This window comes from Kocuria flava, from assembly GCF_001482365.1.
Taxonomy (GTDB): domain Bacteria; phylum Actinomycetota; class Actinomycetes; order Actinomycetales; family Micrococcaceae; genus Kocuria; species Kocuria flava.
Window position 1 is genome coordinate 3,197,767 of record NZ_CP013254.1, and the last position, 56,487, is coordinate 3,254,253.

The following is a 56,487-nucleotide window of genomic DNA, read 5'->3' on the forward strand; positions in this document are numbered from 1 at the left end:
GTGAACCCGTCCATCCCGGGCAGGCCGACGTCGAGGACGAGCAGGTCGAAGTCCCCGGTGCTCGCCCAGTCCAGGGCGGTCGGGCCGTCCTCCACGACGGTCGTGGTGTAGCCGGCCGCGCGCAGGCCCTTCTGGATGAAGCGCGAGATCCGCTCCTCGTCCTCGGCGATGAGGATGGTGGCCATGGGGTTCCTCTACTTCCTGGACTCGTGCGTCCGGCTCGGGTGCGGTCCGGCCCCCGGCGTCCCGCCCGGCGGGGGTGCGGGCTCCCCGGCCGGGGGCGCCGGGGCGGCGGGGGCCGGGGGCGCGGTGGGGACGGCGCGGCCGGCGGGGTCCAGGGGCAGCCGCACGGTGAACGTGGCGCCCGCGCCGGGGCGGGAGCGGACCCGGACGTCGCCGCCGTGGGCGTGGGCGATCGCGGCGACGATGGCCAGGCCCAGCCCGGAGCCCTCCACGGTGCGCCCCGTCTCGGCGCGGGCGAAGCGCTCGAAGATCCGCTGCTGGTCGGCCTCGGCGATCCCGGGGCCGGTGTCGCGCACCCAGATCTCCAGCTCGCGCCCGGTCCCCGGGGCGGCGGAGCCCGTGGAGTCGGCGGTGCCGAGGGCGACGACGTCCCCGGGCGCAGAGAACTTCACGGCGTTGGCGGCCAGCTGCAGGACCGCCTGGGTGAGGCGCTGCTCGTCGGCGCGCACGAGCCCCTCGGCGCGGGCGTCGAGGCGCCAGTCCCGCTCCCCCAGGGCCCGGGCCCGCTCGAGGGTCGTGTCCAGCCACGGGCCCAGGTCCACCGTGCCGGGGCGGACGAAGTCGGCGCGCTGGGCCTTGGCCAGCAGCAGCAGGTCCTCCACGAGCCGGTTCATCCGCCCGATCTCGTCGAGCAGCACCGCCCGGGTCTCGGCGACGTCGGCGGGGTCGTGCTCGTCCATGAGCTCGAGGTTGCCGTGCAGGATCGTCAGGGGCGTGCGCAGCTCGTGGGCGGCGTCGTCGAGGAACTGGCGCTGCTGGCGGAACCCGGCCTCGATGCGCGCGAGCATGCCGTTGAAGTTCACCGCGAGCTGCCCGACGTCGGAGTCCTCGCGGGTGACGGGCACGCGGCGGCCGAGGTCGTCGGGGCTGATCTGCTCGGTGGCCCGGCGCAGCCGGGTGATGGGGGCGGTGACCCGCCCCACGAGCACGTAGGCGGCCGCCCCGGCGACGACGAGGGTCAGCCCGGCGATCGCGAGGTAGCGGCCCAGCGACTCCAGCACGAGCCCGCGCTGGGCGCTCATGTCGAAGCCCACCACGAGGTGGGCCGGCCGGTCGTCGGCGGCCAGGTCCACGGGGATGACCCCCAGGCGCAGCTGCCGCTCGCCCTGCCGGTGGTCGAAGACCACGGTCTGCCCGGGCCGGGAGCGCTCGGCGACCGCGGCGAGGGTGGCCGGGTCGTCGAGCTGGAACCCGGAGCGGTCGGCGTGCTCGAAGGCCGGCTCCCCGTCGACGACCGCGAGGATGGCCTCGTACTCCCCGGGCACGGTCGTGGTCAGGAAGGTGTAGAAGAGCTGGTCGAGGTCGGCGAACGGCTCCTCGGCCGCCGCGTCGAGGTCCTCCGTCGGGGAGGCGTCCGGACCCAGCGGCCCCCGCTGGGCGAGCCGCTGCAGCTCCCCCGCCTCCTGGACGATGTCCTGGCGGACCGACTCGTCCACGTCCACGAGCCGCAGGTAGTGCGTCAGCCCGCCGACCAGCAGCAGCGCGGCGGCCAGCACGGCCAGGACCGTGGCCAGCACGCGGGAGCGCACGGAGCGCAGCTCCGTGCGCAGCCGCTCCCAGCGCGTGCCCGTCATGGGCCTCACCCTAGCGACGGGACGTGAGAGCCCGATGAGGAACGGCCAGGGGCCCCGGCGTGCCGGGGCCCCTGGCCGTGGTGCTCCCGCGGGGGGCTCAGTACTTCTTGTGGCGGGGCTTGCGGAAGCCGCCCTCGCCGTCGCGCCCGCGCGGGCCGGCCTTCTTGCGGAAGCCGCCGCGCTCGCCGCCGTCGTGGCCGCCGCGGCGGGGCCGGTCCTGGTAGGAGGAGGTGCCGCGGGGGCGCCCGCCCCCACCGCCGGCGGGGCCGCGGTCGAGCTCGAGGCGGATCAGCTCGCCGTTGATCCGGGTGCCGGCCAGCCGGTCCGCGGCGGCGGCGGGCAGGTTCTCCGGCAGCCCGACCAGGGTGTGCGTGGAGCGGATGTCGATCGCGCCGATCTGCGCGCCGTCCAGGCCGCCCTCGTTGGTCAGCGCCCCGACGATCGAGCCCGGGGAGACCCGGTGGCGGTGGCCCACGGCCAGGCGGTAGGTGGCCATGCCCTTCTCGGAGCGCGGCTCGCGGCGGGGCCGGTCCTCGCCGCGGGCCCCGCGGTCGCGGTCGCGGGTGCGCTGCGGGGCCTCGGGCAGCTCCTCGACGAAGAACGGCCGGCCGTCCTGGGCCATCACAGCGATCGCGGCGGCGACCTCCACGGCGTCGACGTCGTGCTCGGACTGGTACTGCTCGACGAGCTCGCGGAACGCGGCGAGGTCCTCGGACTCGATGGTGTCCGTGATCTGCTGGGCGAAGCGCTCCTTGCGGGTGCGGTTGACGTCCTCGGTGGAGGGCATCCGCATCTGCTCGACCGGCTGGCGGGTGGCCTTCTCGATGGCCCGCAGCAGGTACTTCTCCCGGGGGGTCATGAACAGGATCGCCTCGCCGGAGCGCCCGGCGCGGCCGGTGCGCCCGATCCGGTGGACGTAGGACTCGGTGTCGTGGGGGATGTCGTAGTTGACGACGAGGGAGATCCGCTCGACGTCGAGGCCGCGGGCGGCGACGTCCGTGGCCACGAGGATGTCGACCTTGCCCTCGCGCAGGGCCTCGACGGTGCGCTCGCGCATGTTCTGCGGGATGTCGCCGTTGATCGCGGCGGCGGCGTAGCCGCGGGCCTTGAGCCGGTCGGCGACCTCCTCCGTGGCGGCCTTGGTGCGCACGAAGACGATGACGCCGTCGTAGTCCCCAACCTCGAGGATGCGGGTCATGGCCTCCATCTTGTGGGAGCCCATCACCTGCAGGTAGCGCTGGCGGGTGTTCGTGCCCGTGGTCGTCCTGCCCTTCACCGCGATCTCCTGCGGGTCACGCAGGTACTGCTTGGCGATCTTGCGGATGGCCGGGGGCATGGTCGCGGAGAACAGGGCGACCTGCTTGTCCGCCGGGGTGCGCGAGAGGATCTGCTCGACGTCCTCGGCGAAGCCCATCCGCAGCATCTCGTCGGCCTCGTCGAGGACCACGTACTGCAGGTTCGACAGGTCCAGGGAGCCCTTCGTGAGGTGGTCGATCACGCGCCCGGGGGTGCCGACGACGACCTGGGCGCCGCGGCGCAGCCCGGCCAGCTGGGGCCCGTAGGGCGAACCGCCGTAGACGGGCAGGACGTGGAAGTCCTCGAGGTGCGTGGCGTAGGAGGAGAAGGCCTCCCCCACCTGCAGGGCCAGCTCGCGGGTGGGGGCGAGCACGAGCACCTGGACGTCGCGGGAGACGCCGTTGACGTCGGCGAGCTCGGCGAGGCGGGACAGGGCCGGGACGGCGAACGCGGCGGTCTTCCCGGTGCCCGTCTGGGCCAGGCCCACGACGTCGCGCCCGGAGAGCAGCACGGGGATGGTCGCGGCCTGGATGGGCGAGGGCTTCTCGTAGCCGACCTCGTCGAGCGCGGCGAGCACGCGGGGGTCGACGCCGAGGTCGGCGAACGTCGTCGTCGGCTCCTCGGACGTGGTGGCGTCGGGGGCGGGGGTGTCGTTGCTCATGCGGGATCCTCGTTCGGTGCGTGGGTGTCGGCCACGGGTCCTTGCGGGGGACGGCGCGGGCCAGGGCGGTGTCCGGACGTCCCTGCCAACCACTGGGGCCCGCCGGGGCGGGAGCGTCGGACACGGCGGGAGCACGTCGCCGCCGAACACGGTGCGCTCGCAAGCGGCACCGCGTTGCACGAGAGAGTGAGGGAGTTACCGGAGTCGGTCGGACCAGTCTAGCGCACGGGCGGGCCCGCTCACCCCGTCCGGCGGACCACGACGAGGTGCTCCTGCTCACGCATTGGCTCGTAGGCGGCGCCGTAGCGCTGCTCCGCCCACGCGGCGACGTCCCCGGGCGGGACCCGCCCCACGCCGTGCCGGCGCGGTCGACGACGACGAGCTCCGGCGCCGGGTCGCCCGTGCTGCCGAGCCAGTGCACCTCGGCCCGGGACACCAGCCGGTGCAGCAGGGTCAGGTCGGTGGCCACGCTCGCGCCCTCGGGGACCGCGGCGAGGGTCGCCTCCTTGGCCGCCGCCCGCGGGTCGGGGCGGTAGGCGGCCGGGTCGGCAAGGTCCCCGAGCGGGTGGGCGGGCAGGAGCACGAGGGCGACGCCGAGGGCGGCCCACGGGCCGGCCCGGCCCAGGAGCACCGCGCGCGGGCGGCGGGAGGCCCGCAGCCGCACGACCGCGTCGAGCAGGGCGGCGAGGACCACGGGCATCAGCACGGCGCTGTAGTGCCAGCCCGCCCCCCAGTAGCCCGGCTCCGGGGAGAGCATCCGCCGCAGCAGGGTCGGCAGCGCCACGAGGGCCAGCGGCGAGCGCAGCGCGAGCACGGCGCCGGTGAGCGCCAGCGCCAGCCAGGTCAGGGCCTTCCGGCCGGGCACGACGAGGGCGGTGAGCGCCCCGAGGGGGTCCGCGAGCACCGCGGCGGGGTCGAGGCGGTCCGCGTAGGCGAACTCCCCCGCCGGGTTCAGGGCCGGCAGCACGACCGTCACGGCGAGCACGCTGCAGGCGGTGCCCCACCCGGCGAGCAGGAGGCCGGGCCGGGCCGGGGCCCCGGCCGCACGGGCCCGCCGCGCCAGGACCAGGCCCAGGACGGCCACGGTGAGCCCGAGGTCCTCCTTGACGAGGGCCACCGGGGCGGCCCACACCGCCGCCGCGCTCCAGCGCCGCTCGACGAGGGCCCCGAGGGACAGCGCCAGCAGGGGCACGGCCACGGCGATCTCGTGGAACTGCACGGCCACCGCCGCCTGGAGCCCGAAGCTCAGCCCGCAGGCCAGCCCGAGGGCGGCGCCGGGGCCCCGGCCCAGCAGCCGCACCCCGGAGCGGGCGATCGCCCACGCGCACACCCCCATCAGTCAGGTCCTGGAGCACGAGCAGGGTCAGCGCCGAGGGGAAGAGCGCGTAGAGGGGGCCCAGCAGCACCAGCACGGGGTGGAAGTGGTCGCCGAGCAGGTTGTAGCCGTGGCCCTTCACGTGCACCTCCGGGCCGCGGCCCTCGGCGTAGGAGCGGGCCAGCTGGGTGAAGATGGCCAGGTCCCAGGACGGGACCTCGCCGCGCCGCCACTGCAGCAGCGACCACCACAGGTACAGGACGGCCACGAGCCCGCCCACGGCCAGGGGCACGAGGCGGGCGCCGGGGGCGCGCGGCGGCGCACCGGCCGCGGGGCGCGGGGCGGAGGTGGCGGGCATGGTGCGGGCTGCTCCCGGGGACGGCGCGGACGTCGGGGCGGACTGCCATCATGGTCCCATGCCCTCCGCCGCCGTCCCCGCCGCCGCGCGCCCCGCCGCGGACGCGGAGCTCGTCTGGGACCCGGGCGGTGCCCTCCACCTGGGGCAGACCCTCGGGGTGCTCGCCCGCGGGGCCCACGACCCCCTGGTCCGGGTGCTCTCCCCCGAGCTGGTGTGGGTCGTCACCCGCACCGCCGAGGGCCCGGTCTCGGCCTGCTACTCCCGCCCGGGCCCGGGTCCGTCCCTGCGCCGGCCGGTGCGGGTGCGCGCCTGGGGCCCGGGCGCGGCGGCATTCCTGGCCGAGGCCCCCCGATGGGCCGGGGCGGAGGACTCGTGGGCGGGCTTCGAGGCCTCCCCGGCCTTCGCCGCCCTGCCCGAGCGGCTGCGCACGGCCCGGCGGCTGCACCCCGGGCTGCGGCTGCCCTCGACCGGGCGGGTCCTCGACCGGGCGGTGCTCTCGGTGCTCGAGCAGCGCGTGACCGTCCGGGAGGCCGTGGCCGCCCACCGCCTGCTCGTGCGCCGCCACGGGCAGCCCGCCCCGGGGCCCGCGCCGGAGGGGATGCATGTGCCGCCCACGGCCGAGGCCTGGCGGGCCGTGCCGGTGTGGGAGTGGCACCGCGCCGGGGTGGACGGGGCGCGCGCCGCCACGGTCCGGCGGGTCGCCGAGCGTGCCGCCGCCCTCGAGCGGCTGGGCCGGGCGCCGCTGGACGCCGGGCTGCACCGGGGCCTGCGCTCCGTGCCGGGACTGGGGCCGTGGACGGTCGCCGAGATCGTCCAGTGCACCCACGGGGACCCGGACTCGGTGAGCGTCTTCGACTTCCACCTCGCCGCCTGGGTCTGCTGGTTCTTCGACCGCCGCCCCGGCGACGACCGGCGGATGCTGGAGCTGCTCGAGCCGTGGCGGGGCGACCGCCAGCGGGTGGTGCGCCTGCTGCGGGCCTCCGGGTTCCGCAAGCCCTCCTTCGCCCCGCGGCTGCACCCGGAGGACCACCGGCACCGCTGAGGGGAGCCTTCCCTGCCTGGCGGGCCCACGCTCCCCGGCGTTGAATGGGGCCATGAACGCTGAGCACGTGATCGACGAGCCGCACGCGGCCGGCTACACCGAGCGGATGAACAAGCTGCGGGCGGGGGTGCTGGGCGCCAACGACGGCATCGTCTCGGTGGCCGCGACCGTCGTGGGCGTGGCGGGCGCCACCGCGAACCCGGCGGCGATCCTCACCGCCGGCGCCGCCGCGCTCGTCGGCGGGGCCCTGTCCATGGCCCTGGGCGAGTACGTGTCCGTCTCGAGCCAGTCCGACTCCCACCGGGCGCTGATCGCCAAGGAGAAGCAGGAGCTCGAGGACATGCCCGAGGCCGAGCTGCGGGAGCTGGCCGAGATCTACGAGGGCAAGGGCCTGTCCGCCGCGACGGCCCTGCGGGTGGCCGAGGAGCTGACCGAGCACGACGCCCTGGCCGCCCACCTCGACGCCGAGCTGAACATCGACGAGGAGGACATCGTCAGCCCCTGGAACGCGGCCGTCGCCTCGGCGCTGGCGTTCACGGTCGGGGCGGTGCTGCCCCTGCTCGCGATCCTGCTGCCCCCCGAGGCCTGGCGGATCCCCGTGACGTTCGTGGCCGTGCTCGCCGCCCTGGGCCTGACCGGCTGGCTGGGCGCCCACCTGGGCGGGGCCCCGCAGAAGGCCCGGGCGGCCCTGCGCGTCGTCGTGGGCGGGGCCCTGGCCCTGGCCGCGACCTTCGCCGTGGGCTCCCTGCTCGGGGTCACCGGCGTGGTCTGAGCCCCCTCGGACGCGCACGGCGCCCCGCACCGGCCGGTGCGGGGCGCCGTGCGCGTCCGGCCGCGGAGGCGGCGGCGAGTTCGGGGCCGCGGGCCCGGGGCGTGCGGGTCAGGACTCCTGGGCGGGCTCCTGGGCCTGCTGCTTGGCGACCTCGGCGCGGACCTCCTCCATGTCGAGGCCCTTCACCGCCTCGATGACCTGCTCGAGCGCCGACGCCGGCAGGGCGCCGGGCTGGGAGAAGACGAGGATGCCCTCGCGGAAGGCCATGAGGGTGGGGATCGAGGAGATCTGCGCGGAGGCCGCGAGCATCTGCTGGTCCTCGGTGTCGACCTTGCCGAACACCACGTCCTCGTGCTTCTCGGAGGCGGCCTCGTAGGTCGGGGCGAACTGCTTGCAGGGGCCGCACCAGTCGGCCCACCAGTCCAGCAGGACGATGTCGTTCTCGGCGATGGTCTGGCCCAGGGTGTCCTGGGTGATGTCAACGGTAGCCATGCCCCCAGCGTACGGACCGCCCCCGGCGGAAAGCACCGGATTTCACTGGGAGCACAAGAGCCCGCAACGGGTCCCGCGGCCCGCCGCCTTCCTACACTGGGAGGGCACGGCGCGTGCGGAGGCCCAGCATGAACTTCGAGATCGGCATCTTCACCCTCGGCGAGGTGGACCACGACCCGGTCACCGGCGCGCGCCCGGACGCCCGCCAGCGGCTGCGGGACATCATCGAGCTGGCCGAGGCCGCCGAGCACGCCGGCCTGACCGTGATGGGCGTCGGGGAGGACCACGGCGCCGACGTGGTCGCGGCCGCCCCGCTCGTGCTGCTGTCGGCCATCGCCGGGCGCACCCGGCTGCTGCGCCTGACCACCGCCGTGACCGTGCTGCCCGCCGCGGACCCGCTGCGGCTCTACGAACAGGTGGCGATGCTGGACAACATCTCCGGGGGCCGGGCCGAGCTGATCGTGGGCCGCGGCGCCTCGGCGCGGGTGCGGCGCGCGCTCGGGCTCGGGGACGAGGACCCGGACGCCCTGTTCGAGCACCGGCTCGACCAGCTGCTGCAGGTGCTCGAGTCCAGTCCCCCGACCTTCGGCGGCGGCCTCGGCCGGCACCCCGGGGAGCTCGCGGTCGAGCCGCGGCCGCTGCAGCCGCGGCTGCCGGTGTGGGTGGGCTCCTCGGGCAGCGACCGCTCGGTGGAGCGCGCGGGGCGGCTGGGGCTGCCCCTGGTCCTGCTGCGCACGCACGGGCCCTGGGCCGCGGCGCGGCCCGTCGTCGGGACCTACCGGCGGGCCCTGCGGGCCGCGGGGCGGGACCCGTCCACCCCGGTGGGCCTGGGGGTGCCCGGGTTCGTGGCCCGCTCGGCGGAGCGGGCGCGGGAGCTGAGCCACCCGTACTTCGCCGCCGGGGCGCGCAGCCACGGCCCCGTGCGCCCGGAGGACCCGCGCTGGACGCGCGCGGAGTACGACCGCGAGTGCGCCCCGGAGGGCTCGCTCGTGGTGGGCGACGTCGACGAGGTCGTGCGCAAGATCCTGGCCCAGCACCGCGGCCTCGGCCACGAGCGGCTGCTGCTGCGCCTGGACGCCGGCGGGATGCCGCACCACCTCGCGCTCGAGGCGATCACGCTGCTGGGCACCGAGGTGGTGCCCCGGGTGCGGGCCGCCCTCGGGGCGGGACGGGCCGCGGAGGAGATCAGTCCGCCGGGGACGCCGTGAGCACCACGTTCTTGCCCCAGATGTCCTCCGTGTAGCAGCTGATGATGACCAGCCGCCCGGGCACGATCTGCCAGATGTCGCTGTCCTTGAGCGTGTTCTTGTCGTGGGTGACGACCGAGTCGATCTCGAAGGCCACGGTGCCGGTCTCCGTCTGCACCTCGACCTCGCTGCCGACGAGGGAGGGGTCGCTGAGCGCGTTGAACGGCGCGTCCCGGCCGTCGAAGCTGTGCCCGGCGATGTAGGTCGTGTTCTTCGAGCCCTGCCCCGGGGCTCCGTAGGGGGTCAGCCAGTAGCCGTCCGGGGTCTTCGGGGGGACCAGCGAGCGGGAGGCGAGGTCCTGCTCGGTGGGTGTGAGCGGGTCCACGGGGACGTCCAGACCCGCGTCGGGCACGGCCAGGCGCACGGGCGGGGCGGCGGCGGGGGCGTCCGGGTCCTGTCCGCCGGGCGCCGGCCCGGGGGTTCCGGCCGCCTCCGGGTCGCGGGTCGCGGAGACCTGGGGGGCCGGGGCGGCGTCCCCGTCCGCCCACGGCTGGCCGGCGAGCACGCCCGCGCCGACCGCGAGCACGGCCAGGCCGGCGGCCGGGGCCGCCCAGCGGCGGCGGGTCGGGCCGGAGGGTGCGGGTGCGTCCACGGGGATCGGCTCCTGGGCTCGGGGTCGGGACGGGACGACGCCCCGGTGCCGCCCGAGGGCGGCACCGGGGCGCGGGCGGCCGCGGCCGCTCAGGCGCGGCGGCGCAGGCGCAGCGCGACCGCCGCGGCGGCGGCGCCGCCGGCGGCCAGCAGCCCGGCGATCAGGCCGGTGCTGCCGCTGTCCTCGGCGGCGGTGTCCACGTTCCAGCCCTCGTTGGAGCCGGTCGCCGGGGCGGAGTCGTCGCCGCCCCAGTCGCCGCCGGTGCCGCCGGTGGGCAGCAGTCCGCCGCAGGTGCCCTGGAAGAGCCCGACCAGGTCGGCGCCGTCCTCCATGTAGACCTCGCCCTGCTGGCGGGCCTCGACCGCGGCGGCCTCGAAGCCCTGGGCCGCGGCCCGGGTCGCCGCGTAGGCGTCCTGCACGGCCTGGTCGCCGGAGCTCGCCGCGTAGGCCTCCTGCAGGCGCAGGATCTCGCCCCAGGCGCCGCGGGCGCGGTCCATGGTGTCGTCGTTGACGATCGCGTCCTCGAGCACGGCCTGCTGGGCCTGCAGCTCGGCGAGGACCTGCGGGTCCTCGACCAGGGAGTTGAAGTGCACGCCGGCGTCGTAGAGGTGGTCGGCGGAGGTGATCAGGTTGGTCACCGCGGGGCTGGCCCCGGCCGGGACGCAGGTGTCGGCATGGGCGGCGGGGGCGCCGAGGAACAGGCCACCGGCCAGGACGGCGGCCGACGAACCGGCGGCCACCCACTTCTTCACAGCAGTCATTTCGGTACGTCTCCTCATGTCGTGGGGGCACCTCGGGACGCGCCCCGAGGCGGCAGCATGGGGCGACCGCTCGCACACGTCCCCGGCGGGGTCACCGCGGGGCGCTCGCGCCGCCGCCGTCCGGGGCGGGGGGTCCTGAACGGACCGGCTCGGCGTGCCGGCCCGTGCCCGGTTGGCTGCTGCAGTCCCCAAGATATAGGAGATTTCATCTTATTCGCAGCGGTTAACGCCGTGTTCCCCCCACGCGGCGCTCCGGTGGCGACGGGCGGGCGCGGCGCCACGCCGGTCCGGCCTGGAACGACGCGGCTGCCCGGGGGCCGGGGGCGTCGTCCGCCCGCGGGCTCCGCTGGGCGGTCCGGGACCGGGATCGTCCCCGTGTCGGGGGACACGCCCTGCCGGGCCGGTGATCACGAGCGCACCGCGGGGCCGCTCCTCCGGGACGGGCGACGGGGCCCGCATGCAGGAGCACCCCGGACCGTCCGGTCCGGGGTGCTCCTGCGACGTCGTCGACGCCGGGTGTGGCAGATGAGGGATTCGAACCCCCGTAGGCAATGCCAGCTGATTTACAGTCAGCCCCCTTTGGCCGCTCGGGTAATCTGCCGCGGTCGTGCCGTTGCGGACAACGGCACCGGGGTGCTCCCGCGAGCGGGAGCACTACAACCCTACAGAAGATCGGACGCGATGCGAAATCAGGCCGCCGCCCCGGCGCCCTCCGCCGCGGCGCCGAGCCGGCGCCGGAGCTGCTGGAGGAACGCCACGGCCTGATCCTGGGTGATCTCGCCGTGCGTGACGGCCTCCGCCAGCTCGCGGGCGACCCCGGCGAGCCGCTCCGCGACCCGGGCGTCCAGGCCGTCCGCGCCGGCGGACGCCGGGCCGTGCGCCCCCTGCCGGTCGGCCGTCACGGTCGCGGTGGCCGCGGCCGGGGACAGCCCGAGGCCCGTCAGGAGGAGGACCGCCAGGGCGGTCGCGGCGGCGGCGGTCCCCCGCCGGGACCGGCTCCGCCCTGGGTCCACGTCGTCGTGGTCCTGGGGTTTGCTCATGCCACCCATCCTGGGAGGCCCACCTGAACGGTTCCTTGGCCGCAGGTCACGAATCGGTGACGGAGCGCACCCGCATAGACTGGGGCCGACGCACCGCGGGCCGGCACCGCCGGGCCCGCGCCACTCCCGAGTCCCCCAGGAGGCAGCATGGCCAGCGATTCCTCGTTCGACGTCGTCAGCAAGGTCGACAAGCAGGAGGTCTCCAATGCCCTGAACCAGGCGCAGAAGGAGATCGCCCAGCGCTACGACTTCAAGGGCGTGGGGGCGGAGATCGACTTCTCCGGCGAGAAGATCCTCATGAAGGCGAGCTCGGAGGAGCGCGTCGGCGCCGTCCTGGACGTCTTCCAGTCCAAGCTCGTCAAGCGCGGCATCTCCCTGAAGTCCCTCGACGCCGGGGAGCCGTACGCCTCGGGCAAGGAGTACCGGATCGAGGCCTCCGTCAAGGAGGGCATCGCCCAGGACCAGGCGAAGAAGATCACCAAGCTCATCCGCGACGAGGGCCCCAAGGGCGTGAAGGCGACCATCCAGGGCGACGAGCTGCGGGTGTCCTCCAAGTCCCGCGACGACCTCCAGGACGTCATCGCCCTGCTCAAGGGCGCCGACCTCGAGGTCGACCTGCAGTTCATCAACTACCGCTGAGTCCCGGGCCGACCCGGCCCGGACGGACGACGACGGCGCCGCTCCCCTTCTGTAGCAGGGGAGCGGCGCCGTCCGTCGTCGTCGGACGTCGTCGCGGGTGCGGGCGGCGGGAGTCCGCAGCGCCTCAGCGGCGGATGCCGGCCATGCCCTCCAGGCGGGCGACGCGGTCGGCCGTCGGCGGGTGGGTCCGGAACAGGCTCGCCGCCCCGCCGCCCCGGAAGGGGTTGGCGATCATCAGGTGCGAGGTGTTCACGAGCTTCTGGTCCGCCGGGTTCATCGGCCGGGCACCGGCGCCCATCTCGATCTTGCGCAGCGCCGAGGCCAGGGCCAGGGGGTCGCCGGTGAGCTGGGCGCCGTCCTCGTCGGCGTCGTACTCGCGGGTGCGCGAGACGGCGAGCTGGATGACGGTTGCCGCCACCGGGGCCAGGAAGGCCAGGATCAAGCCCACGAGCGGGTTGCCCCGTTCGTCGCCCCGGCCGCCGCCGAAGATCGCGGCGAACTGCAGCGCCTGCGCCGCGGCGGTGATGATGCCGGCGACCGCGGCGGCGACGGACGAGGTGAGGATGTCCCGGTTGTAGACGTGCATCAGCTCGTGGCCGAGCACCCCGCGCAACTCGCGCTCGTCGAGCAGCTGCAGGATCCCCTCCGTGACGCACACCGCGGAGTTCTCGGGGTTGCGGCCCGTCGCGAAGGCGTTGGGGCTCATCGTGGGGGCGATGTAGAGCCGCGGCACGGGCCGCTGCGCCCGCTGCGAGAGCTCTCGGACGATGCGGTAGTAGCCGGGCGCCTGCTGCTCCGTGACGGGGATGGCGCGCATGGCCCGCAGCGCGAGCTTGTCGCTGTTCCAGTAGCTGTAGGCGGTCGAGGCCAGGCCGATCAGGGCGAAGAGCCAGATGAAGGCGCTGCTGCGCGTGGTGGCGGCCACCGCCCACCCGATCGCGAGCAGGACCGCCCAGAGCCCCCCGAGCAGCAGGACGGTCTTGAGGCCGTTGTTGTGGCGGTGCAGGTGCATCGTGCGCGCGTCTCCTTCTCGCAGGGCCGTGGCCCCCGCGGCGGTGGAGGGCGCGGGGGTCCCGCCGAGCACAACCGCCGGCGCTCCCCCGCTCTTCCCGCCCGCGGGCCCGCCCGGCCGATTCCCAGGGGATCCCGAGCCGGCCGGGAGCGAGGCCCCGGGACGACGCGGCGTGCCCGTCCGGGGCGCGCCGGCTACGGCGCCGGGGACGGCCCGGGCGGCGGGGCGGCCGGAGAGGCCCCGGGCCCCGGCGGGAGCGACGGCGCGACGGGCGGGTCCACGGGCACGCCGTCCCCGGGCACCTCGACCCCGGGCAGGGACGGCTGCGGCGAGGCGGTCTGCAGCGGGTCCGGGGCGGCCGGGCCGGGACCGGCCGGAGCCGGCTCCACCGGTGCGGGCGGGGCCGGCGCGGACGGCGGGCCCGGGGGCTCGGCCGGCGGTCCGGCGGGCGGCTCGGCGGGGGCCGGCGGTGGAGCGGGCGCCGGCGGTCCGGCCGGTGGCTCGGCCGGCGCCGGTGGTCCGGGCTCGGGCCGCACCGGCGGCTCCGGCGCGGGAGCCGGGGGCGCGGGATCCTCCGGGGGTGCGGGGTCCTCCGCGGGCACGGGCGCCGGGGATCCCGGCGCAGGCGTCTCCGGGGCGGGCGGTGCCGGCGTCCCGGGTGCGGGCGCACCGGGCCGCGGCGCCTCGTCGGGACCTCCGGGTGCCCCGGCCGGCGGCGCGGGAGTGCTCGGGGTCGCGGGCGCGGGCGCGCCGGGACGGGCGGGGGGACGCGCTCCCCCGCGCGGGCCCGGACTCCGCGGCCCGGCGTCCTGCCCCGCACGGTCGCCCGGTCCGGGGGACGCCCGGTCCGCCGACTCCCCGTCCCGGACCACCGGGTCCCCCGCCGTGCCGGGGTCCTCGTGCAGCCGGGGACCGCGCACCGCGGGACGGGTCGCGGCCCGGCGGGCGGCCTCCACGGTGACGGCTCCGGGCGAGGGCTCGACGGCCGGCAGCGACAGGACCCCCCGCGCCCGGCCGGACGGCGGCTCCGCCGCACCGGGCGCGTCCGTGCCGCTGCCGGTGGCGCTCTCCGGTGGACGCTGCCCGCCGGCCGCCGGTGCGCCCTCCGCCGCCGCTCCCGCGCCGGCGGGGTCGCCGGGAACGGCCTCCGGCGGTGCCGCGCGCACCACGCCCCGCTCCGGCTCCTCGGGGCCCGGGCCGCCGGGACCGGCCGAGCCGGCGAGCCCGGCCAGCAGGGCCGCCGCCGTGAGCACCCCGGCCCCCGCGAGCACCCGCGCCCCGTGCGGCCCCGCAGGACGTGCTGCGGTCTCCCACGGCGCGGACGGCTCCGGGGGCGCGCCGGCCCGGGTGGCGGCCGCCACCCGATCGGCGAGCCGCCGGGCCTCCGGTCCCCAGGGCGGCAGCCCCGCGAGGACGGGCAGCAGCCAGCCGCGCAGCCCGGCCTCGGTGTCCTGCAGGTGCAGGTGGTCGGCGGTGCACCGGGGGCAGGAGCGCAGGTGCTCCCGCACGGCGCGGGCCCGGTCCCCGGTGAGCACGCCGTCGGCGAGCGCGCCGAGGTCCGCCGCGCAGTGCGCGCACGCCGGGGCCGGCGGCGTCGCGGCCGCGGCCCGCCGCCAGGCCGCGCGCAGCCGGGCGCGGGCCTCGAGGTGCAGGGCGGTCGTGGCGGCGGAGCCCAGACCCAGCAGCCGGGCGGTGCGCTCCACGGACAGGCCCTCGACCTCGCGGTGCCACAGCACGGCCTGCTGGCCGGGCGGGAGCGCCAGGTAGTGCTCCGCGAGGCGCTCGGGGTCCCCGGCGGACCGGGGATCGCGACCGACGAGATCGCCGACGGCGGCCACCACGCGAGCCCTCAGGAAGACCGGCGGGCCGTCGCCGCAGCGGATCCGGTCGAGGACGCGCCCGGTCGCCCGGTCCGCCAGCCGCGCGGGGTCGTCGGTGCGCAGGTCCGCCGCCGCGAGGGCGGTCGCCCGGTGGCGCGCCCGCAGGCGTGCGGCGGCACCCGGCTCCGCCCGGCGCACCGCGGCCGCGAGCTCCGCGTCGGTGCGGGTGCCCGAGGGGTCGGTCGGACGGGTCATGACGCCTCCGTCGTGCTCACCGGATCCTGCCGGGGAGGAGGCGGGGGCGCCCCGTGCGCGGCGGCACCGCACCACGACGCCACCTGCCCCGCCGCGGCCCGGTTCCCCCGGTCCCCGGCCCTCAGGATAGGAGCGCCCCGCCGGACCCGTCAGGCCCGCACGTCACCGCATGTTTTCGGTCGTAATCTCCGTCGGGGAGCGCCGGGCCGGGCGGGCGCGGGAGCATCCGCCCCGCCCGGTGCGGCGCCGCGGTCCCCGGAGCCCGCGGCGCGCCGCGGCGGGACGCCGGCACGGCGCCGCCGCCGGCGTCCCGGGCCTGCCGGCCGCACGGCTCAGCGCCGGTGCGGCTCCCAGGGCGTGCCGCGCTTGCCCTCGTGGTGGTGCGTGCCGCGGCCGCGCCGGTCGTCCTGCGTCCCGCCGCGACGCCCCTCGGTGCGGACGTGGTCCCCGCGGCCGGCGGCGCGGCGCTCGCTGCGGCGCTCGCCACGATCCGCACGGCGCTCGTGCCGGTGCTGGTGGACGCGCTCGGTGCTCTTCCCCGCGCCGGCGCCCGGGGCGGGGGCCGGTGCGGGCGGGGTCGTCGGCGTCACGGGCGACGGCGTCGCCGGGTCCGGCAGCAGCGACGGCGTCGGCGTGGGCGCGGGCGTGGTCTCCGGTCCGGCGCCACCGGCCGCACCGCCCTGGGCGTCACCGGTGGTGCCGCCCGTGGAGCCGTCGGTGCTGCCGCCCCGGGAGCTCCCGGCGCTCCCGCTCCGGTCCGCGCCGGACGCGCTGCCCGCCGCCCCGTTCCCGGACGCGCGGTCCCCACCGGCTGCGGCGCCCGCGTCCTGCACGCCACCGCTCCGGCCGCCACCGGTCGCGGGAGCAGCGCCGCGGGTGCCCGCGCTGTCCTGGACCGCGCCCGCGGCTCCCCCGCCGGCCACCGCGGCGGCTCCGGCGGCCACCGCCGTCGATGCGCCGCCGTCCCGGCCGCCGGAGGCACCGGCGGCCGGGACGGTTCCACCACCCGTGGCCGCGCCGTCACCCCCGGCGTCCGCCCCGGTCCGGGCCTCGGCCGCGCCACCGCCGGAGCGGTCCTCGCCGGTCCCGGCCTCGCCGGCCTGCTCCTCCGCCCGCTCGTCGTCCTGCGCGGCGTCGTCCCGTCCGGCGTCGTCCCGTCCGGCGTCGTCCTGTGCGGCGTCGTCCTGTGCGGCGTCGTCCGGGCCGGAGCCGTCCGGCCCGGTGCCGTCCCCGGTCTGCGGGGCCCGGGCGGCCGAGACCGGCGCGCTGCCGTCCTGGTCCGGGTCGCCGAGCGCCGCCAGGCCCGCACCGCCGACGGCGACCACGGCGGCCAGCGCACCCGCCGCCACGAGGGCCCGGCGCCGCCGTCCGGTCCCCTCGGCGGCGTGCCCGGCGCCCGTCGTGCGCCCGGCCCCGTGGGCGGGCGTCCCGGTGGTCCGGGCACCGTCGACCACTCCGGTGCCCGCACCCGCTCCGGTGCCCGCGGCGGCGGGGACGGCTGCGGGAGCTGCCGCGGCGGAGGCCTCCGCCGCGCCGTCCGCTGCGGCCGGGGTCGTGGCCGCGGCGACCCCTGCGGCGGCGGTGCCCGCCCCGGCGGCAGCACCTGCGGCGGCGGCGGGGCCCGTCGTCGTCGACCGCAGCGCGGCGGCGAGGCCGCGGGCGCGGGCGCCCCACGGCGGGAGGCCGGCGAGCACGGGCAGCAGCCACTCGCGCATCCCGGTGCCCGTGTCCGTGGCCTGGAGGTGCTGGGCGGTGCAGCGGGCGCAGTCGTCGAGGTGGCGCCGCACCTGCTGGGCGCGCCCGGCCGGCAGCGTGCTCGCCGCGAAGGCCGGCAGGTCCCCGGCCACGTCCTCGCAGTCGGGGGCGGCCTCCACGACCCCGGCCGCGTCCCGGTAGGCACCGCGCAGCCCGGCGGAGGCCTCGCGCAGGAGTCCGTCGGGGACGTCCTCGGGGCGGCCGAGGACCTCGGCCTCCCAGAGCGCGGCCTGCCACGGGCCGGGCAGGGCGGTGAAGGAGCGCACGACCGAGCGGGGGTCGGCGGGGTCGTCCGGCAGGGCCACGGGCGAGGTGCCGCCGGAGGCCTCGCGGGCGACCATCCACACGACGAAGGCCCCGAGGAACCCGTGGGGGCCGCCGCCGTCCCGCAGGGCCTCCTCGATCCGGTCCAGGGCCGCGTCCGCGATCCGCTCGGGGTCCTCGCCCCGCACGGCCCGGGTCCCGGCCACGGTGACCGCGGTCCCGCGGTACCGGTGCCGCAGGGCCTCGAGGGCCCCGGCGTCCCCGGCCCGGGCGGCGTCGAGCAGGGCGCCGTCGGCGGGCCGGTCCTGCGCGGTGGGTCGGTCGTGGGCGGGTGGGGTCATGTCGGCTCTCCGTGGTGCTCGGTGCGGTGCGCGGGCGCGGGGGTGACGCCCCGTCCGCTCCCGGACGGGGTCGTGCTGCTCCCGGGCGCGCGCGGACCCCGATGTTCTCCGGTGCCGGCCCCCAGTCCCCCGCTGGTCATCGTAGGCGCAGGTCAGGGCCGGGTACAGACGCGAGGTCACGCCGGGGCCCGCGCGCGTCACATCGGGCGGGCCCCGGCGCACGGCCCCGGTGTGACGGAGCACGCTATTGTGAGTTGATCACAACAACGGTACGGTGAGGGGCATGGAGACCACGCACCGACCGGCACCTGCCGACCCCGGCCGCACCGCCGCGTGGTCGGACCGGCTCCGGGCCGCGGGCCGCCGCGTCACCCGGCAGCGGCTGGCCGTGCTCGAGGCGGTCGACGCCCACCCGCACTCCACGGCCGAGGACGTCGCCGCGGCCGTGCGCACCGCGCTGCCCACGATCACCGTCCAGTCGGTCTACGTGGTGCTCTCCGACCTCACGGCCCTGGGGATGCTGCGCAAGTTCGAGCCGCCCGCCTCCCCCGCGCTCTACGAGACCCGCACGGACGACAACCACCACCACGCCTACTGCGTGCGCTGCGGCGCGGTCACGGACATCGACTGCGCCGTCGGCCACGCCCCGTGCCTGACCCCCGTGGAGCACCACGGCATGCACCTGCTCTCCGCGGACGTCGTCTACCACGGCGTGTGCGCCGACTGCCTCGCCGCGGACGGCGCCCGTCCCGCGGCCGCGTCCGCCGGCTGACGCCCCGGCCGGATGCTCCGTCCGGACGACACGTGCCCCGGACGAGGAGACGGGATCCGCGGCGGCTCCGGCCCCCGGCGCGGGACGCCCGCGCGTCTCTCGCCGCGCGGCCGTTGCGGTCCTGCCGTCGCGGGCGCTCCTCCTACGGTGCCGCCGGCCCCTGCTCCCCGGCACCCTCCGCAGGCCCGTTCCCGGGCGCTGCGCCCGGCCCGCCGGCGTCCGGCTCGTCCACGAGCGCGAGCAGCTCCCGCAGCTGCTCGGCGCCGAGCGTGGCGACCGGCGGGCGGGCGTTGAGGCAGGCCGCGCGCGCCCCGGAGTCCAGGGCGAAGCGCAGCGCCTGGCGGGCCGGGGCGGAGCGGACCTCCAGGGAGCGGTCGAGCGCGGCGATCTCGGCCGCCGAGGTGAACAGCAGCATCGTGTCCGGGGCCACCCCCTCCCGGGCGGGCCGCGCCCAGACGGGCACGGCCCGCCCGTCCTGGACCCGCACCCCGAGCAGCAGCACCGCGGGCGGGGCCAGCAGCGCGGCGAAGAGCTGGGGCATGCTGCCCTCGGCCAGGGCGGCCTTGGCGGCGTCGTTGCGCGGGGTGCGCACCACCCACTCCAGCTGCGGGCGGCTGATCCGGCAGCCGCGGTGGGCGGGGTCGACGACGAGGTGGTCGTACTGCTCGTCCTCGACCACCATCTGCAGGATCCGCACGGCCGACTCGCGCAGCAGCACCGGCTGCTCCTCCCGGCCGCGGTGGCGCTCGTGCATCGCCCGCGCCTCGGCGGCGGAGGTGTAGACGGCCAGCGACCGGGTGCCGTCCGCCTCGGTGAGCGTCTGCACGCGCAGCTGCGAGTCCGGCCCCACGGTCCGGCCCTCCGGGCCCGGCACCAGGGTGCTCGCGGTGACGTCGAGCAGCAGGGTGCCGGCGGTGGCCTGGCGGAGGACCTCGATCATCCCGGCGTCGTCCGGGGCGGCCGCGAAGGCCTCGACCGCGGCCCGCACCCCGGGATGGACCGTGCCCTCCGGGTCCTCGGGGGCACCCGTCCCGGCGTCCCCCGGGGCGGACGGGGCGGCGGTCCCGCCCCGGGCGTCCTCGTCCCGGGCGTCCTCGCCGGCGACGGGCAGCCGCACCCCGGCCCGGCGGGCCAGCTCGTCGGCCCAGGCCGGGATGCGCTCGCGCGTGCGGGGGAAGCGCTCGAGGTGGGCCACCAGGTCCTGGGCGGTGTAGGGGCCCTCCTCGGCCCACGGCTCGGGCCGGTGCTCGAGCTCGAAGGTCCCGCCCACCCGGTGGACGGGCTGGGGCCAGCCCTCGGCGGCGATCGTGACGGTCGCGGTGAACCACGTCCCCCGCCCGGGCCGGTGGACGCGCTCGCGCAGCTGCTCGACGGCCGGCAGCACCGCGCTGCCCTCCTTGACGGGGCCCGCGGTGCCGGGCACGACCTCGTCCCCGCGGTGCTCGCGCACCCGCAGGTGCACGCGCCCGCCCTGGACCTTCAGGTCCACGACCACCCGGTCCCAGCCGGGCTCGGTGCGCAGGACCGAGAGCACCCACGCGCCGATGGTGTCGAGCAGCTGCTGGGGATCCTGTGCGGGCCCGGTGGGGGCGGGGGTCTCGCTCATGCGGTGGCTCGTTCCCGGCCCGTCGACGGGGCCTGCTCGGTGCGGGTGGACGGGGGCGGGAGCCCGCCGCGGCGGGTCCCGGAGACCTCGCGGAACACCCTACCGAAACGGTTTCCGGCCGCCCCGCCGCGGCGGCCGGGGCCCCGGGATGGTTGCTAGCCTGGGACCCATGACGAAAACGCTGCAGGATCTGATCGACGAGTCGATCTTCATCTCCACCGAGTACCAGGCCAGGCTGGCCGAGCTGACCCAGGGCGCCGAGTGGGACGTCGACTTCTCCGCGCCGGCGTTCACCCTGCAGTCCGAGCCCCCCGTGCGCCTGACCCCGTACCTGCTGGGCACCGACTCGGCCTCCCGCGGGTCGTGGATCTGGTCGTGGCAGGAGCTGGGGCACTTCCCCGCCGTCGTCGTCTCCGCGGCCGTCCAGGCCCGCGAGGCCGGCGAGCAGCTCGGGGTCGCGGAGCTGACCACCGACGAGCTGCCCGCCGCCGAGGGCCTCGCCCGGCGGCTGACCCTCGCGGCCAAGGCCGTGACCGGGGTCTACGCCCACTACCCGGCCGGTGCCGGCGGCGGCGTCACCGCCTGGCTGCTGCTCGAGGGGCCCGAGCTCGAGCTGCCCGAGCTGACGGTCGAGCGGATGATGCGCGTGATCGCCGAGGCCCTCACCACGGACACCGCCGTGGACCACAACCTCGCCGTGGACTCCTACGCGAAGCTGCGCGGCGCCCACGTCGAGTGGGACACCGAGGCCACGTGCGTGGTGACGGTCGGCGACGGCGCCCAGCGCTTCTGGTTCGACGACCACCAGATCTCCGGGGTCGAGCCCGCCGAGCCCGCCGTGGGCCCCGAGGTCCTCGCCGACCTCGCCGCGGACGCCCGCGAGCGCGCCGAGGCCCTGCGCGCCCAGCGGCGGGAGGCCGAGGCCGCCGCCGCCCGCGAGGAGGCCGCCCCGCCGGCCCCCCGTGCCGAGGAGCCCGCCGGCGAGCCGGAGCCCCTCGAGGTGCCCGGGTTCGTGGCGGAGGAGCCCGCCGAGCCGGCCCCCGCGCAGCCCCGCGAGGAGCCGGTGGCCGCAGGCTTCGACGACGACGCCGACCGCCCGTTCGACCAGGAGCCCTCGGAGCGCGAGGTCCGGCCCGGGCGCGTCAGCACCACGGTGGTGCCCGAGCCGGTGCGCGAGCCCGCCCCGGCCGCCGAGCCCGCCCCGCAGCCGGCCGCCGAGCCCGCCCCCGCGGCCGAGCCGGTGCGCGAGCCCGTCGGCGAGGCGGAGCGCGAGCCGGTGGCCGAGCGCGAGGTCGTCGCCGGCCCGGCCGTGCCCGGCGGTCCCTCCGCCGAGCCGGTGGTCGAGGGCGCCGAGGAGGAGGAGCGCGAGGCGGAGCACGCCGAGCAGGGCGAGCGGAAGAAGGGCTTCTTCAGCCGGTTCTTCGGACTCTGACCCCCGGCGGTACCCTCGAGCGTGACCGCATACAACACCGCACCCGGCCCGGATCCCGACGCACAGGCGAGGACCCGGGCCGGACTGCTGTCCGGGTTCGGGGCCTACGGCATCTGGGGCCTGCTGCCGCTGTACTTCGTGCTGCTGGACCCCGCCGGGCCGGTGGAGATCGTGGCGCTGCGGGTGCTGTTCTCCCTCGTCTTCTGCCTGCTGGTGCTGGCCCTCACCGGCGGGCTCGCGCCCCTGGGGCGGCTGCTGCGCTCGCCGCGCCCGTTGGCGGCCCTGGGCCTGGCCGGGGCGCTGATCGCCGTGAACTGGCTGCTGTACACGATCGCCACGACCACGGGCCACACCCTCGAGGCGTCCCTGGGCTACTTCATCAACCCCCTCGTGGCCGTGCTGCTGGGGGTCGTGGTGCTGCGGGAGCGGATGCGCCGGCTGCAGTGGGCGGCCGTGGTCGTGGGCCTCGTGGCGGTCGTGGTGATGGCCGTCTTCTACGGCCAGGTGCCGTGGCTGTCCCTCGGGCTGGCGTTCTCCTTCGGCTTCTACGGGCTGGTCAAGTCCCTGGTGGGCGGGTCCTGGCCGGCGATCGTGACCCTCACCGCGGAGACCCTCGCGCTGACCCCGGCCGCCGCGTGGGTCGTGGGGTCCCTGGCCGCCGACGGGCGGCTGAGCCTGGCCGCGGAGGGCCCGGGGCACTTCCTGCTGCTGCTCTCCTCCGGGGTGATCACCGCCGTGCCGCTGATCCTCTTCGGCGCGGCCGCCACCCGGCTGCCCCTGAGCACCGTCGGGATGATCCAGTACGTGGCCCCGGTCATGCAGTTCCTCGTGGCGGTCCTCGTGCTGGGCGAGCGGATGCCCCTCGAGCGCTGGGTGGGCTTCGGGGTCGTGTGGGTCGCCGTGCTGCTGCTCGTCCTCGACGCCGTGCGCGCCCCCCGGGCCCTGCGCGAGTGACCCGCCGCCCGGGGCCCCCGGGGGCGGACGGGGGCCCGGGGGCGGGGAGACCGGCGCTGCGGACGGCAGGACCCCCGCACCGGGGCGGTGCGGGGGTCCTGTGCCGTGCGCGGGCCGGGGCTCAGGTGGTGCGGACGTAGTCGTCCGCGCCGAAGCCCTGGTCGACGTCGGGGATCTCGGGCTGGCGCCGCAGGTGCAGCACGGCGGCCGTGAAGCCGCCCCACAGGGTCAGCGCGGCGACGATCAGCATGACGATCGCGATCGGGGTCATCGGGGGTCCTCCTCGGTGCGGGACGGGGCGGGCGCGCCGGGCGACGCGGGACCGGGAGACGTCCGGTCCGCGCCGTCGCTCCACGGCGCCGCGGGGGCCTCCCCCGCGGGGGCGGTGCCGGCGGCGTGCCGGCCCGGGACGGCCGCGGCGGTCCCGGTGCCCGGGCGGTAGGAGAAGTCCTGGTCCAGGGCCGGGGTGCGCAGGGCGGTGTCCGACCAGCGGGCCAGGGGCTCCCCGCCGCGGATGCGGTGGCGGTCCGTGAAGGCGTCCAGGATCGCCGGGGACGGGCTGAGGTCCGAGGCGGCCGAGCCGGCCGGCCACGGCACCTTGGAGAGCAGGTAGGCGATGACCACGAGGCCGATCGCCATGCCCCACCCGAAGGTGTTGACGAACCAGGCGGGCATCCCGCCGTAGCCCTCCGCGAGGGTCGTGGTGAGCGTGTCGATGAGGATGTAGCCCAGCACGATCGGGGTCAGCCCGCCGACCACGACCATCCAGGTGCGGCCCAGCTTGAACGAGGACACCGAGTTGAGGTGGTCGCGCAGGGTGGGCAGCGCCGAGAAGCCGGCGGTGAGCAGCATGATCGAGACCAGGGCCGCGGCCACGATGCCGAACTGGTTGACGAAGTTGTCCGTGACGTCGAGCAGGTTCAGCCCCGTCGTCGTCGTGAACAGCGCCAGGGAGATCAGCGCCATGGGCACGACGACGACCAGCACGGCGCTGCGCCGGCGCAGACCCAGCTTGTCCTGGGCGGCCGCGACGACGACCTCGACGATCGAGACCAGCGAGGTGAAGCCCGCGAAGGTCAGCGTCGCGAAGAAGAGCACGCCGATCAGGGTCCCGAAGGGCGCCTCGGAGATGATCGTCGGGAAGGCGATGAACGCCAGGCCGATGCCCGAGGTCGCCACCTCGTCGACGCCCGTGCCCGCGACGCCGGCCATGAAGCCCAGCGCGGCGAACACGCCGATGCCCGCCAGCAGCTCGAAGCTCGAGTTGCCGAAGCCGACGACCAGCCCGGAGCTGGTGAGGTCGGTCTTGGGCTTGAGGTAGGAGGAGTAGGTGATCATGATGCCGAAGCCCACGGACAGGGAGAAAAAGATCTGGCCGTAGGCGGCGACCCACACCGACGCGTTGCCCAGGGCTCCCCAGTCCGGGGTGAAGAACGCGTTGAGGCCGTCGACCGCGCCGGGCAGGGTCAGGGCGATGACCACGATGGTCAGGAACATCAGCACGAGCAGCGGGATGAGGACCAGATTGACCTTCCCGATGCCGTTCTGCACCCCGAGCAGCAGCACGACGAGCAGCGCCACCCACGCGACCGCGGTGGCCACGAGCACGGAGGGCACGAAGTCGAAGCCGACGGTGACGTCCTCGGAGGTGCGCAGCACGTCCGAGAGGAAGTACGTGGCCGGGTCCTCGCCCCACGCCTTGGTGACGGAGAAGCCGGTGTAGAGCATCGCCCAGCCCAGGATCACGGCGTAGTAGACGGCGATCACGAAGCTGATGCCCATCTGCCACCAGCCGATCCACTCGGTCTTCGGGTGCAGCCGGCGGAACGCCAGCGGCGCCGAGGCGCGGAAGCGGTGGCCCACGCCGTACTCGAGCATCAGCAGCGGCAGGCCGGCGGTGAGCAGCGCGACGAGGTAGGGGATGAGGAAGGCGCCGCCGCCGTTCTCGTAGGCGATGTAGGGGAAGCGCCAGATGTTGCCCAGGCCGACGGCGGAGCCGATCGCGGCCAGGATGAAGACCGTGCGGCTGGAGAACGCCTCGCGGGGCGGCCTGGCACGGTCCGGTGGTGACTGCTGGGTCATGGGTGGTCCTCGGGTCCGGTGGTGGTTCGCGACGGCTTCAGGCTAGTCCGTGCGGGCACCGGCGCACACGTCGACGCGAGGGAGACCCGGGGACGGCCCCGGGCCGGGACCGCCGGGAACAGCGCGGAGGGGCTCAGGCCTCCCGGTGGACGACCGCGTGGGCGAAGGCCACGAGGGCGCGCTTGGGCACCGAGTCGGCCAGGGGCTCGAGGGCGGCGATGGCCTCGTCCGCCCAGGCGCGGGCGATCCGCCACGCCTCCTCGGTGGCCGGGTGCGCCGCGAGGGCGGCCACGGCCTCCGCGAGGGCCGCGTCGGGGCCGAGGTCGGCCTCGAGCAGCGCCACGACGCGCGCGGCCGCGGCGTCGCCCTCCCGGGCCATCCGGCGCACGAGCAGCACCGGCAGGGTGGGCACGCCCTCGCGCAGGTCGGTGCCCGGGGACTTGCCGGAGACCTCGTCGGCGCCGACGACGTCGATCACGTCGTCGGCGAGCTGGAAGGCGATCCCGACCTTCTCGCCGTACTCGACGAGGACGTCGACGACGTCCTGGTCCGCGCCGGCGAGCACGGTGCCGAAGTGCCCGCAGGCGGCGATCAGGGACCCGGTCTTGCCGGCGAGGACGTCGAGGTAGTGCTCGAGGGCATCCTGGCCCTCGCGCGGACCGACCGTCTCGTGGAGCTGGCCGAGCACGAGCCGCTCGAAGGTGTCGGCCTGGATCCGCAGGGCCCGCTGCCCGAGGTCGGAGACCATCGAGGAGGCCCGGGCGAAGATGAGGTCCCCGGTGAGGATCGCCACCGAGTTGCCCCACACGGTCTGGGCGGTCGCGACCCCGCGGCGCAGCGGGGCGGAGTCCATGACGTCGTCGTGGTAGAGGGTCGCCAGGTGGGTCAGCTCCACGACGGCGGCGGCCTCGAGGACGGCGTCGTTGACCCCGCCGCCGATCTCCCCGGCCAGGACGGTGAGCAGGGGGCGCACGCGCTTGCCGCCGGCCTGGAGGAGGTGGCGGGAGGTGACGTCGGCCAGCCGGTCGGTGCTGCGCACCGCCTCGTCGAGGCGGTCCTCGATCCGCGCGAGCGCCTCGAGCACGACCGGCCCGAGCCGGTCGTCGGACGCGATGAGGTCGAACCCGGCGGGCAGCCTCACCTGGTCGGCGTCGAGGCCCGTGCCCGGGGCACCGGGGCGCGGGGCGGAGGAGTCAGTCACGGTCCACCACTCTAGCGAGTTTTCGATCGGGTTTTCGGGGCCCGGGTGTTGCCGGTCGCGGGCGTGAGGGCGTCGAGCAGCCCGATGGCCCGGTCCTCCCAGGTGTGCGGCGGGCGGTCGGAGAGCTCGGTCATCACGCGCACCACGAAGCGCATCAGGGCGGGCACGGCCATGCCGGTGCGCACGGCCGCCTTCATCACGGCGGGGCTGCCGATCAGCTGGGCGAGGACCCGGCCCTGGGTGAAGTGCGCGCCCCACTCCTGGCGGACCCGGTCGGGGTAGCGGGCCAGGGCGAGCTCCCGCTGGGCGGGGCCGTTGGCGGCGGCGGCCGCGGCGACGTGCTCGGCGGCGTAGCGGGCCGACTCCATGGCGTTGGAGATCCCCTCCCCGTTGAACGGGGAGACCAGCCCGGCGGCGTCGCCCAGCAGCAGCATCCCGGGCACGTGGTGGGGGGTGCGGTTGAAGGCCATGGGCAGGGCGGCCCCCAGCACGCGCCCGCGCCGGTGGTCCTCGTCGAAGGTCCACTCGGCGGGCATGGACGCGGTCCAGTCGGCCAGGACCTTCCGGTAGTCCAGGGCGCCGAAGGCCGGGGAGGTGTCGAGGATGCCCAGGCCCACGTTGGCGGTGCCGTCGCCGACGCCGAAGACCCACCCGTAGCCGGGCAGCAGCGCCCCGGTGGGGTCGTTGCCGTCGGCGAGCTCGAGCCAGCCCTCCATCCACTCGAGGTCCGCGCGCGGGGACTCGTAGTAGGCCCGCACGGCCACGCCCATGGGCCGGTCCTCGCGCCGGTGCAGCCCGGCGGAGACGGCGGCGCGGGCGGAGTTGCCGTCGGCGGCGAGCACGACGTCGGCCCGGTGCTCCTCGACCTCGCCGGTGCGCCGCCCCCGCTCGTCGAGCACGGCGGCCCGGGCCCCGGTGACCCGGCCGCCGGCGTCGCGCAGCACCCCGGTGACGCCGCGGCGCTCGAGCACCCGCGCCCCGGCGGCGCGGGCGTGGCCGGCGAGCTGCTGGTCGAAGTCCCGGCGGGTGCGCACGAGCCCGTAGTCGGGGAAGTCGCTCAGCTGCGGCCACGGCACCTCGACCGTGCGCTCGCGGGCGACCAGGCGCAGCCCGCGGTTGCGGGCGTAGCCGTGCCCGGGCCCGTGCGGCAGGCCCATGAGCTGCAGCTCCCGCACGGCTCGCGGGGTCAGCCCGTCGCCGCAGACCTTCTCCCGGGGGTAGGCGGTCTTCTCGAGGACGGTGACCTCGATCCCGTGGGCGGCCAGCCAGTACCCGGCGGTGGCGCCGGCGGGTCCGCCGCCGAGGACGAGGGCCCTCATCGGGCGGCGGCGGCCGGTCGCCGCGCCCGGTGGACGGCCACGATCCCGCCGGTGAGGTTGCGGTACTGCACCCCGTCCCAGCCCGCGGCGGCGATCTCGGCGGCGAGCGCCTCCTGGTCCGGCCACGCGGCGATCGACTCGGCGAGGTAGCGGTAGGCCTCGGGGTTGGAGGCGGTGCGCCCGGCGATCCCGGGCAGGGCCTTGACCAGGTACTCGCTGTAGAGGGTGCGCAGGGGCCGCGCCGTGGGGGTCGAGAACTCGCAGATCACCAGCCGGCCCCCGGGGCGGGTCACGCGCAGCATCTCGGCCAGGGCCCGGCGGAAGTCCTGGATGTTGCGCAGCCCGAAGGAGATGGTCACGGCGTCGAAGGAGGCGTCCGCGAACGGCAGCCGGGTGGCGTCGGCCTGGACGAACTCGATGTCGGGACGGCGGGCGCGGCCGACCTCGAGCATCCCGAGGGAGAGGTCCGCTGCCACGACGTCGACGCCGGCGTCGGCGTAGGGCTCCGCGGAGGTCCCGGTCCCGGCGGCCAGGTCCAGCACCTTCTCCCCCGGCACCGCGCCCACGGCCTCCGCGACGACCCGCCGCCACCCGCGGGTCCGGCCCAGGGAGAGGAGGTCGTTGACGAGGTCGTAGCGGGGGGCCACGGCGTCGAACATGGCGGAGACTTCGTGCGGCTGCTTGGACAGGTCTGCTCGGTTCACCCGCACATTGTCGCACCCGTCCCGGGCGCGGCCGGGACGCGGGGTCCGGGGCACGGGGGCACCCGGCTTAGACTGGAGGGCGATGCCTGCTCCCCGCCCGAACGACGACGCCGTCCCGCCGGTGCCCGTGCTGCACGTGCTCACGGTGCCCCTGGCCGAGCTCGGCGTGCCCACCGCCCCCGACCTGCGCGAGCTGCTCGCGGGGTCCGGGCTGCTCGCCTGGACGGTCGACGGCCAGGGCCTCGTCGGCCACGGCCGCGCCGCCGGGCACACCGTGCGCGGACCCGACCGCTTCACGGCCGCGCGGGTGTGGTGGGACGACCTCGCCGCCGCGGCGGTCGTCGAGGACCGGGTGGGCGTGCCCGGCAGCGGCCTGGCCGCCTTCGGCGCCTTCAGCTTCGCCGCGGAGTCGGGGGCGGACTCCGGGCTCGTGGTCCCCGAGCTGGTCGTGGGCCGGCGCGACGACGACGCCTGGGCGAGCCTCGCCGTGGCCGCGGCCCCCGGCGCGCCCTTCACCCTCTCCGCCGAGGACGTCGTCGCCGCGTGGGTGCACCACCACGGCGCCGCCCCCGGGGCGGCGGTCGCGGCGGCCCCGGCCGCGGCGCCGGGACCGGTGCACCTGTCCCCCGGCGCGCTGGACGAGGCCGCGTGGACGCAGGCCGTGCGCGAGGGCGTGGAGCTGATCCGCGCCGGCGGGCTGGAGAAGCTCGTGCTGGCCCGCGACGTGCTCGCCCGCACGGCCGGGCCGCTGGACCCGGTCGCGGTGGTGCGCGACCTCGCCCACCGCTACGAGCGGTGCTGGACCTACTGCGTGGACCTGGGCTCCGGGGCGGGGCGGCTGCTCGGGGCGACCCCCGAGATGCTCGTGCGGGTGCTCGACGGCACCGCCCGTGCCCGCGTGCTGGCCGGGACCCTGGACCGGGACGCGGTGCCCGCGGGCGAGGACCCGCAGCGCTTCGCGGCCCGGGTGCTGGGAGAGTCCGAGAAGCAGCAGCACGAGCACGGCTTCGCCATCGACTCCCTCACGGCCTCCCTCGCGCCCTACACCGAGGTCGTCACGAGCTCCCCGGAGCCGTTCATCCTCGAGCTGCCCAACGTGTGGCACCTCGCCTCGGACGTCACGGCGGTGCTGCGCCCCGGCCCGGCCGGCGACCCGCCGTCCTCGCTCGAGCTGGCCGAGGCCGTGCACCCGACCGCGGCGGTGTGCGGCACGCCCACCGCCGCGGCCGCCGCCCTGATCCCGGAGCTGGAGCGGATGGACCGCGGCCTCTACGCCGGCCCCGTCGGCTGGCTCGACGCCGCCGGCAACGGCGACTGGGGCATCGCCCTGCGCGGCGCCGTGCAGCAGGACGAGCACACCGTGCGGCTCTTCGCCGGCTGCGGCATCGTGGGCGCCTCCGACCCCGAGGCGGAGCTCGCCGAGACCTGGGCGAAGCTGCGCCCGATGCTGCAGGCCCTGGGACTGGGGGCCGACCCCGCCGGCGCCGCCCCCGGCGCCGGGGCGGCCGCACCGCGCCGGCCCGGGCGCTGAGCCCGCCCGGAGCGCACCGGCGGCGCGCGCACCGTATCCTGGTCTACCGAACCGCACCATCCGGGGCCGCCGCCCCGCGGACCGGCCGGCGCCGGTCCCCCGCCCACCGCGCCCACCGGCGCCGAAGGAGACTCCGCCCGCGATGCCCGCCGCCCGCCGCCTCACCGCCCTCGCCCTCGCCACCACCGCCGCCGCCGCACTGGCCGGGTGCACCCCCACCGCCGGGGACGGGGGCGGGGGCGGCGCGCAGGCGCTGACGGTGTGCACGAACTCCCCCTACCCGCCGTTCGAGCTCGAGCGCGACGGCGAGATCGTCGGCTTCGACATGGCGATCGCGGACGAGATCGCGGCGGACCGGGGCTCGTCCAAGGAGGTCGTGCAGGCGAACTTCGAGACCCTCGAGTCCGGGGCCGCGCTGGACACCGGCCAGTGCGACGTCGCGATCGCCGGCATCACCGTCACCGACGAGCGCCGCGCCGCGATGGACTTCTCCGAGCCGTACTTCAACGACGAGCTGGCCCTGCTCACCACCGCGGACTCCGGCATCGACGGCTTCGAGGACCTCGCCGGCGCCGCCGTGGGCGTCCAGCAGGGCACCTCCGGCGAGGACCACGCCACCGAGCACGGCTGGGACGTGCAGCAGTTCGAGGACGTCGAGCTGATGTTCCAGTCCCTCGAGACCGACGGCGTGGACGCCGTCGTCGGCAACGTCTCCGCGCTGGGCGAGCGCGCGGGGGCCTCCCCCGACCTCGAGCTCGCGGCGACCCTCGACAACGGCGAGCAGATCGCCGTGGCGGTCGCCCGGGGCGAGACCGAGCTGCTCGAGCAGGTGAACGCCACGCTCGAGCGGATCCGCCAGGACGGCACGCTCGAGCGCCTGCGCGCCGAGTGGATGGGCCTGTGATCCCCGCCGCCCCCGATCCCGCACCCGACGACCCGCAGGAGAACCGCATGTCCCGTCCCCCGCGCCCGGCCCGCACCGCGGCCGCCGCCGCGCTCGCCGCCCTCGTCCTCACCGGCTGCTCCGCGGGAGGGGGCGAGCAGGCCGCCCCGCAGGAGGGCTCCAGCGGCTCGCCGGCCGTGCCCCTCGTCGAGCCGGGGGTGCTGACCGTGTGCTCGGAGTCCAACTACCCGCCCTTCGAGATGGAGCAGGACGGCGAGATGGTCGGGCTCGACATGGACCTGGGCCGGGAGATCGCCGCCGACCTCGGGGTGGAGATGAAGAACGTCACCCTCGCCTTCGAGTCCATCCAGTCCGGCGCGGCCCTGGACACCGGGCAGTGCGACGTCGCGATCTCGGCGCTGTCGATCACCGAGGAGCGGCAGACGGTGATGGACTTCTCGGACCCCTACTACGACAACGAGCTGGGCCTGGTGACCGACGGCGAGGACGGGCCCGCCTCGATCGACGCCGCCCGCGAGCAGGGGGCACGGGTCGGGGTCATGCAGGGCACCCTCGGGGAGGACCAGGCCGCGGAGCTCGGCCTGGAGGCCGTGCAGTTCGAGGACGCCACCACCATGTTCACCGACCTGGGCACCGGCGGCGTCGACGCCGTGCTCGACGACGTCACCGCGATCTCCGAGCACTCGAAGGACAACGCGGACTTCGTCCTGCGGGAGACCCGCGACGTCGACGACCAGCTGGGCGTGGCGGTGCGCCGGGGCAACGAGGCCATGCTGGCCCAGGTCGACGCCACCCTGGACCGGATCGAGCAGGACGGCACGCGCGAGCGCATCGTCGAGACCTGGATCCCCGTCCGCGAGAACTGACCGGCGCCGCCGGAGCCCGCCCACCCGCACCACCGAGAACGGACCACCTCATGGCCATGACCATGCACCAGAGAGCCCGGCTCTCCCGCGGCGTCCAGTACGCCGTGCTCGCCGTCGTCGTCGTCGCGCTGATCGCGGTCGCCGACTGGCCGCTGCTGATCGAGAAGGTCTTCAACCCCGGCGTCGCCGCCCAGCAGTTCCCCGCGATCATCACCACCGCGCTGAAGAACACGATCATCTACACGGTGCTCGGCTTCGTCGTCGGGCTCACCGGCGGCGTGGTCCTGGCCCTGATGAAGCTCTCCTCGGTGGCACCCTACCGGTGGCTGGCGACGCTCTACATCGAGTTCTTCCGCGGCGTGCCCGCGCTGCTGGTCTTCCTCGCCTTCGGCTACGGCATCCCGCTCGCGTTCGGCTTCCGCTTCAACCACTACGTGACGGTGATGATCGCCCTGGGCCTGGTGGCCGCCGCCTACATCGCGGAGTCGCTGCGCGCGGGCCTGCAGGCGGTGCCCAAGGGCCAGTACGAGGCCGCCCGCTCCCTGGGCATGTCCCACGCCCGGGCGATGGTCACCATCGTCATCCCCCAAGCGCTGCGGATCGTGCTGCCCCCGCTGACCAACGAGGTCATCCTGCTCACCAAGGACTCCTCGCTCGTCTACCTGCTGGGCATGGGCGTGAGCCAGTACGAGCTCACGAAGTTCGGCCGCGAGGCGATCTCCGGGTCGGGGGCGGGGCTGACCCCGCTCGTCGTGGCCGGCGTGTGCTACCTGATCATCACGGTGCCCCTGGGCGTGCTGACCCGCCGCTTCGAGTCCAAGACCGACCGCATGAAGAAGTCCTAGGAGTCCACGATGAGCCACCCCTCCCCCTCCGCCCCGCGGCCCGGCGGCGACCTCGCCGGGGCCGCCTCCGTCGCCGTCGAGGACCTGCACAAGTCCTACGGCTCCCTCGAGGTCCTCAAGGGCATCTCCCTGACCGTGGCGGCCGGGCAGGTCGTGTGCCTGATCGGCCCCTCCGGGTCCGGGAAGTCGACGCTGCTGCGCTGCGTGAACCTGCTCGAGACCCCCCAGAAGGGGCGGATCACCATCGGCGACGTCGAGGTCACCGACCCCGAGGCGGACGTCGACCGGCTGCGCCGGCACGTGGGCATGGTCTTCCAGCAGTTCAACCTCTTCCCGCACCTGAGCGTGCTGGAGAACTGCACCGTGGCCCAGGTCAAGGTGCTCAAGCGCGAGAAGGCCGAGGCGGAGCGGATCGCCCGCGCCAACCTCGAGCGCGTGGGCCTGGCCGAGAAGGCGGACGGCTACCCCGACCAGCTCTCCGGCGGCCAGCAGCAGCGCGTGGCGATCGCCCGCGCGCTGTCGATGGACCCGTCCCTGATGCTCTTCGACGAGCCCACCTCCGCCCTGGACCCCGAGACCGTGGGCGACGTCCTGGCGATCATGCGCTCCCTGGCCGCCGAGGGCATGACGATGCTCGTGGTCACCCACGAGATGGAGTTCGCCCGCGACGTCGCCGACCGCGTCGTGTTCATGGACGGCGGGGTCGTCGTCGAGGAGGGCCCGGCCGCCGAGGTCATCGGCAGCCCCCGCGAGGCGCGCACCCGCGCCTTCCTCTCCCGCGTGCTCAACCCCACCCAGGTGCAGGCCCCGGAGGACTGAGCTCCTCCGCCCCTGCTCCGCGGGCCCGCCGTCCGCCCGGACGGCGGGCCCGCACTCATATGCAGGAGCGCTGATCCTGCCTGGATCCATATCTTCAACAGCTCAACGGCCCCCTGGCGGATACCCGGGGTTTTGCCGCATATGGCGCCCGTCACATCCCTGTCACCCTGGGAGGGAGCCGGGAACGACCCTCGTCGGCGTCCCGCACCGACCCGCACTCCCCCGCCCCGCCGCCCCGCCGGGCCGCGGGGCCCGTCCAGGAAGGCCCGGGACCATGACCCAACCGCACACCATCATCGCCGAGGACCCGCGCAAGGAGGCGCGGACCGCCAACTGGGTGGCGGCCGTCGTCTGCATGGCCCTGCTCTTCGACGGCTACGACCTCACCGTCTACGGCACCGTCCTCTCCACCCTGCTCGACGACCCGAGCCAGATCGGGGAGGTCACCCCCGCCATGGCCGGGGCCCTCGGCTCCTACGCGCTCATCGGCGTGCTCGTCGGCTCCCTGACCTGCGGCTTCCTCGGCGACCACTTCGGCCGCCGCCGCCTGATCCTCGGCGGCATCGCCTGGTTCTCCATCGGCATGTTCATCACGGCCCTGACCACCTCGGTCGCGGCCTTCGGCACGATGCGCTTCCTCACCGGCCTCGGCCTCGGCGTCATCCTCGCCACCGCCGGCGCGACCATCGCCGAGTTCGCCCCGGCCGGGCGGCGCAACTTCTACAACGCGATCGTCTACTCGGGCATCCCCGCCGGCGGGGTGACCGCCGCCCTGCTCGGCATCGTCCTGCTCGAGCCCCTCGGCTGGCGCGGGCTGTTCATGCTCGGCGCCACGCCCATCCTGTTCCTGCTGCCGCTGGCCTGGTTCAAGCTCCCCGAGTCCCCGCGCTGGCTGCTCTCCCGCGGCCGCGAGGAGGAGGCCCGGGCCGCCGCCGCGCGCACCGGCGTGCCCCTGGTCGAGGAGGCCGTGATCCAGCAGGCCGGCGCCGCCCCCGCCAAGCGGGGCTTCGCCGCCGCCTTCTCCCGCCAGTTCCTCGTCGCCACCGTGCTGCTGGGCTTCATGTCCTTCTCCGGCCTGCTGCTGACCTACGGGCTCAACACCTGGCTGCCGCGCATCATGGAGGGCTACGGCTTCGGCACCAACTACTCCCTGTCCTTCCTGCTGATCCTCAACTCCGGCGCCGTGGTCGGCGGGCTCATCGCCTCCGGGGTCGCCGACAGGCTGGGGGCCCAGCGGATCGTGGCGACCACGTTCGTGCTCGCGGCCATCACCCTCGTGCTGATGACCTTCCGGTTCCCGGCACCGGTGCTGTTCCTGTTCATCGCCGTCGCCGGCGTGGGCACCCTGGGCACGCAGGTGCTGATCTACGGCTTCAGCTCGAACTACTACACGACCAACGCCCGTGCCGCCGGCGTGTCCTGGGTGGCCGGCTTCGGCCGCATCGGCGGCGTGATGGGCCCGCTCATCGGCGGCTGGCTCGCCGCGGCCGGCATCGGCGGGGCCTCCGCGTTCTACATCTTCGGCGGCGTGGCCCTGTTCGGCGCCCTCGTCACGGTCCTGGTCCCGCGCCAGCGCCTGCTGGAGCAGGCCGAGCAGCGCGTCGAGCAGGTCGCCGCCGCGCAGCCGCGCCCGGAGACGCTCGCCGGCCCGCCGGCCGGCGGCACGGGCCCCCGCGCCTGAGGCTCGCCGGCAGCCCGCCAGGGCCCCGTCCCCCGAGGGGACGGGGCCCTGGCCCGTTCCGGCCCCGGCGCGTTCGGGCGCCGGCCGCCCGGTCCCGTTCCGGCCGGCCCCGTTCCGGTCCGCCCGCTCAGCAGCCCGGCGCGGCGGCCGCGACGGCCTCCCGCAGCCGGGCGTGCAGGGCGCGCAGCTGCGCCCGGTCGGCGGGCACCTCGACCACGGAGCGCCCGCGCACCGGGGCCGCCAGGACCCGCCCAAGCTCGGCGGCCGTGCCGGCCCGCACGTGGGCGGCCCCCCAGCCGGCGCACAACGCGTCCAGGCGCGCGGTGTGCGGGGTGCCGAAGAAGCGCTCGACGACGTCGCGGTACCGCTCGTCCCGCTCCCCCAGCGCCCCGTGCTCGAGGGTCGCGAAGATCCCGCCGCCGCCGTCGTTGAGCACCACCACCTGCAGGTCGGGCTCCCGCTCCCCGGTGCCCAGCAGCAGCGACGAGGCGTCGTGCAGGAACGTCAGGTCCCCCAGCAGCGCCCGCACCGGCCGCCCCGCGCCCAGGCCCGCCCCGGCGGCCGTGGCCACGGTCCCGTCGATGCCGGCCAGCCCCCGGTTGGCCACGACCGGCGGAGCGGCCGGGCCCGGGCGGGCGGCGAGGTCGAGGTCGCGCACCGGGTTGGACGAGCCGGCCACGAGCAGCGCCCCGTCCCGGGCGCACGCGGCCCACACGGCCGCGGCCACCGCCGGGCCGCTCACCGGGCCGCGGGCGAGCAGCGCCGCCACGGCGTCGTCGGCGGCGGCCCCGGCCCGCCGCCAGGCGGGCAGCCACCCCGGGGCGCCGCGGCCCGTGAAGGCGGCCGCGGCCGCCCAGTCCGGCAGGACCTCCTCGCGGCGCCGGCCCGGTTCGCACCACGCCACCGGGTCGGGGCGCACGGCGGCGGTCGCGACGTCCGGGCGCTGCAGCAGCGCCGCCACGGGCCGGGAGAGGGTGGGCCGGCCCACGAGCAGGACGCGCTCGACGCCTGCGCCCAGCGCGGTGCCGAGCAGCAGCCGGTAGGCCCCGGCGGCGTTCGGGCCGCGACGCGCCCCGGAGGAGGGCTCGGCCAGCAGCGGCAGCCCGAGCGCCTCGGCGAAGCGCGCGGCGTCCGGGCCGGCGCCGTCGCCCGCGACGACGACCGCCCGGGACCGGTCCCCGGCCGCGTCGGGGCCGGGCACGGGCCCGGCCCCGACGGCGGGCAGGGCGAGCGCACCCGGGCCGGCGGGGCCGGTGCGGGCGGCGAGGTCCCGGGCCCAGCCGGCCAGCTCCGGGCCGTCCTCCGGTGCCGGGTGCAGGGGGTCGCGCAGGGCGACGTTGAGGTGGACCGGTCCCGCCGGGGCGCCGGCCAGGGCCGCCAGCACCGGGGCGAGGCGGGCGGGCACGTCCTCGTCCTCGGGCAGCAGGTCGAGCCCGGCGCGGACGTGGTCGCCGAAGATCCCCGGCTGGCGGGTGGTCTGGTTGGCGCCCGTCCCGCGCAGCTCGGGCGGGCGGTCGGCGGTGAGCAGCACGAGGGGCACCTCGGCGTGGTCGGCCTCGAGCGCGGCCGGCAGCAGGTTGCCGACCGCGGTGCCGGAGGTCGTCAGCACGGCGGCGGGCCGGCCGGTGGCGCGCGCGATGCCCAGGGCGGTGAAGGCGGCCCCCCGCTCGTCGACGCGCACGTGCACCTCGAGCGCCGCGGCGGCGTGCGCGGCCGCCGCCGCGTAGGCCAGGGGAGCCGAGCGGGAGCCGGGGGCGACGACGAGGTGGCGGGTGCCGGCGGCGACGAGCGCGGTCAGGACGGCGCGGGCGGTGGCCAGGGAGGAGGTGCTCACGGGCCACCAGCGTAGTGCCGCGGCACGGGCGCGCCCCCGTCCCGCGGCACGGGACGGGGGCGCGGGACGGGGGCGCGGGACGGGGCCGGCTCAGTAGGAGCGGCGGGCGCGCCGGGCCGCGGTCTTCGTCCGCACCGTCGCCTTGCCGCGGTAGCCGCGGTAGCGGGGGCCGCGGCTGCCGTTCTTGCGCCGCTTGTGCCGGTTGCGCTCGCGGCCCGGGGCGTCGTGGACCGCGCCGGGGAACTCGGGCTCCTCGCCGCGGCCGACGGCGAAGACCTGGGCGACGGACGGGCGCGGCAGGGACCACTCGCCCTCCCCCTCCCGGGTCTCGACGACGTAGTCGGGGAAGTAGGAGCGGGGCTCCTCGAAGGTCCCGTCCTCGCCCGGGTGCTGGACGGCCACGTAGACCATGCGCTCGCGGTCGTGGATCACGGGCCCGCAGGTCTCGGCGTCCTGGGGCACGGCGAGGAACTGCTCGACGTTGCCGCGCTGGGTGCCGGTGAGGCCGACCTTGAACAGCCCGTCGTTGTAGTCGATCGTGCCGGGGGCGCCGTCGGTGGAGATCCACAGGTTGCCCACCGAGTCGAAGGCGAGGTTGTCGGGGCAGGAGATCGGCGAGACCTTCTCGGCGGGGAAGCCGGCGAAGTAGGCCGAGGCGTTCTTCGCGGGGTCCCCGGCGACGATGAGGATGCTCCAGTCGAAGCGCACGGCGTCCGCGCGGTTGCCGCGCTCGGTGAGCTCGAGGACGTGGCCGTCGCGGTTCTGGGTGCGGGGGTTGGCCTCGTCGGGGCCGGCCTTGCCCTCGGTGCCGCGCTGGGTGTTGTTGGTCAGCGCCACGTAGAGCCTGCCGGTGTGCGGGGAGGGCTCGACGTCCTCGGGGCGGTCCATCTTCGTGGCGCCGGCCCTGTCCGCGGCCAGGCGGGTGAAGACGAGGACCTCCTCGACGGTCATGCCCTCGACGGCCGAGGCCCCGTCCACGACCAGCGGCAGCCACTGCCCCGAGCCGTCGAACGCCCCGTCGGAGGGCAGCCGCCCGGAGCCGTCGATCTCCGCCTCGGTGTCCCCGGTGAACCGCGCCACGTAGAGGTCGCCCTCGGACAGCAGCGTGAGGTTGTGGGCGCGGTCGCCCTCGCGGTACTTCTTCGCGGAGACGAACTTGTAGAGGTAGTCGAAGCGCTCGTCGTCGCCGGAGTAGGCGACCACGGTGCCGTCCTCGGCCACGCGCACGTTCGCGCCCTCGTGCTTGAACCGGCCCAGGCTCGTGTGCTTGACCGGGGTCGAGGACGGGTCCTGCGGGTCGATCTCCACGACCCAGCCGAAGCGGTGCGGCTCGTTCTCGTAGCCGGGCAGCGTGGAGTCGAAGCGCGGCTCGACCTCGTGCCAGCGCCGGCTCGGGGCCTCGGTGGAGATCCCGTAGCGCTGCTGCTCGGCGGAGCCGTTGCCCTTGAAGTACTGGTTGAAGTTCTCCTCGCCGGACAGGACGGTGCCCCAGGGGGTGGTGCCGCCGGCGCAGTTGTTCTGCGTCCCGAGCACCAGGGCGCCCGTGGGGTCGTCCCGGGTCCTCAGCAGGTCGGAGCCGGCCGCGGGGCCGTCGACGGCGAAGGGGGTCTCGAGGGTGATCCGCCGGTTGCGGGACCCGCCGCGCACGTAGGACCAGGGGCGGCCCGGGCCGGTGCGGGCGATCTCGACCACGGACATCCCGTGGGCGGCCATGGCCACCCGGGCCACCCGCTCGAGGTCGCCCTGCTGGTCGGCCGGGAACATGAGGTTCTCGTTGGTGTACTCGTGGTTGCTCACCAGCACGCCGGTGCGCCCGCCGCGGTCCTGGATGACGTCGAGGTAGTCGCAGTTGTAGCCGAACTGGCGGGCCTGGGCCTCGGGGGTCTGGGCACGGGGGTCGAACTCCGGGGAGTCGTCGAAGAGCGGGTCGCCCCAGCGGATGATCGGCGACCAGTCGTAGCCCTCCGGCACGGTGAGGTCGTCGACGGTGTTCGGGACGGGGTCGATCGGGGTGAAGGACAGTCCCCGGCCGCGGCCGTGGGCCTGGGCGGCCTCCGGGGCGGCGCCGACGACGCCGACGGTCACGGCGGCCGCGGCCCCGAGGCCCAGGGCCGAGCGGCGGCTCAGGGCGGCGTTCGCGATGTCGCGGAAGTAGCCGTTGCCGGAGGTGTTGCACTCCGGGCCGGCGCAGGCGCTCGCGCACTTGAGCTGACAGGTCACCGGGCTGCGCTTGCCGCGGGTGTGCCCCAGCAGCGGCAGGAAGGGGCGCTTGGCGGTCTCGGTCATGGTCTCTCCCCTGGGGACGGGGCGCGCGGCACGGGCCGCGGCCGGAGGTCTCGGATGCGGGTCCACTGCACCACCACCGCATGAGGCCCCGGGGGCGGCGAGGGAAAGCCCAGGTTAACGAGCGGTGGCCGGGCGGGACGGGCGGCGCGCCGCGCGGAGTGTGACCCGTGTCACCCCTCGGCGGCGAGCGCGTGCACCCGCCGCAGCCGCTCGAGCCACCACTGCCGCCGGGGGGCGGGCACGGCGTGGTGGGCGAGCAGCTGCGGGTCGGGGACGGCCTCGCGCAGCTCGAGCTCGCCGTCGACCGGGCGCAGCGGCGCGGCGAGCACGTCGGCCTCCAGCAGCGAGACCGTTCCCAGCCCGCAGGCCCACGGCAGCTCCGGCAGGGCGGCGGCGAGGGCCAGCCCGGCCCGGATGCCCACCGAGGAGTCGAGGGCGGAGCTGACGACCGCGGGCAGCCCGGCCGCGGCGACGACCTCCAGGGCGCGGCGCACCCCGCCCAGGGGTGCGGCCTTGACGACGAGCAGGTCCGCGGCCCCGGCCCGGGCCACGGCGAGGGGGTCCTCCTCCTTGCGCACGGACTCGTCGGCGGCCACGAGCACGGGCACGCCCCGGTCGGCCAGGCCCTCGCGCACGGCGGCGAGCTCCCCGATGCCGGCCGCCGGCTGCTCCGCGTAGGCCAGCCCGTGCCGGGCCAGCCGCTCCAGGGCCCGCAGGGCCGCGGGGACCTCCCACCCGCCGTTGGCGTCCACGCGCAGCTCCGCCCCGGGCAGCAGCGCGCGCACGGCGGCGACGCGGGCGTCGTCGTCGTCGAGGTCCTGGCCGCGCTCGGCGACCTTGATCTTCACGGCCCCCACCCGGCCGGCGTAGCCGGCGAGGACCTCCGGCACCCGGTCCGCGGGCACGGCGGGGACGGTGGCGTTGACGGGGATCCGGGTGCGCCGCGGGGCCGGGAAGCCGCGCCAGGCGGTGTCGGCGGCTGCGCGCAGCCACGCGAGGGCCTCCGCGTCCCCGTACTCGGGGAACGGGCCGAACTCGGCCCAGCCGGCCGGCCCGCGCAGCAGCGCGGTCTCGCGCACGTCGATGCCGCGGAAGCGCACGCGCAGCGGCAGGGCGACGACGTGGACCTCGGCGAGCAGCTCGTCGACGGGGGGCAGGGGCGGGTGGGCGTCCATGCCCATCAGCCTATGCGCGCGCTCCCAGCCGGGGCCGGGCCGGGCGTGGCAGGATGGTGCTCCCGCGGGCGAGGACCCCGCCGTGCCCCGGTGCGCCCCGGCGCGGACCGCCCGCCCGAGACCGCCGAGCCCAGGAGCCCCATGACCACCACCGCCGTCCGTCCGCGGACCACCGCCGGCCAGGTGCTGGCCCACGTCCTCGGCGCCCTCGTGGCCTGGGCGGGGGCCGTGGGCGTGGGCGTCGTGGCCCTGACCACCGCGGCCGGGCAGTGGCTCGACGAGCGGGCCCTGAAGCAGGCGCACAACGCCTTCCCTGGCCTCACCGACCGCGGCCGGGAGCTGCTCGACCTCCTGCCGTGGGCGGTGGGCGGGATCTGCGCGGTGGCCCTGGTGGTGCTGGCCGTGCGGGCGCGCCGGCTCGCCCCGGCGCTGACGGGGGCGGCGGTCGTGGTGCTGTCCAACCTCACCGTGCAGCTGCTCAAGCGGGTGTTCGTGGACAAGCCCGACCTCGGCATCCAGGAGGCCGCGGCCAACTCCTTCCCCTCCGGGCACACGGCCGCGACGGCCGCCGCGGTCGCGGTCGTGCTGCTCGCCGCCCCGGCCGCCGCGCGGCCCGCGGTGGCCCTGCTCGGGGCGGGCGCGATGACCGCCACGGGCATCGCCACGCTGGTCAACGGCTGGCACCGGCCCTCGGACGTGGTGGCCTCCCTGCTCGTGGTCGGCGGCTGGGCGGCGCTGGGCGGGCTCGTGCTGCGCCTGACCGGCCCCGCCGAGGGGCCCGTGCGCGGCGGGGGCCTCACGGCGCTGCTCGGGCTGGCCGGGGCGGGGGCGCTGCTGACGGGGCTGCTGCCGGCGTGGGTGGCCCTGGAGCGCCCGGGCGGGGGCTGGGCCGCGGTGGCCGGGTGCGCGGCGGTGCTGGGGGTCAGTCTGCTGACGGCTGCGGCGCTGACAGCGCTGCAGGCACCGCGCCGGCGGGGGCCTCGGACCTGATCCGCTCGAGCCGGTCCAGCAGCACCCGGGCGGAGCCGGGGGTGTAGGGCAGCCGGAACATCGAGGCGGTCACGGGGCGCATCCCGCCGGGGGCGGCCGCGGCGGCCTCGCTCGCGTCCACCCGCTCGATCGCGGTGCGCATCAGCCGCGCCTGCTCCCGCACGTGGCCGCGCTCCACGGGGCGGCCGTGGCCGGGGACGAACACCCGGTAGCGCTCCAGGTCCGCCAGCCGGTCGAGGGCCTCGGCCCAGCCGCGCGGGAAGGAGTCCTCAAACTGCGGGTCCGTGCCCTGCTCCACGAGGTCGCCCACGAACACGACGTCGTCGGTGCCCACGCACACGTCGTTGTCGGTGTGCGCCCGGCCCAGGGAGAAGAGCACGGCGCTGCGCTCCCCGAGGTCCACCCGGGCCAGGGCGGGGCGGCGCCCCGTGCCCGGCAGGTGCCGGTTGGGCGGGACCACGGCCGTGTCGGGGCCCTCCGCGGCGGCCATCTCCGGCTCGTGGGTGCCGACGTAGGAGCGGTGGTAGTCGGCGTGGGCGCGGATGGCCTCGGCGCAGCCGCGGTGGCCCCAGAACTCCTCGGCGCCCGCGCGGCGGAACACGGCGTTGCCCATGTAGTGGACGTGGTGGGCGTGGGTGTTCACGACCACCAGCGGCAGCGGGGTCACCGAGCGCACGGCCGCCAGGATCTCCGCGCCCTGGCGCGGCCCGGCCCCGGTGTCGACCACGAGGGCGCGCCGGGTCCCGAGCACGAGACCGGAGTTCAGCCTCCAGTTGTCCGTGCTCACGGCGAAGACGCCGTCGCGGAGCTCGTTGATGCGGGTCACCCGACCAGGGTACCGACCGCACCCGCCTATCCTGGTCCCCATGACTTCCGACGGGACCGGGGATGCACCGCGCGGTGCGGGCCGCTACGCTCCGTCCCCCTCGGGGGACCTGCACGTGGGCAACCTGCGCACGGCGCTGCTGGCCTGGGCGCTCGCCCGCGGCAGCGGGCGCTCCTTCGTGCTGCGGATCGAGGACCTCGACCGGGTGCGCCCGGGCGCGGCGCGGCGCCAGCTGGCGGACCTGGCCCGCACGGGGCTGGACTGGGACGGTGAGCCGCTGCTGCAGTCGACGCGGGAGGCGGCCCACCGCGCGGTGGTCGAGCGGCTCACGGCCGCGGGCCTGACCTACGAGTGCTACTGCACCCGCCGCGAGATCCGGGCGGCGGCGAGCGCCCCGCACGGCGCCCCGGGCGCCTACCCCGGCACGTGCCGGGACCTGGGCCCGGCCGAGCGGGCGGTGCGGCGGGCGGGGCGGGCCCCGGCGGTGCGGCTGCGCGCGCAGGTGCACGAGGAGACCGTCCTGGACCGGTGGGCCGGCCCGTACACGGGCGCGGTCGACGACCTCGTGCTGCTGCGCAACGACGGGCGGCCCGCCTACAACCTGGCGGTGGTCCTCGACGACGCCCACCAGGGCGTGGACCAGGTGGTGCGCGGGGACGACCTGCTGCCCTCCACCCCGCGCCAGGCCCATCTCGCCGACCTGCTGGGGCTGCCCCGGCCCGAGTGGGTGCACGTGCCGCTGGTGCTCAACCCGCAGGGGCAGCGGCTGGCCAAGCGCGACGGCGCCGTGACCCTGGCGGACCTCGGGGCCGCGGGGGTGCCCGCGGAGGAGGCGGTCGCCCGGATCGTGGCCTCCCTGGGGCTGCCCGGGCGGCCCCGGACGGCGCAGGACGTCCTCGCCGTGCTCGACGAGGACGTCCTGCCGCGCGTGCCGTGGGTCCTGGACCCGCGGAAGTGGACGGCTCAGCGCACGGGCTGAGCCCGCTGCGCCGGGGCCTGCTCCGGCTCGTGCGGGTCCTCGGGCTCGGCGAGGAAGCGCTCGTAGGCCGCGGAGGTCAGGAAGGCCGGGTAGTCCTGCCCCAGGGCCACCTCCTCGAACACCGCGCGGGCGTCGTCGAAGCGGTCGCCCTCGGTGCGCTCGATCCGCCCGAACTCCTCGTCGACGAGCTCGGCCACCCACTCGCGGGTGATCTCCTCGCCCTCGTCGGTGATCGCCCGGGAGTTGACCCACTGCCAGATCTGGGAGCGGGAGATCTCGGCGGTCGCGGCGTCCTCCATGAGGTTGTGGATGGCCACCGCCCCGGAGCCGCGCAGCCAGGCCTCGATGTAGCGGATCCCGACGTCGATGTTGTTGCGGATCCCGGCCTCGGTGATCCTGCCCTCGGCCGAGGCGATGTCGATCAGCGCCTTGTCGTCGGGCATCACGTCCTCGCGCCGGCGGTCGAGCTGGTTGGGCCTCTCCCCCAGCACCCGGTCGAAGACCTCCTGGCAGACCGGCACGAGGTCGGGGTGGGCGACCCAGGAGCCGTCGAAGCCGTCCTCGGCCTCGCGGGTCTTGTCCGCGCGCACCTTCTCGACCGCGGTGCGGTTGACCTCCTCGTCGCGGCGGGACGGGATGAACGCCGCCATCCCGCCGATGGCCATGGCCCCGCGCCGGTGGCAGGCGCGCACGAGCTGCTCGGTGTAGGCGCGCATGAACGGCTGGGTCATGGTCACCTCGTTGCGGTCCGGCAGCAGGAAGCGCGGTCCGCGCGTGCGGAAGTTCTTGATGATCGAGAAGATGTAGTCCCAGCGCCCGGCGTTGAGCCCCGCGGCGTGCTCGCCGAGCTCCCAGAGGATCTCCTCCATCTCGAACGCGGCGGTGATCGTCTCGATGAGCACGGTCGCCCGGATGGTGCCGCGGTCGGTGCCCAGCAGCGACTCGGCCTTCGTGAACACGTCGTGCCACAGCCGCGCCTCGCGGTGGGACTCGAGCTTGGGCAGGTAGAAGTAGGGGCCGAGGCCGAGCTTCTTCAGCCGGCGGGCGTTGTGGAAGAAGTACAGCCCGAAGTCCACCAGCGCCCCGGCGATCGGCTCGCCCTTGACCGACAGGTGCTTCTCCTCGAGGTGCCAGCCGCGGGGGCGGACCACGATCGTCGGGTTGGCGCGGGCGTCCGTGTTCCGCAGCGCGTACTTCCTGCCGTCCGGGCCGGTGAACTCGATGGTGCCCTCGAGCGCGTCGATCAGGTTGAGCTGGTTGGTCACCACGTTCGTCCAGTGCGGGGTGTTGGCGTCCTCCATGTCCGCCAGCCACACCCTCGCCCCGGAGTTGAGCGCGTTGATCGTCATCTTCCGCTCGGTGGGGCCGGTGATCTCCACGCGCCGGTCCTCGAGGCCGGGCGGGGGCGGCGGGACCCGCCAGGAGTCGTCCTCGCGGATCCGGCGGGTCTCCGGCAGGAAGGAGGGGTCCGTGCCGCGGGCGATCGCCTTCCGGCGCTCCTCGCGCGCCGCCAGCAGCTCGCGCCGGCGGGGCTCGAACTCCCGGTGCAGGGCCGCCAGGAACCCGAGGGCGTCGGGGGTGAGCACGCTGGACTGCCGGGGCACGTGGTGGCCGGTGAGGGTCACGCCGTTGATCGTCACGGGGTTGCTGGTCATGGTCATCATGGCTGGTTCCTCGGCTGGTGAGGTCGGCGGGAAGGACGGGGGCCGGCGCGCCGCACCCGGTGCCCGGGTGCGGCGCGGCCGGGGGCCCGGGACGGGGTCCCCGGCCGCGGGGCGCGCAGCGGCCTAGTGGAACTGGGCGGTCTCGGTGGAGCCGGCCAGGGCCGTGGTCGAGGAGTCCGGGTTCAGCGTCGTGGAGACGAGGTCGAAGTAGCCGGTGCCGACCTCGCGCTGGTGGCGGGTGGCGGTGTAGCCGCGCTCCTCGGCCGCGAACTCCCGCTCCTGCAGCTCGACGTAGGCCTTCATCTGCTCGCGGGCGTAGCCGTGGGCGAGGTCGAACATCGAGTAGTTCAGGGCGTGGAAGCCGGCGAGGGTGATGAACTGGAACTTGTAGCCCATCGCCCCGAGCTCGCGCTGGAACTTCGCGATCGTGGCGTCGTCCAGGTGCTTCTTCCAGTTGAAGGACGGCGAGCAGTTGTAGGCCAGCATCTGGTCCGGGTGCTCGGCGTGGATGCCCTCGGCGAACTTCTTGGCGAGCTCGAGGTCGGGGGTGCCGGTCTCCATCCACAGCAGGTCCGCGTACGGGGCGTAGGCGTTGCCGCGGGCGATGCACGCCTCGAGGCCGTTGCGGACCTTGTAGTAGCCCTCGGCGGTGCGCTCGCCGGTGATGAACGGCTTGTCCCGGTCGTCGACGTCCGAGGTGATCAGCGTGGCCGCCTCGGCGTCGGTGCGGGCGATGATCAGGGACGGGACGTCGGCGACGTCGGCGGCGAGCCGGGCCGCGCTGAGGGTGCGCACGTGCTGCTGGGTGGGGATGAGCACCTTGCCGCCGAGGTGGCCGCACTTCTTCTCGGAGGCCAGCTGGTCCTCCCAGTGCACGCCCGCCGCGCCGGCGGCGATCATGGACTTCATCAGCTCGTAGGCGTTGAGCGGGCCGCCGAAGCCCGCCTCGGCGTCGGCGACGATCGGGACCAGCCAGTCCTCGACGGTGCTGATGCCCTCGGCGTGCTCGATCTGGTCGGCGCGCATGAGCGCGTTGTTGATCCGCCGCACGACCGCCGGGACGGAGTTGGCGGGGTAGATCGACTGGTCCGGGTAGGTCTGGCCGGCGAGGTTGGCGTCGCCGGCGACCTGCCACCCGGAGAGGTAGATGGCCTTCAGGCCGGCCTTGACCTGCTGGACGGCCTGGTTGCCGGTGAGCGCGCCGAGGGCGTTGACGAAGTCCTCGGAGTGCAGCTTCTCCCACAGCCGCTCCGCGCCGCGGCGGGCGAGGGTCATCTCCTCCTGCACCGTGCCGCGCAGGCGCACGACGTCCTCCGCGGAGTACTCGCGGGTGATCCGCGCCCAGCGGGGGTCGGCGTCCCACTCCTGGCGGAGCTCGTCGGCGGTCTTGGGGGCGTTGGGGTAGGACATGATCTGCTCCTCGTCGAGTGTCCGGAGTCCCGGCCCGTGCGGGGCCGTGCTGTCGTTCGGGGCCACCACGGCCCGCCGTTGTTCGCGGTTCCTTGGTGACACACACCACTGTGCGCCTGAATCCACCCGGTTGACCCCATATTTTCCCGTGAATTTCTACTGTTCTTCACGTATCGTGAAGAAATGACCACCAGCGCCTGGGGCTACGACGCCCCGACGACGACCACGACGGCGAACCCCCCCGGCGGCACCGACCTGATCGGCCTGGGCCGGCGCATCCGCACGCTGCGCAAGCGGCGCGGGCTGACCCTCGCCGGGCTCGCGGAGCAGACCGGGACGGCTCCCTCCCAGCTGTCGGTGATCGAGAACGGCCGCCGCGAGCCCCGGCTGAGCCTGCTCCAGCGGCTGGCCGACGCCCTCGGGACGAGCGTCGACGCGCTGCTGGGCGCCGAGCCCGCCGACCGGCGCGAGGCGCTGGAGGTCCAGCTCGAGCGGGCCCAGCGCTCCCCGCTCTACGAGCAGCTGGGCCTGCCCACGGTGCGGGTCAGCTCGGCGCTGTCCACGGAGGTGCTCGAGGCGCTGGTCGCCCTGCAGGACCGGCTGGGGCAGGCGCTCGAGAAGAACTCCGCGACCCCGGAGGAGGCCCGGCGGGCGAACGTGCAGCTGCGGCGGCTGATGCGGGAGCAGGACAACTACTTCCCCGACCTCGAGCAGGCCGCCAAGGAGCTGCTGGCCCTGGGGGGCTACTCCTCGGGACCGGTGTCCAACTCCGTCATCGCCGAGATGGTCGGCCGCCTCGGCTACAGCATCCACCACGTCACGGACCTGCCGCACTCCACCCGCTCGGTCACGGACCTGCTCAACAAGCGGATCTACCTGGTGCAGAGCCCGCGGGCCGACCACGACCCGCGGGCGGTGCTGCTGCAGGCGGTGGGCCACCAGGTGCTCGGCCACGAGCCGCCCCGGGACTACGCCGAGTTCCTCTTCCAGCGGGTCCAGGCCAACTACTTCGCCGCGGCCGTGGTGATGCCCGAGGAGAAGGCCGTGCCGTTCCTGACCGAGGCGAAGAAGCAGCGGGCGCTGTTCCTGGAGGACCTCAAGGACCGCTTCGCGGTCTCCCACGAGACGGCCGGGCACCGCTTCACCAACCTCGCCACCCGCCACCTGGGGATCCGCACCCACTTCCACAAGGTCTCCTCCTCGGGGGTGATCCACAAGGCCTACGAGAACAACGGGCTGGTCTTCCCGATGGACCACACGGGGGCGATCGAGGGGCAGATCTCCTGCCGCAAGTGGTCCGGGCGCACGGTCTTCGACCAGCCCAACCAGTTCACCGCCTTCGCCCAGTACACGGACACCCCCTCCGGCACCTACTGGTGCTCGACGCGCACCGAGCTCTCGGGCCAGGGGACGTTCTCGATCGGGGTGGGCGTGGCGTTCACCGACGCCCGGTGGTTCCGCGGCCGCGACACCCCGCACCGGACCGTCTCGACCTGCCCCGACCCGGCGTGCTGCCGCCGGCCCCCGGAGGAGCTGCGCCGGGTGTGGGCCGGGCACGCGTGGCCGAACACCCGGGCCCACTCGCACGTGCTCGCGGCCCTGCCGGAGGGCGCGTTCCCGGGCGTGGACGAGCGGGAGGTCTACGAGTTCCTGGCCGCCCACGACCGCGGCTGAGGCCCCGCACGGGGCCCTGCCCGGCTGGCAACACGCCGGGAGCGGGCGTAAAGTCTGCCCAGACCTTTGTTCTCCACCCGTCCCCCGGCAGCCTCGCTCGTCCCGGGCCGGCGCCGGGCGGAAAGGACAGCATGACCCAGCAGATAGCCCAGACGGTCGCGATCGTCATCTACTTCGCGGCCATGATCGGCATCGGCCTGTACGCCAACCGCCGGACCAACGACCTCGACGACTACATGCTCGGCGGGCGCAACCTCAAGCCCGGCACCGCCGCGCTCAGCGCGGGGGCCTCGGACATGTCCGGGTGGCTGCTCATGGGCCTGCCCGGGGCCGTGTTCCTCTCGGGTCTCGTGGAGGCCTGGATCGCGATCGGCCTGACCGCCGGCGCCTGGCTGAACTGGAAGTTCATCGCCCCGCGGCTGCGCTCCTACACGGAGGTCTCGCACAACTCCATCACGATCCCCTCCTTCCTCGACAACCGGCTCAAGGGCGGCGGGCGCTTGCTGCGCATCGTCTCCGGCGTCGTGATCCTCGTGTTCTTCACGTTCTACGTCTCCTCCGGCATGGTCGCCGGCGGGCTGTTCTTCCAGTCCTCCTTCGGCTCGACCTACCACACCGGCCTGCTGCTGGTCGTGGCCGTGACCATCGGCTACACCCTCTTCGGCGGCTTCCTCGGGGCGACCTACACGGACGTGGTGCAGGGGCTGATGATGTTCGCCGCGCTGCTGCTCGTGCCGATCGTGGGGGTCATCAACGTCGGCGGCTTCGGCGCGATGGCCGAGAACATCCGGGCGGTCCAGCCCGACGCCCTGTCCCTCGTGGCGGGCGGCTCGGTGATCGGCATCGTCTCGGCCCTCGCGTGGGGCCTGGGCTACTTCGGCCAGCCGCACATCATCGTGCGCTTCATGGCGATGCGCTCGCCCTCCGACGCCAAGTACGGCCGCCGGATCGGCATCGGCTGGATGGTCCTCAGCGTGCTCGGCGCGATCTCGACGGCGCTCGTGGGCATGGCCTACTACGGCAGCCGCCCCGAGGAGTCCCCCACCGACCCGGAGTCGGTCTTCCTCGACCTCTCCCAGGTGCTGTTCCACCCCGTGATCGCGGGCTTCGTGCTCGCGGCCGTGCTCGCGGCGATCATGTCCACCGTCTCCTCCCAGCTGATCGTCTCCTCCTCGGCCCTCGTCGAGGACCTCTACAAGCTGACCGTCAAGGAGACCCCCTCCCCCCGCCGGCAGGTCTGGCTCGGGCGCGCCGGCGTGGCCGCCGTGGCCCTGGTCGCGGTGCTGCTCGCCTGGCAGCAGAACAACACGATCCTCGGGCTCGTGGCCTTCGCGTGGGCCGGCTTCGGCGCGGCCTTCGGCCCGATCGTGATCCTGTCCCTGTTCTGGCGCAGGCTCACCGCCGCCGGGGCGATCACCGGCATGGTCCTGGGCGCGGTGACCGTCTTCGCGTGGACGGTCACCCCGTGGGCGGACCTCTACGAGATCATCCCCGGGTTCGTCGTGTGCACGGTCGCCGCGGTGGCGGTCTCCCTGGCCACCCACCGCCACGACCCGGTCGTCGACCAGGAGTTCGACGACGCCGCCCGCCTGGCCCACGCGGCCCAGGACGAGATGGCGGCCGAGAAGAAGGCCCGGCCCGCCGAGGCCTGAGCCGCCCGCTCCCCGGCGCGAGGAGGGGCCCGTTCCGCACCGGAACGGGCCCCTCCTGCCGTGCCGGGCCTCAGTGGCCGATCGAGGCCAGGGTCGCGCGGATCGCCTGCGCCGAGCGGCGCAGCAGGGTCAGCTCCTGGGCGTCCATGGGCACGGGAGGGAGGCCGACGACGCCGGGGCGCGCCACGACCGAGGGCACGGACAGGGCCACCCCGCTGATGCCGTGGTAGTCCTCGAGCACCGTGGAGACCGGCAGCACGGCGTGCTCGTCGCGCAGGACGGCCTCGACCACCCGCACCCCGGCCAGGCCGATCGCGTAGTTGGTGGCGCCCTTGCCGGCGATCACCTCGTAGGCGGCTCCGACGACGCGCTCGGCCAGCGCGGCCAGGTGCTGCTCGTCGAAGGGCCGCCGCCCGTCCACGGTCCACTCGCGCAGGGGCACCTGGCCGATGGTCGCGGAGGACCACAGGGGGAACTCGCTGTCCCCGTGCTCGCCCACGATCGTGGCGTGCACGCTGCCGGTGGCCACGCCGGCCTCCTCGGCGAGCAGCCAGCGCAGCCGGGAGGTGTCGAGCACGGTGCCCGAGGCCAGCACCCGCCCGGCGGGCAGCCCGCTGATCCGCCGGGCCACGACGGTCAGGACGTCGCAGGGGTTGGTCACGAGCACGTACACGGCGTCGGGGGCCTGCTCGAGCAGGCGGGGCAGCAGGGACCCGAGGATCGCGGCGTTGGCGGCCGCGAGGTCCATCCGGGTCTGGCCCGGGCGCTGCTTGGCCCCGGCGGTGACCACCACGACGTCGGCGCCGGCGAGCACCGCGACGTCGTCGGAGCCCGTGACCCGGGCGCCGCCGGTGAACATGGTGCCGTGGGCGAGGTCGAGGGCCTCCGCCCGGACCCGGTCGGCGTCGAGGTCGTACAGGGCGATCTCCTGGGCGGCCCCGCGGATCATGGCGGCGTAGGCGAGGGAGGTGCCGACGGCGCCGGCGCCGACCACCCCGATCCTCGTGCGTGCGGTGGGAGCGGTCTGCGGCACGGTGTCCTCCTCGGGACGGCAGCGGTGGGGACGGGACTCAGGGGCGGGCGGCGCGCAGGACCTCGAGGGCGATCGGCCCGCCGGTGACCGAGCCGAGGTCGCCGTCCTCGACGAACACGGCGACGGCGAGGTCCTCGTGGGCGGCGATCACCCAGGAGTGGGTGCGGGGCGGGTCCTCGGTGCCGTACTCGGCGGTGCCGGTCTTGCCGATCGCCGTGTCCGGGCTCAGGGCCCGCAGGCCGTCGAGGTGGCCCTCGGTGACGACCGCGCGCATCGTGGTGCGCAGCTGCGCGGCCTCCTCGGCGGTGAGCGGGGCGTCCGTGGCCGGGCGGGCGGGGGCGTCGTCGACGAGGCCGTCGGTGGCCACGAGGCGGGGGGTGACGAGCCCGCCGTCGGCGGCCGAGGCGGCCAGCACGGCCATGCTCAGCGGGGAGACGAGGGTGCGGCCCTGGCCGAACAGCGCCGCGGCGTGCTGGACGGGCGGCTCCTCGTCGGGGATCGAGCCGAGGAACGCCTCGACGCCGAGCCGGGCCTCCATGCCCGTGCCGAGGGCCGCGGCCGCCTCGGCGAGCTCCTCCTGGGTGACGCGCTCGTGCTGGCCGGCGAAGAACGTGTTGCAGGACTGGGCCATGGCCTCGGTGAGCGGGATGGAGCCGGTGGCCGCGGGGTCGTAGGAGGGGGCGTTGCGGAACTCGGCGCCCTCGACCGCCAGCGAGGGCGGGCACGGGTGCTCGGTGGACGGGTCGTCGCCCTCGCGGAGCATGGCCAGGGCCGTGGCGACCTTGAACGTCGACCCGGGCGCGTAGCGGCCCTGCAGGGCCGTGGGATAGCCCTCGGAGCCGGGGCCGTCGGCGGCGGCGAGGACCTCGCCCGTCGAGGGGCGCAGCGCCACGACGGCGGCCGGGGACGCCACGCCCTCCAGCTGCTCGAGGGCGGCCTCCTGGAGGCCGCGGTCGAGGGTGAGCGCGACGGGCTGCCCGTCCACGGGGGCGACCTCGTGCAGGGGCGCGGCGGCACCGGGGGCCGGCCCGCCGTCGGCGCGCAGGCCGATCCGCTCGACGACGGCCCCGGCGCGCCCGCGCAGCCGGTCGTCGAAGGCCTCCTGCACGCCGCCGCGGCCGACGACGTCCCCGGCGGCGAGCTCCCCGCCGGAGCGCTCGAGGTCCTCGGCCGTGGCCGGTCCGACCGCCCCGAGCAGGGCCGGGGCGAAGCCGCGGGAGGGGGCCAGCGGCTGCTCGTCGTCCACCGCGCGCACCCCGGGCACGGCCGAGGTCCGGCCGGCGGGCAGGGCGCGGAAGTCGTCCTCGCGCAGGGTGACCGCCTCCACGAAGGCCTCCGGGCCGGCCTGCTCGACCGACGCGGCGTAGGCGGCAGGGTCGAGCTCGACGACGTCCTCGAGCGCGGCCACGAGCTGCCGGGCGGCGCGGGCGGGGTCGGCCTCCCCGAGCCGCCCGCGGTCGATGCCGATCCGGTGGACGGGGCGCTCGGTGACGAGCACCTCTCCCCCGGCGCCGGTGACGTCCCCGCGGTCGGCGGGCAGGGTGCGCAGGCGCAGCCCCTCGTCCGGGCCCAGGGAGGGCTCGACGACGGCCGGGGACCACCGGGCCCGCCACTGCCCGTCCGCGTCCTGCTCGAGGGGCAGGCGCGCGTCGTAGGACCAGTCCTGCTCGCCGGGCAGGTCCCAGGTCCAGGAGAGCACCGCCTCGCGGCCGTCCTCCCCCGCCTCCTCGACCCCGGCCAGCGCCACGGCCGGGTCGGCCCCGCCCAGGTGGGCGGTGATCCGTTCGAGCTCCTCCTGGGCCTGCGCGGGCAGCGCGGTGCCGGTGAGGTCCCCGGCGTCCAGGCCCGCGGCGACGCCCTCGGCGGCGTCGCGGGCGCCGTCGGGCAGCGCGCCGCAGCCGGCCGCGAGCAGGAGGACGGTGAGGCCGAGGCCGGCGGCCGCGGCGCGGGAGCGGGAGGAGGTGCGCATCGGGACCGACCCTAGTCCGGCGCGGCGGGGTCCGGCGGACCGCTCAGCAGTGGTAGGTGTCGGTGGGCGCCTCGAAGTGGACGTCGTAGCCCTCCGGGATGCTCAGGCCGAAGGCCCCGGCCAGGCCGAGGATCTTCCGGGCCCGGGCCAGGCGGGGCAGGTCGGAGCCGTTGCGGATCTCCCCGCCGTCGGCGTCGAAGTCCTGGAGGAACTCGGTGGCCCAGGACAGCTCGGACAGCGACGGGCTGAGCCCCTCGTTGACCGTGGCGGTCTGCTCGGGCATCAGGCACAGCTTGCCGGTCATGCCGAACTCGAGGGTCACGGCCGTGGCCTCGGCGAGCTTGGGGCCCAGGGCGCCCACGGCCGGGCCGTCGATGGGCCCGGGCAGGTTCGCGGCGCGCGAGGCGATCGTGAACTGCGAGCGAGTGTGGGCCAGCGTCATGGGGTTCTCGCCGAAGCCGGTGTCGCGGCGGAAGTCGCCGAGGCCGAAGCCGAGCCGGTAGGTGGAGCGCGCCCCGGCGATGGCCTGCAGGTTCTGCACCCCCCGGGCGGTCTCGACGAGCGCGACGATCCGGGTGTCCTTCAGCAGCTCCGCGGTGCGGGTGACGTGCTCCGGGGACTCGACCATGGCGAGCATGACGCCCTCCAGGCCGCGCACGCCGGCGAGGGCGCGCAGGTCGTCCTCCCACCACTGGGTGCCGAAGCCGTTGACGCGCACCCACGCCCGCTGCGGGGTGCCGTCCTCGGCCGTGCCCTCGAGCCAGCGCACCACGTTGTGCCGGGCGCGCTCCTTGTCCTTGGGCGCCACGGAGTCCTCGATGTCCAGGACGACGACGTCGGCCGCGCTGGCCCGGGCCGCCGCGAAGCGCTCGGTCTGGGCGCCGTTGACGAGCAGCCAGGAGCGGGCGAGCTCGGGGCCTACCGTCGGGGCGGGGGCGGGCGGGGTGGACGTGGTCGTCGAGGGGCTCTCGAGCGAGGTGGCAGTCATGAGGACGTACTCGTTCCGTGTCGTGCTGCGAACAGCGGTGCATCGGGGGGGGTGCCGGGGCGGAGGGGCCCGGGCGGGAGGACGGGGTCCTGCGGGGCCCCGGTGCGGCGTGGGTGCCGGGGCCGCGGGCCCGTGCCTCGGTGCCGTGCCGTCGGACCCGGGGGCCGCCAGGTGGGCGGGCCGGTGCCCGTGCGCCCTGGATCAGGGCGCGGCAGGTGCGGTGACCCGATCGTAACGCATCTCACAGGCGCGGCGCCACCGCGGCGGCTCAGCCCCGGCGCGCGGGACGGGTGGTGCGGGCGGTCGCCGGGGCCGTCCACGGGTCCTCGGGCCAAGGGTGCTTGGGGTAGCGTCCGCGCATCTCGGCCCGGACCTGCGCGTAGGGCCCGGCCCAGAAGGAGGCGAGGTCGCCGGTGACGGCCAGTGGCCGCCCGGCCGGGGAGAGCAGGTGGAACAGCACGGGGGCCCGTCCGGCGGCCACCGCCGGGGTCGCGGCCCAGCCGAAGCACTCCTGCAGCTTCACGGCCACCACCGGGCGCCCGGCCGGGTCGTCGGCCGGCGGGTAGTCGATCCGCACGCGGGAGCCGCTGGGCACGGCCAGGCGCTCGGGGGCGAGCTCCTCGAGGCGGGAGGCCTCGGGCCAGGGCAGCAGCCGGCGCAGGGGCTCGGCGAGGTCCGCCCCGCGCGCCCCGGCCGCGAGGGCGTCGAGCTCCGGGGCCAGCCACTGCTCGAGGGCGGCGGTCAGGGCGGCGTCGGAGACCTCCGGCCAGGGCGGGCCGAGCCGGTCGTGCAGCAGGGCCAGGCGGCGGCGCAGCCGGTCGGCGGCCTCCGACCAGCCGAGCAGGCCGGGCCCGCGGGCGGCCACGGCGGCGCGCACGGCCTCGCGGGCCGGCCCGGGCGGCGGGGGCACCGGGGTCGCGGAGAGCTCGATCGCCCCGAGGGCGCGGGTGCGGCGGGCGGTGACCCGGGTGCCGTCGAAGGAGGCGCGCACCGTGTCGGTGAGCAGGTGCTCGGCGCAGCGCTCGGCGGTGGCCCGGTCGAGGGCGGCGGCGGTGCGGACCACGGCCATCGTCGACGCCCGGGTCCCGTCCAGCAGCCCGCGGGCGAGGCGGGGGTCGGCCGGCACCCGGGCGAGCGCGCGCCCGGCCGCGGTGGCCCGCCCTCCGGCGTCGACCGCGCCGAGCCCGCGCAGCACCGACTCCGCCTCGGCGAGGACGGCGGGCGGGAGCGGGTCGGGCAGGGCCAGGCCGCGCCCGCCCGGGGAGCCCCAGCAGGCGAGCAGCAGGGCGGCGCCGGTGAGGTCGGCGGCGGCGACCTCCGGGGTGCCGTGGGCGGGCATGCCCGCCCACGTGCGCTCGTCGTAGCAGCGCACGGCGGTGCCGGGACCGAGCCGGGCCGCGCGCCCGGCCCGCTGCTCGGCGGAGGCGCGGGAGGCCGCGACCGTGACGAGCCCGGTCATCCCGCGGGCCGCGTCCCGGCGGGGCTCCCGGGCGAGCCCGGAGTCCACGACCAGGCGCACCCCCGGGACGGTGAGGGAGGACTCGGCCAGGGCCGTGCTCACGACCGCGCGCGGGGGCCCGCCCGGGGCGCGCCCGGCCGTGGCGCGGTCCTGCTCGGCGGCCCCGGTCCGCCCGTGCAGCTCGAGGACCTCGGTGCCGGGGGCGTGCGCGCGCAGGCGGCGGGCGACCTGGGCGACCTCCCACGCCCCGGGGAGGAAGACGAGGGCGTCGGTGCCGGGGTGCGCCGCCAGGGCCCGGGCGTGGGCGGCGGCCGCCGTGCGGGCGACGTGGTCGAGAAAGGCCGGGGTGACCCCGCGCCCGTCGGTGCGCCGGCCGGGGGCAGGTGCCCACTCGAGGCCCAGGGGGTGCAGGACCGCGGGGCTGTCGACCACGGGCGCCGGCTCGCCGCCGCCGAGCAGGCCCGCGAAGCGGGCGGCGTCGACGGTCGCGGACATCGCCGTGAGCACGAGGTCCTCCCGCAGCTGGCGCAGCTCGGCGAGCATGCCCGTGAGCAGGTCCGTCTCGAGGCCGCGCTCGTGCACCTCGTCCAGGACCACGGCGCCGGTGCCGGGCAGCCCGGGGTCGTGCAGCAGGCGGCGCAGCAGGATCCCCGGGGTCACGAACTCCACGAGGGTGCCGGGCCCGGCCCGGCGGTCCCCGCGCACGGTGTGCCCCACGCGCTCCCCCACCCGGGTGCCGCTCAGGTGCGCCAGGCGCCGGGCGGCGGCCCGGGCGGCGACCCGTCGCGGCTGGGTGACGACGACCCTGGCCGGCCCGTCCCCGCGCTCGTGCAGCAGCGCGGCGACCAGCGGCGGCACGAGGGTGGTCTTGCCGGAGCCGGGCGGGGCCTGGACCACCGCGGCACCGCCGGCGAGGGCCGCGCGCAGGGCGCCCGCGGCCCCCGCGACGGGCAGGCCGGCGCCGATCCGGTCGAGGTCGAAGGGCGCGGCGCTCACGGCTCCGTGTGCTCGAGGAACCCGCGCAGCACCTCGGCGAACTTCTCGGGCGCCTGGGAGTGCACCCAGTGCCCGGCCTCGCGGATCGTCACGCGGTGCGCGCGGGGGAAGAGCCGGCGCATCTGCGGTGCGTGCTCGTCCCTGACGTAGTCGGAGCGCCCGCCGGCGACCCACAGCACCGGGCCCTCGTAGACGGCGTCGCCGGTGTCCGGGAAGCCGCCGATGGCCTCCAGGCTCGTCCGCAGCAGCTCGAGGTTCGGCTCCCAGGAGAAGCCCTCCGGTCCGTGGCGCAGGTTCTGCAGCAGGAAGCTGCGGGTGGTGTCCCACGGGATGGGCTCCTTCAGCGCCGCGTCCGCGTCCGCGCGGCGCTCGAGGGAGCCGAGGTCCACGGCCGCGAGGCTGTCCAGCAGGTGGGCGAACTCGCCCTCCCCGCCCCCGGTGCGCACGGGCGAGATGTCGACCACCACGAGCCGGGAGACGAGCTCCGGGTGGCGCAGGGCGAGCACCATGGCGACCTTCCCGCCGAGGGAGTGCCCGACGACGGCGACCGGGCCCTCCGCGGCGAAGTCCGCCCGGAGGGCCTCGGCCACGGAATCGGCCATCTGGCCGTAGTCGACCCGGTCCGTCCACGCGGAGCGGCCGTGGTTGGGCAGGTCCACGAGCAGGCTCCGGTACTCCGGCTGCAGGTCCTTGGCGGCCCGGGTGAAGTTCTTGCCCCGGCCGAACAGGCCGTGGAGGAAGACGACGCCCTCGCCGTCGTCGCCCACGCGGGTCGTGTGCACGGTGGTCGTCGGGTGCTCAGCCATCCCCCGAGCCTATCGGGGTCCGGCCCCCTGTGCCCGTCCGGCGGACGGCCCGGCCGTGCCCTGGCGGCGCCGTCGTAGACTCGGGGGCGTGACTGCATCGACCCCCACCGACCTGCCCGAGCGCGTCTCGGAGATCTTCGACCCGGCGCAGTGGCGCACCGTCGAGGGCTTCGGGGACCTCCAGGACATCACCTACCACCGCGGTGTGGCCCGCGGCGCCGACGGGGGCGCCGTGCGGGACCTGCCGTGGGTGCGGGTCGCCTTCGACCGGCCCGAGGTCCGCAACGCCTTCCGCCCCTCCACGGTCGACGAGCTCTACCGCGTCCTGGACCACGCCCGCACGAGCTCCGACGTGGGCGCGGTGGTCCTCACCGGCAACGGCCCCTCCCCCAAGGACGGCGGCTGGGCCTTCTGCTCCGGCGGCGACCAGCGCATCCGGGGCCGCGACGGCTACCGCTACGCCGAGGGGGAGACCGCCGAGAGCATCGACCCGGCCCGCGCCGGGCGGCTGCACATCCTCGAGGTGCAGCGGCTGATCCGCACCATGCCCA

At 76.3% G+C, this 56,487-nt stretch carries 45 protein-coding genes, 1 tRNA gene and 2 pseudogenes (2 of these 48 cut by a window edge); 18 read left to right on the top strand and 30 right to left on the bottom strand.

Annotation, left to right across the window (positions count from 1 at the left end):
* The 5 genes and pseudogenes from AS188_RS14320 to AS188_RS17605 all read right to left on the bottom strand — a co-directional run.
* Positions 1-185: the 5' portion of a response regulator transcription factor gene (locus AS188_RS14320; protein ID WP_058859407.1), read on the bottom strand. It extends 484 nt beyond the left edge of the window; 185 of the gene's 669 nt are visible here — the first part of the coding sequence; the start codon lies at positions 183-185; the stop codon falls past the left edge of the window.
* Positions 186-194: 9 nt separating this feature from the next.
* Positions 195-1,817 (bottom strand): sensor histidine kinase, encoded by a 1,623-nt coding sequence (locus AS188_RS14325; RefSeq protein WP_058859408.1) that lies wholly within the window; start codon positions 1,815-1,817, stop codon positions 195-197.
* Positions 1,818-1,914: 97 nt separating this feature from the next.
* Complete coding sequence (locus AS188_RS14330; RefSeq protein ID WP_373865633.1) at positions 1,915-3,867, bottom strand: DEAD/DEAH box helicase; 1,953 nt, start codon at positions 3,865-3,867, stop codon at positions 1,915-1,917.
* Positions 3,868-4,240: 373 nt separating this feature from the next.
* A pseudogene (locus tag AS188_RS16645) lies at positions 4,241-5,110 on the bottom strand (DUF2079 domain-containing protein); the annotation flags it as partial.
* Between the two features lie 70 nt (positions 5,111-5,180).
* Positions 5,181-5,447 (bottom strand): annotated as a pseudogene (locus AS188_RS17605) (DUF2079 domain-containing protein); the annotation flags it as partial.
* Between the two features lie 58 nt (positions 5,448-5,505).
* Here AS188_RS17605 and AS188_RS14340 point away from each other — a divergent pair.
* Together AS188_RS14340 and AS188_RS14345 are read left to right on the top strand one after the other, a co-directional pair.
* Positions 5,506-6,489, top strand: a complete 984-nt coding sequence (locus AS188_RS14340) for a DNA-3-methyladenine glycosylase family protein (protein ID WP_058859411.1) — start codon at positions 5,506-5,508, stop codon at positions 6,487-6,489.
* A gap of 52 nt (positions 6,490-6,541) precedes the next feature.
* Positions 6,542-7,261 (top strand): VIT1/CCC1 transporter family protein, encoded by a 720-nt coding sequence (locus AS188_RS14345; RefSeq protein ID WP_058859412.1) that lies wholly within the window; start codon positions 6,542-6,544, stop codon positions 7,259-7,261.
* Positions 7,262-7,369: 108 nt separating this feature from the next.
* Here the strand turns inward: AS188_RS14345 and trxA are convergent, their stop codons facing one another.
* Positions 7,370-7,753 carry a thioredoxin gene (gene trxA / locus AS188_RS14350; RefSeq protein ID WP_058859413.1) on the bottom strand — a complete coding sequence of 128 codons (384 nt, stop codon included), beginning with the start codon at positions 7,751-7,753 and terminating at the stop codon, positions 7,370-7,372.
* A gap of 128 nt (positions 7,754-7,881) precedes the next feature.
* Between trxA and AS188_RS14355 the strand changes: the two genes are divergently transcribed.
* Positions 7,882-8,961: an LLM class flavin-dependent oxidoreductase gene (locus AS188_RS14355; protein ID WP_058859414.1), complete on the top strand. Its 1,080-nt coding sequence runs from the start codon at positions 7,882-7,884 to the stop codon at positions 8,959-8,961.
* Here the strand turns inward: AS188_RS14355 and AS188_RS14360 are convergent.
* From AS188_RS14360 to AS188_RS14375, 4 genes are all read right to left on the bottom strand, one after another.
* Positions 8,939-9,592, bottom strand: a complete 654-nt coding sequence (locus tag AS188_RS14360; RefSeq protein ID WP_058859415.1) for a class F sortase — start codon at positions 9,590-9,592, stop codon at positions 8,939-8,941. The genes AS188_RS14355 and AS188_RS14360 overlap by 23 nt on opposite strands.
* A gap of 89 nt (positions 9,593-9,681) precedes the next feature.
* Complete coding sequence (locus AS188_RS14365) at positions 9,682-10,353, bottom strand: hypothetical protein (RefSeq protein WP_147050723.1); 672 nt, start codon at positions 10,351-10,353, stop codon at positions 9,682-9,684.
* 519 nt (positions 10,354-10,872) lie between these two features.
* Positions 10,873-10,954, bottom strand: a tRNA-Tyr gene (locus AS188_RS14370).
* An 88-nt stretch (positions 10,955-11,042) separates the two neighbouring features.
* Positions 11,043-11,393, bottom strand: coding sequence for a hypothetical protein (locus tag AS188_RS14375; RefSeq protein WP_058859417.1), 351 nt, complete (start codon positions 11,391-11,393; stop codon positions 11,043-11,045).
* Positions 11,394-11,540: 147 nt separating this feature from the next.
* Here AS188_RS14375 and AS188_RS14380 point away from each other — a divergent pair, with 147 nt between their 5' ends.
* On the top strand, positions 11,541-12,032 hold the full coding sequence (locus AS188_RS14380) for a YajQ family cyclic di-GMP-binding protein (protein ID WP_058859418.1): 492 nt from the start codon (positions 11,541-11,543) through the stop codon (positions 12,030-12,032).
* 124 nt (positions 12,033-12,156) lie between these two features.
* On the opposite strand, the gene htpX is transcribed toward AS188_RS14380, so the two are convergent.
* The 3 genes from htpX to AS188_RS17700 form a co-directional block, all read right to left on the bottom strand.
* A complete protein-coding gene (gene htpX, locus AS188_RS14385; RefSeq protein ID WP_058859971.1) occupies positions 12,157-13,038 on the bottom strand; it encodes a zinc metalloprotease HtpX in 882 nt (293 codons plus the stop codon).
* Between the two features lie 200 nt (positions 13,039-13,238).
* Positions 13,239-15,119 carry a zf-HC2 domain-containing protein gene (locus AS188_RS17695; protein WP_058859419.1) on the bottom strand — a complete coding sequence of 627 codons (1,881 nt, stop codon included), beginning with the start codon at positions 15,117-15,119 and terminating at the stop codon, positions 13,239-13,241.
* Positions 15,120-15,451: 332 nt separating this feature from the next.
* Positions 15,452-17,479 carry a zf-HC2 domain-containing protein gene (locus tag AS188_RS17700; RefSeq protein WP_058859420.1) on the bottom strand — a complete coding sequence of 676 codons (2,028 nt, stop codon included), beginning with the start codon at positions 17,477-17,479 and terminating at the stop codon, positions 15,452-15,454.
* A 283-nt stretch (positions 17,480-17,762) separates the two neighbouring features.
* On the opposite strand from AS188_RS17700, the gene AS188_RS14400 reads away from it, so the two are divergent.
* Positions 17,763-18,251, top strand: a complete 489-nt coding sequence (locus AS188_RS14400) for a Fur family transcriptional regulator (RefSeq protein WP_058859421.1) — start codon at positions 17,763-17,765, stop codon at positions 18,249-18,251.
* Positions 18,252-18,393: 142 nt separating this feature from the next.
* Here the strand turns inward: AS188_RS14400 and AS188_RS14405 are convergent, their stop codons facing one another.
* Positions 18,394-19,857 (bottom strand): SseB family protein, encoded by a 1,464-nt coding sequence (locus tag AS188_RS14405; RefSeq protein ID WP_083529480.1) that lies wholly within the window; start codon positions 19,855-19,857, stop codon positions 18,394-18,396.
* Positions 19,858-20,026: 169 nt separating this feature from the next.
* Here AS188_RS14405 and AS188_RS14410 point away from each other — a divergent pair, with 169 nt between their 5' ends.
* Complete coding sequence (locus tag AS188_RS14410) at positions 20,027-21,289, top strand: DUF6882 domain-containing protein (RefSeq protein ID WP_058859422.1); 1,263 nt, start codon at positions 20,027-20,029, stop codon at positions 21,287-21,289.
* Between the two features lie 21 nt (positions 21,290-21,310).
* Entirely contained in the window at positions 21,311-22,243 is a 933-nt protein-coding gene (gene rarD / locus AS188_RS14415; protein ID WP_236944997.1) for an EamA family transporter RarD, read from the top strand.
* A gap of 121 nt (positions 22,244-22,364) precedes the next feature.
* On the opposite strand, the gene AS188_RS16980 is transcribed toward rarD, so the two are convergent.
* The 5 genes from AS188_RS16980 to AS188_RS14435 form a co-directional block, all read right to left on the bottom strand.
* Positions 22,365-22,514: a methionine/alanine import family NSS transporter small subunit gene (locus AS188_RS16980; protein ID WP_101851871.1), complete on the bottom strand. Its 150-nt coding sequence runs from the start codon at positions 22,512-22,514 to the stop codon at positions 22,365-22,367.
* A complete protein-coding gene (locus tag AS188_RS14420) occupies positions 22,511-24,325 on the bottom strand; it encodes a sodium-dependent transporter (protein WP_058859423.1) in 1,815 nt (604 codons plus the stop codon). The genes AS188_RS16980 and AS188_RS14420 overlap by 4 nt, the downstream gene beginning before the upstream one ends.
* A gap of 133 nt (positions 24,326-24,458) precedes the next feature.
* The gene (locus tag AS188_RS14425) at positions 24,459-25,526 is read right to left on the bottom strand and encodes a polyprenyl synthetase family protein (RefSeq protein WP_058859424.1); all 1,068 of its coding nucleotides are present in this window, start codon (positions 25,524-25,526) and stop codon (positions 24,459-24,461) included.
* Positions 25,527-25,537: 11 nt separating this feature from the next.
* The gene (locus AS188_RS14430) at positions 25,538-26,845 is read right to left on the bottom strand and encodes a geranylgeranyl reductase family protein (protein ID WP_058859425.1); all 1,308 of its coding nucleotides are present in this window, start codon (positions 26,843-26,845) and stop codon (positions 25,538-25,540) included.
* A complete protein-coding gene (locus AS188_RS14435) occupies positions 26,842-27,549 on the bottom strand; it encodes a demethylmenaquinone methyltransferase (RefSeq protein ID WP_083529605.1) in 708 nt (235 codons plus the stop codon). The genes AS188_RS14430 and AS188_RS14435 overlap by 4 nt, the downstream gene beginning before the upstream one ends.
* A gap of 82 nt (positions 27,550-27,631) precedes the next feature.
* Between AS188_RS14435 and AS188_RS14440 the strand changes: the two genes are divergently transcribed.
* The 6 genes from AS188_RS14440 to AS188_RS14465 all read left to right on the top strand — a co-directional run bounded on the left by AS188_RS14440 (position 27,632) and on the right by AS188_RS14465 (position 34,195).
* A complete protein-coding gene (locus tag AS188_RS14440) occupies positions 27,632-29,080 on the top strand; it encodes an isochorismate synthase (protein ID WP_058859427.1) in 1,449 nt (482 codons plus the stop codon).
* Between the two features lie 142 nt (positions 29,081-29,222).
* Complete coding sequence (locus tag AS188_RS14445) at positions 29,223-29,984, top strand: ABC transporter substrate-binding protein (RefSeq protein ID WP_058859428.1); 762 nt, start codon at positions 29,223-29,225, stop codon at positions 29,982-29,984.
* A gap of 47 nt (positions 29,985-30,031) precedes the next feature.
* The gene (locus AS188_RS14450; protein WP_058859973.1) at positions 30,032-30,850 is read left to right on the top strand and encodes an ABC transporter substrate-binding protein; all 819 of its coding nucleotides are present in this window, start codon (positions 30,032-30,034) and stop codon (positions 30,848-30,850) included.
* A gap of 50 nt (positions 30,851-30,900) precedes the next feature.
* Positions 30,901-31,695, top strand: a complete 795-nt coding sequence (locus AS188_RS14455) for an amino acid ABC transporter permease (RefSeq protein WP_058859429.1) — start codon at positions 30,901-30,903, stop codon at positions 31,693-31,695.
* Between the two features lie 9 nt (positions 31,696-31,704).
* Positions 31,705-32,514 carry an amino acid ABC transporter ATP-binding protein gene (locus AS188_RS14460; protein WP_058859430.1) on the top strand — a complete coding sequence of 270 codons (810 nt, stop codon included), beginning with the start codon at positions 31,705-31,707 and terminating at the stop codon, positions 32,512-32,514.
* A gap of 274 nt (positions 32,515-32,788) precedes the next feature.
* Entirely contained in the window at positions 32,789-34,195 is a 1,407-nt protein-coding gene (locus AS188_RS14465; protein ID WP_058859431.1) for an MFS transporter, read from the top strand.
* A 127-nt stretch (positions 34,196-34,322) separates the two neighbouring features.
* Here the strand turns inward: AS188_RS14465 and menD are convergent, their stop codons facing one another.
* The 3 genes from menD to AS188_RS14480 all read right to left on the bottom strand — a co-directional run bounded on the left by menD (position 34,323) and on the right by AS188_RS14480 (position 39,490).
* Positions 34,323-36,029, bottom strand: coding sequence for a 2-succinyl-5-enolpyruvyl-6-hydroxy-3-cyclohexene-1-carboxylic-acid synthase (menD, locus tag AS188_RS14470; RefSeq protein ID WP_058859432.1), 1,707 nt, complete (start codon positions 36,027-36,029; stop codon positions 34,323-34,325).
* A gap of 90 nt (positions 36,030-36,119) precedes the next feature.
* Positions 36,120-38,315, bottom strand: a complete 2,196-nt coding sequence (locus tag AS188_RS14475; protein ID WP_058859433.1) for a PhoX family protein — start codon at positions 38,313-38,315, stop codon at positions 36,120-36,122.
* Between the two features lie 170 nt (positions 38,316-38,485).
* Positions 38,486-39,490 carry an o-succinylbenzoate synthase gene (locus AS188_RS14480; protein ID WP_058859974.1) on the bottom strand — a complete coding sequence of 335 codons (1,005 nt, stop codon included), beginning with the start codon at positions 39,488-39,490 and terminating at the stop codon, positions 38,486-38,488.
* Positions 39,491-39,631: 141 nt separating this feature from the next.
* On the opposite strand from AS188_RS14480, the gene AS188_RS14485 reads away from it, so the two are divergent.
* On the top strand, positions 39,632-40,480 hold the full coding sequence (locus tag AS188_RS14485) for a phosphatase PAP2 family protein (protein ID WP_058859434.1): 849 nt from the start codon (positions 39,632-39,634) through the stop codon (positions 40,478-40,480).
* Here the strand turns inward: AS188_RS14485 and AS188_RS14490 are convergent.
* On the bottom strand, positions 40,413-41,306 hold the full coding sequence (locus AS188_RS14490; protein ID WP_058859435.1) for an MBL fold metallo-hydrolase: 894 nt from the start codon (positions 41,304-41,306) through the stop codon (positions 40,413-40,415). The genes AS188_RS14485 and AS188_RS14490 overlap by 68 nt on opposite strands.
* 40 nt (positions 41,307-41,346) lie before the next feature.
* On the opposite strand from AS188_RS14490, the gene gluQRS reads away from it, so the two are divergent.
* Entirely contained in the window at positions 41,347-42,285 is a 939-nt protein-coding gene (gene gluQRS, locus AS188_RS14495; protein WP_058859436.1) for a tRNA glutamyl-Q(34) synthetase GluQRS, read from the top strand.
* On the opposite strand, the gene aceB is transcribed toward gluQRS, so the two are convergent.
* Together aceB and aceA are read right to left on the bottom strand one after the other, a co-directional pair.
* Complete coding sequence (gene aceB, locus AS188_RS14500; RefSeq protein ID WP_058859975.1) at positions 42,270-43,946, bottom strand: malate synthase A; 1,677 nt, start codon at positions 43,944-43,946, stop codon at positions 42,270-42,272. The two genes, gluQRS and aceB, sit on opposite strands and share 16 nt — an antisense overlap.
* Before the next feature lie 126 nt (positions 43,947-44,072).
* Positions 44,073-45,359 carry an isocitrate lyase gene (gene aceA, locus AS188_RS14505; protein ID WP_058859976.1) on the bottom strand — a complete coding sequence of 429 codons (1,287 nt, stop codon included), beginning with the start codon at positions 45,357-45,359 and terminating at the stop codon, positions 44,073-44,075.
* Positions 45,360-45,542: 183 nt separating this feature from the next.
* Between aceA and AS188_RS14510 the strand changes: the two genes are divergently transcribed.
* Both AS188_RS14510 and putP read left to right on the top strand, forming a co-directional pair.
* A complete protein-coding gene (locus AS188_RS14510) occupies positions 45,543-47,033 on the top strand; it encodes an XRE family transcriptional regulator (RefSeq protein ID WP_058859437.1) in 1,491 nt (496 codons plus the stop codon).
* Between the two features lie 131 nt (positions 47,034-47,164).
* Positions 47,165-48,685: a sodium/proline symporter PutP gene (gene putP / locus AS188_RS14515; protein ID WP_058859438.1), complete on the top strand. Its 1,521-nt coding sequence runs from the start codon at positions 47,165-47,167 to the stop codon at positions 48,683-48,685.
* Positions 48,686-48,755: 70 nt separating this feature from the next.
* Here putP and AS188_RS14520 read toward each other — a convergent pair whose 3' ends face one another.
* The 5 genes from AS188_RS14520 to AS188_RS14540 all read right to left on the bottom strand — a co-directional run bounded on the left by AS188_RS14520 (position 48,756) and on the right by AS188_RS14540 (position 55,936).
* On the bottom strand, positions 48,756-49,718 hold the full coding sequence (locus tag AS188_RS14520; protein ID WP_058859439.1) for an L-lactate dehydrogenase: 963 nt from the start codon (positions 49,716-49,718) through the stop codon (positions 48,756-48,758).
* Positions 49,719-49,755: 37 nt separating this feature from the next.
* On the bottom strand, positions 49,756-51,687 hold the full coding sequence (locus AS188_RS14525) for a penicillin-binding transpeptidase domain-containing protein (protein WP_058859440.1): 1,932 nt from the start codon (positions 51,685-51,687) through the stop codon (positions 49,756-49,758).
* Between the two features lie 43 nt (positions 51,688-51,730).
* Entirely contained in the window at positions 51,731-52,675 is a 945-nt protein-coding gene (locus AS188_RS14530; RefSeq protein ID WP_058859441.1) for an HpcH/HpaI aldolase/citrate lyase family protein, read from the bottom strand.
* Positions 52,676-52,943: 268 nt separating this feature from the next.
* Positions 52,944-55,130 (bottom strand): ATP-dependent helicase C-terminal domain-containing protein, encoded by a 2,187-nt coding sequence (locus AS188_RS14535; RefSeq protein ID WP_058859442.1) that lies wholly within the window; start codon positions 55,128-55,130, stop codon positions 52,944-52,946.
* Positions 55,127-55,936, bottom strand: coding sequence for an alpha/beta fold hydrolase (locus AS188_RS14540; protein WP_058859443.1), 810 nt, complete (start codon positions 55,934-55,936; stop codon positions 55,127-55,129). The genes AS188_RS14535 and AS188_RS14540 overlap by 4 nt, the downstream gene beginning before the upstream one ends.
* A gap of 88 nt (positions 55,937-56,024) precedes the next feature.
* Here AS188_RS14540 and AS188_RS14545 point away from each other — a divergent pair, with 88 nt between their 5' ends.
* On the top strand, positions 56,025-56,487 hold the 5' portion of the coding sequence (locus tag AS188_RS14545; RefSeq protein ID WP_058859444.1) for a 1,4-dihydroxy-2-naphthoyl-CoA synthase. The gene runs 503 nt beyond the window's last position; 463 of the gene's 966 nt are visible here — the first part of the coding sequence; it begins with the start codon at positions 56,025-56,027; the stop codon falls past the right edge of the window.

Excerpts from the sequence above, each read along its gene's own strand:
- trxA (WP_058859413.1), bottom strand. The coding sequence starts at position 7,753 with ATGGCTACCGTTGACATCACCCAGGACACCCTGGGCCAGACCATCGCC.
- AS188_RS14455 (WP_058859429.1), top strand. The coding sequence starts at position 30,901 with ATGGCCATGACCATGCACCAGAGAGCCCGGCTCTCCCGCGGCGTCCAG.
- AS188_RS14325 (WP_058859408.1), bottom strand. The coding sequence starts at position 1,817 with ATGACGGGCACGCGCTGGGAGCGGCTGCGCACGGAGCTGCGCTCCGTG.
- aceA (WP_058859976.1), bottom strand. The coding sequence starts at position 45,359 with ATGTCCTACCCCAACGCCCCCAAGACCGCCGACGAGCTCCGCCAGGAG.
- AS188_RS14440 (WP_058859427.1), top strand. The coding sequence starts at position 27,632 with ATGCCTGCTCCCCGCCCGAACGACGACGCCGTCCCGCCGGTGCCCGTG.
- AS188_RS14365 (WP_147050723.1), bottom strand. The coding sequence starts at position 10,353 with ATGACTGCTGTGAAGAAGTGGGTGGCCGCCGGTTCGTCGGCCGCCGTC.
- putP (WP_058859438.1), top strand. The coding sequence starts at position 47,165 with ATGACCCAGCAGATAGCCCAGACGGTCGCGATCGTCATCTACTTCGCG.
- AS188_RS17695 (WP_058859419.1), bottom strand. The coding sequence starts at position 15,119 with ATGACCCGTCCGACCGACCCCTCGGGCACCCGCACCGACGCGGAGCTC.
- AS188_RS14525 (WP_058859440.1), bottom strand. The coding sequence starts at position 51,687 with ATGCGCACCTCCTCCCGCTCCCGCGCCGCGGCCGCCGGCCTCGGCCTC.
- AS188_RS16980 (WP_101851871.1), bottom strand. The coding sequence starts at position 22,514 with ATGACCCCGATCGCGATCGTCATGCTGATCGTCGCCGCGCTGACCCTG.
- gluQRS (WP_058859436.1), top strand. The coding sequence starts at position 41,347 with ATGACTTCCGACGGGACCGGGGATGCACCGCGCGGTGCGGGCCGCTAC.
- AS188_RS14430 (WP_058859425.1), bottom strand. The coding sequence starts at position 26,845 with ATGAGGGCCCTCGTCCTCGGCGGCGGACCCGCCGGCGCCACCGCCGGG.
- AS188_RS14405 (WP_083529480.1), bottom strand. The coding sequence starts at position 19,857 with ATGAGCGAGACCCCCGCCCCCACCGGGCCCGCACAGGATCCCCAGCAG.
- AS188_RS14355 (WP_058859414.1), top strand. The coding sequence starts at position 7,882 with ATGAACTTCGAGATCGGCATCTTCACCCTCGGCGAGGTGGACCACGAC.
- AS188_RS14530 (WP_058859441.1), bottom strand. The coding sequence starts at position 52,675 with ATGACTGCCACCTCGCTCGAGAGCCCCTCGACGACCACGTCCACCCCG.
- aceB (WP_058859975.1), bottom strand. The coding sequence starts at position 43,946 with ATGACCATGACCAGCAACCCCGTGACGATCAACGGCGTGACCCTCACC.
- AS188_RS14400 (WP_058859421.1), top strand. The coding sequence starts at position 17,763 with ATGGAGACCACGCACCGACCGGCACCTGCCGACCCCGGCCGCACCGCC.
- AS188_RS14340 (WP_058859411.1), top strand. The coding sequence starts at position 5,506 with ATGCCCTCCGCCGCCGTCCCCGCCGCCGCGCGCCCCGCCGCGGACGCG.
- AS188_RS14510 (WP_058859437.1), top strand. The coding sequence starts at position 45,543 with ATGACCACCAGCGCCTGGGGCTACGACGCCCCGACGACGACCACGACG.
- AS188_RS14445 (WP_058859428.1), top strand. The coding sequence starts at position 29,223 with ATGCCCGCCGCCCGCCGCCTCACCGCCCTCGCCCTCGCCACCACCGCC.
- AS188_RS17700 (WP_058859420.1), bottom strand. The coding sequence starts at position 17,479 with ATGACCCCACCCGCCCACGACCGACCCACCGCGCAGGACCGGCCCGCC.
- AS188_RS14465 (WP_058859431.1), top strand. The coding sequence starts at position 32,789 with ATGACCCAACCGCACACCATCATCGCCGAGGACCCGCGCAAGGAGGCG.
- AS188_RS14375 (WP_058859417.1), bottom strand. The coding sequence starts at position 11,393 with ATGAGCAAACCCCAGGACCACGACGACGTGGACCCAGGGCGGAGCCGG.
- AS188_RS14480 (WP_058859974.1), bottom strand. The coding sequence starts at position 39,490 with ATGGACGCCCACCCGCCCCTGCCCCCCGTCGACGAGCTGCTCGCCGAG.
- AS188_RS14460 (WP_058859430.1), top strand. The coding sequence starts at position 31,705 with ATGAGCCACCCCTCCCCCTCCGCCCCGCGGCCCGGCGGCGACCTCGCC.
- AS188_RS14345 (WP_058859412.1), top strand. The coding sequence starts at position 6,542 with ATGAACGCTGAGCACGTGATCGACGAGCCGCACGCGGCCGGCTACACC.
- AS188_RS14410 (WP_058859422.1), top strand. The coding sequence starts at position 20,027 with ATGACGAAAACGCTGCAGGATCTGATCGACGAGTCGATCTTCATCTCC.
- AS188_RS14420 (WP_058859423.1), bottom strand. The coding sequence starts at position 24,325 with ATGACCCAGCAGTCACCACCGGACCGTGCCAGGCCGCCCCGCGAGGCG.
- AS188_RS14380 (WP_058859418.1), top strand. The coding sequence starts at position 11,541 with ATGGCCAGCGATTCCTCGTTCGACGTCGTCAGCAAGGTCGACAAGCAG.
- AS188_RS14540 (WP_058859443.1), bottom strand. The coding sequence starts at position 55,936 with ATGGCTGAGCACCCGACGACCACCGTGCACACGACCCGCGTGGGCGAC.
- AS188_RS14475 (WP_058859433.1), bottom strand. The coding sequence starts at position 38,315 with ATGACCGAGACCGCCAAGCGCCCCTTCCTGCCGCTGCTGGGGCACACC.
- AS188_RS14450 (WP_058859973.1), top strand. The coding sequence starts at position 30,032 with ATGTCCCGTCCCCCGCGCCCGGCCCGCACCGCGGCCGCCGCCGCGCTC.
- AS188_RS14485 (WP_058859434.1), top strand. The coding sequence starts at position 39,632 with ATGACCACCACCGCCGTCCGTCCGCGGACCACCGCCGGCCAGGTGCTG.